45 protein-coding genes (2 of these 45 running past the window's edge) are annotated in these 57,671 nt (G+C 70.7%); 12 read left to right on the top strand and 33 right to left on the bottom strand.

All coding sequences use genetic code 11. From position 1 onward, the window contains the following. The 9 genes from OG538_RS09985 to OG538_RS10025 form a co-directional block, all read right to left on the bottom strand. Positions 1-2,073, bottom strand: partial view of a glycoside hydrolase family 3 protein gene (locus OG538_RS09985; RefSeq protein WP_406092180.1) — the 5' portion only. It extends 1,005 nt beyond the left edge of the window; 2,073 of the gene's 3,078 nt are visible here — the first part of the coding sequence; it begins with the start codon at positions 2,071-2,073; its stop codon lies off the left edge, out of view. Positions 2,074-2,204: 131 nt separating this feature from the next. Further along, the gene (locus OG538_RS09990; protein WP_406092182.1) at positions 2,205-4,076 is read right to left on the bottom strand and encodes a discoidin domain-containing protein; all 1,872 of its coding nucleotides are present in this window, start codon (positions 4,074-4,076) and stop codon (positions 2,205-2,207) included. 65 nt (positions 4,077-4,141) lie between these two features. After that, on the bottom strand, positions 4,142-5,560 hold the full coding sequence (locus OG538_RS09995; protein WP_406092184.1) for a GH1 family beta-glucosidase: 1,419 nt from the start codon (positions 5,558-5,560) through the stop codon (positions 4,142-4,144). A gap of 32 nt (positions 5,561-5,592) precedes the next feature. After that, positions 5,593-6,609: an ABC transporter ATP-binding protein gene (locus OG538_RS10000; protein WP_406092186.1), complete on the bottom strand. Its 1,017-nt coding sequence runs from the start codon at positions 6,607-6,609 to the stop codon at positions 5,593-5,595. Beyond that, complete coding sequence (locus OG538_RS10005; RefSeq protein ID WP_406092188.1) at positions 6,606-7,616, bottom strand: ABC transporter permease; 1,011 nt, start codon at positions 7,614-7,616, stop codon at positions 6,606-6,608. The genes OG538_RS10000 and OG538_RS10005 overlap by 4 nt, the downstream gene beginning before the upstream one ends. A gap of 197 nt (positions 7,617-7,813) precedes the next feature. Next, positions 7,814-8,794: an ABC transporter permease gene (locus OG538_RS10010; RefSeq protein ID WP_406092190.1), complete on the bottom strand. Its 981-nt coding sequence runs from the start codon at positions 8,792-8,794 to the stop codon at positions 7,814-7,816. Next, positions 8,791-9,855, bottom strand: a complete 1,065-nt coding sequence (locus tag OG538_RS10015) for an ABC transporter ATP-binding protein (RefSeq protein WP_406092192.1) — start codon at positions 9,853-9,855, stop codon at positions 8,791-8,793. The genes OG538_RS10010 and OG538_RS10015 overlap by 4 nt, the downstream gene beginning before the upstream one ends. 178 nt (positions 9,856-10,033) lie before the next feature. After that, entirely contained in the window at positions 10,034-11,710 is a 1,677-nt protein-coding gene (locus OG538_RS10020; RefSeq protein WP_406092194.1) for an ABC transporter substrate-binding protein, read from the bottom strand. A gap of 133 nt (positions 11,711-11,843) precedes the next feature. Then, positions 11,844-12,818, bottom strand: coding sequence for a LacI family DNA-binding transcriptional regulator (locus OG538_RS10025; protein ID WP_406092196.1), 975 nt, complete (start codon positions 12,816-12,818; stop codon positions 11,844-11,846). A gap of 291 nt (positions 12,819-13,109) precedes the next feature. On the opposite strand from OG538_RS10025, the gene OG538_RS10030 reads away from it, so the two are divergent. Beyond that, the gene (locus tag OG538_RS10030; RefSeq protein ID WP_406092198.1) at positions 13,110-14,978 is read left to right on the top strand and encodes a lectin; all 1,869 of its coding nucleotides are present in this window, start codon (positions 13,110-13,112) and stop codon (positions 14,976-14,978) included. A gap of 60 nt (positions 14,979-15,038) precedes the next feature. On the opposite strand, the gene cimA is transcribed toward OG538_RS10030, so the two are convergent. The 8 genes from cimA to OG538_RS10070 form a co-directional block, all read right to left on the bottom strand. Next, a complete protein-coding gene (cimA, locus tag OG538_RS10035; protein WP_406092200.1) occupies positions 15,039-16,646 on the bottom strand; it encodes a citramalate synthase in 1,608 nt (535 codons plus the stop codon). Between the two features lie 278 nt (positions 16,647-16,924). Beyond that, positions 16,925-18,256, bottom strand: coding sequence for an MFS transporter (locus tag OG538_RS10040; RefSeq protein WP_406092202.1), 1,332 nt, complete (start codon positions 18,254-18,256; stop codon positions 16,925-16,927). Between the two features lie 97 nt (positions 18,257-18,353). Beyond that, positions 18,354-18,962 (bottom strand): TetR/AcrR family transcriptional regulator, encoded by a 609-nt coding sequence (locus OG538_RS10045; protein ID WP_406092204.1) that lies wholly within the window; start codon positions 18,960-18,962, stop codon positions 18,354-18,356. Positions 18,963-18,965: 3 nt separating this feature from the next. Further along, positions 18,966-19,967, bottom strand: a complete 1,002-nt coding sequence (locus tag OG538_RS10050) for an agmatine/peptidylarginine deiminase (protein ID WP_406100045.1) — start codon at positions 19,965-19,967, stop codon at positions 18,966-18,968. A gap of 31 nt (positions 19,968-19,998) precedes the next feature. Then, entirely contained in the window at positions 19,999-21,687 is a 1,689-nt protein-coding gene (locus tag OG538_RS10055; protein ID WP_406092206.1) for an urease subunit alpha, read from the bottom strand. Next, on the bottom strand, positions 21,684-22,364 hold the full coding sequence (ureA, locus tag OG538_RS10060; RefSeq protein WP_406092208.1) for an urease subunit gamma: 681 nt from the start codon (positions 22,362-22,364) through the stop codon (positions 21,684-21,686). Before ureA ends, OG538_RS10055 begins: the two co-directional genes overlap by 4 nt. Before the next feature lie 168 nt (positions 22,365-22,532). Then, positions 22,533-23,621 (bottom strand): branched-chain amino acid aminotransferase, encoded by a 1,089-nt coding sequence (locus OG538_RS10065; protein ID WP_406092210.1) that lies wholly within the window; start codon positions 23,619-23,621, stop codon positions 22,533-22,535. Between the two features lie 241 nt (positions 23,622-23,862). Further along, a complete protein-coding gene (locus OG538_RS10070; protein WP_406092212.1) occupies positions 23,863-24,900 on the bottom strand; it encodes a 3-isopropylmalate dehydrogenase in 1,038 nt (345 codons plus the stop codon). A gap of 130 nt (positions 24,901-25,030) precedes the next feature. On the opposite strand from OG538_RS10070, the gene OG538_RS10075 reads away from it, so the two are divergent. After that, on the top strand, positions 25,031-26,596 hold the full coding sequence (locus tag OG538_RS10075; RefSeq protein WP_406092214.1) for a purple acid phosphatase family protein: 1,566 nt from the start codon (positions 25,031-25,033) through the stop codon (positions 26,594-26,596). Between the two features lie 38 nt (positions 26,597-26,634). Here the strand turns inward: OG538_RS10075 and OG538_RS10080 are convergent, their stop codons facing one another. Then, a complete protein-coding gene (locus OG538_RS10080) occupies positions 26,635-26,763 on the bottom strand; it encodes a hypothetical protein (RefSeq protein WP_406092216.1) in 129 nt (42 codons plus the stop codon). Positions 26,764-27,342: 579 nt separating this feature from the next. On the opposite strand from OG538_RS10080, the gene OG538_RS10085 reads away from it, so the two are divergent. The 4 genes from OG538_RS10085 to OG538_RS10100 all read left to right on the top strand — a co-directional run bounded on the left by OG538_RS10085 (position 27,343) and on the right by OG538_RS10100 (position 30,606). Then, positions 27,343-27,915: a CDP-alcohol phosphatidyltransferase family protein gene (locus OG538_RS10085; protein WP_406092218.1), complete on the top strand. Its 573-nt coding sequence runs from the start codon at positions 27,343-27,345 to the stop codon at positions 27,913-27,915. Further along, a complete protein-coding gene (locus OG538_RS10090) occupies positions 27,912-28,772 on the top strand; it encodes a phosphatidate cytidylyltransferase (protein WP_406092220.1) in 861 nt (286 codons plus the stop codon). The genes OG538_RS10085 and OG538_RS10090 overlap by 4 nt, the downstream gene beginning before the upstream one ends. Further along, a complete protein-coding gene (locus OG538_RS10095; RefSeq protein ID WP_406092222.1) occupies positions 28,772-29,977 on the top strand; it encodes a lysophospholipid acyltransferase family protein in 1,206 nt (401 codons plus the stop codon). Before OG538_RS10090 ends, OG538_RS10095 begins: the two co-directional genes overlap by 1 nt. Before the next feature lie 158 nt (positions 29,978-30,135). Next, a complete protein-coding gene (locus OG538_RS10100) occupies positions 30,136-30,606 on the top strand; it encodes a DUF1877 family protein (RefSeq protein ID WP_406092224.1) in 471 nt (156 codons plus the stop codon). Between the two features lie 101 nt (positions 30,607-30,707). Here the strand turns inward: OG538_RS10100 and pruA are convergent, their stop codons facing one another. Further along, positions 30,708-32,339, bottom strand: coding sequence for an L-glutamate gamma-semialdehyde dehydrogenase (pruA, locus tag OG538_RS10105; RefSeq protein WP_406092226.1), 1,632 nt, complete (start codon positions 32,337-32,339; stop codon positions 30,708-30,710). Positions 32,340-32,377: 38 nt separating this feature from the next. Then, positions 32,378-33,304 (bottom strand): proline dehydrogenase family protein, encoded by a 927-nt coding sequence (locus OG538_RS10110; RefSeq protein ID WP_406092228.1) that lies wholly within the window; start codon positions 33,302-33,304, stop codon positions 32,378-32,380. Positions 33,305-33,493: 189 nt separating this feature from the next. Here OG538_RS10110 and OG538_RS10115 point away from each other — a divergent pair, with 189 nt between their 5' ends. Beyond that, positions 33,494-34,633, top strand: coding sequence for a PucR family transcriptional regulator (locus OG538_RS10115; protein ID WP_406092230.1), 1,140 nt, complete (start codon positions 33,494-33,496; stop codon positions 34,631-34,633). Between the two features lie 127 nt (positions 34,634-34,760). Here OG538_RS10115 and OG538_RS10120 read toward each other — a convergent pair whose 3' ends face one another. Beyond that, positions 34,761-35,240 carry a carboxymuconolactone decarboxylase family protein gene (locus OG538_RS10120; RefSeq protein WP_406092232.1) on the bottom strand — a complete coding sequence of 160 codons (480 nt, stop codon included), beginning with the start codon at positions 35,238-35,240 and terminating at the stop codon, positions 34,761-34,763. Positions 35,241-35,287: 47 nt separating this feature from the next. Here OG538_RS10120 and OG538_RS10125 point away from each other — a divergent pair, with 47 nt between their 5' ends. Beyond that, a complete protein-coding gene (locus tag OG538_RS10125; protein ID WP_406092234.1) occupies positions 35,288-36,706 on the top strand; it encodes a PLP-dependent aminotransferase family protein in 1,419 nt (472 codons plus the stop codon). A gap of 142 nt (positions 36,707-36,848) precedes the next feature. On the opposite strand, the gene OG538_RS10130 is transcribed toward OG538_RS10125, so the two are convergent. The 8 genes from OG538_RS10130 to OG538_RS10165 form a co-directional block, all read right to left on the bottom strand. Continuing rightward, a complete protein-coding gene (locus tag OG538_RS10130) occupies positions 36,849-37,409 on the bottom strand; it encodes a hypothetical protein (protein ID WP_406092235.1) in 561 nt (186 codons plus the stop codon). Between the two features lie 317 nt (positions 37,410-37,726). After that, positions 37,727-38,320 carry a TetR/AcrR family transcriptional regulator gene (locus OG538_RS10135; RefSeq protein ID WP_406092237.1) on the bottom strand — a complete coding sequence of 198 codons (594 nt, stop codon included), beginning with the start codon at positions 38,318-38,320 and terminating at the stop codon, positions 37,727-37,729. A gap of 78 nt (positions 38,321-38,398) precedes the next feature. Continuing rightward, on the bottom strand, positions 38,399-39,991 hold the full coding sequence (gene serA / locus OG538_RS10140) for a phosphoglycerate dehydrogenase (protein WP_406092239.1): 1,593 nt from the start codon (positions 39,989-39,991) through the stop codon (positions 38,399-38,401). 274 nt (positions 39,992-40,265) lie between these two features. Then, positions 40,266-41,267, bottom strand: coding sequence for a ketol-acid reductoisomerase (ilvC, locus tag OG538_RS10145; RefSeq protein WP_406092241.1), 1,002 nt, complete (start codon positions 41,265-41,267; stop codon positions 40,266-40,268). Positions 41,268-41,374: 107 nt separating this feature from the next. Then, the gene (ilvN, locus tag OG538_RS10150; protein WP_136329340.1) at positions 41,375-41,902 is read right to left on the bottom strand and encodes an acetolactate synthase small subunit; all 528 of its coding nucleotides are present in this window, start codon (positions 41,900-41,902) and stop codon (positions 41,375-41,377) included. Positions 41,903-41,925: 23 nt separating this feature from the next. Beyond that, positions 41,926-43,782: an acetolactate synthase large subunit gene (locus tag OG538_RS10155; protein WP_406092243.1), complete on the bottom strand. Its 1,857-nt coding sequence runs from the start codon at positions 43,780-43,782 to the stop codon at positions 41,926-41,928. 217 nt (positions 43,783-43,999) lie between these two features. Next, the gene (locus tag OG538_RS10160) at positions 44,000-46,768 is read right to left on the bottom strand and encodes a putative bifunctional diguanylate cyclase/phosphodiesterase (protein ID WP_406100046.1); all 2,769 of its coding nucleotides are present in this window, start codon (positions 46,766-46,768) and stop codon (positions 44,000-44,002) included. Between the two features lie 353 nt (positions 46,769-47,121). Beyond that, on the bottom strand, positions 47,122-48,084 hold the full coding sequence (locus OG538_RS10165; RefSeq protein WP_406092245.1) for a 2-hydroxyacid dehydrogenase: 963 nt from the start codon (positions 48,082-48,084) through the stop codon (positions 47,122-47,124). A 77-nt stretch (positions 48,085-48,161) separates the two neighbouring features. Between OG538_RS10165 and OG538_RS10170 the strand changes: the two genes are divergently transcribed. The 3 genes from OG538_RS10170 (at position 48,162) to OG538_RS10180 (ending at position 51,066) form a co-directional block, all read left to right on the top strand. Continuing rightward, positions 48,162-49,154, top strand: coding sequence for an aldo/keto reductase (locus OG538_RS10170; protein WP_406092247.1), 993 nt, complete (start codon positions 48,162-48,164; stop codon positions 49,152-49,154). Between the two features lie 178 nt (positions 49,155-49,332). Next, entirely contained in the window at positions 49,333-50,577 is a 1,245-nt protein-coding gene (locus tag OG538_RS10175; RefSeq protein WP_406092249.1) for a PQQ-dependent sugar dehydrogenase, read from the top strand. Between the two features lie 201 nt (positions 50,578-50,778). Then, on the top strand, positions 50,779-51,066 hold the full coding sequence (locus OG538_RS10180; RefSeq protein WP_406092251.1) for a DUF6191 domain-containing protein: 288 nt from the start codon (positions 50,779-50,781) through the stop codon (positions 51,064-51,066). Between the two features lie 31 nt (positions 51,067-51,097). Here the strand turns inward: OG538_RS10180 and OG538_RS10185 are convergent, their stop codons facing one another. The 3 genes from OG538_RS10185 to OG538_RS10195 all read right to left on the bottom strand — a co-directional run bounded on the left by OG538_RS10185 (position 51,098) and on the right by OG538_RS10195 (position 55,399). Further along, positions 51,098-54,244, bottom strand: a complete 3,147-nt coding sequence (locus OG538_RS10185; protein WP_406100047.1) for an AAA family ATPase — start codon at positions 54,242-54,244, stop codon at positions 51,098-51,100. A gap of 58 nt (positions 54,245-54,302) precedes the next feature. Then, positions 54,303-54,482, bottom strand: coding sequence for a hypothetical protein (locus OG538_RS10190; protein ID WP_406092253.1), 180 nt, complete (start codon positions 54,480-54,482; stop codon positions 54,303-54,305). Positions 54,483-54,727: 245 nt separating this feature from the next. Next, complete coding sequence (locus OG538_RS10195; RefSeq protein WP_406092255.1) at positions 54,728-55,399, bottom strand: hypothetical protein; 672 nt, start codon at positions 55,397-55,399, stop codon at positions 54,728-54,730. A gap of 663 nt (positions 55,400-56,062) precedes the next feature. On the opposite strand from OG538_RS10195, the gene OG538_RS10200 reads away from it, so the two are divergent. Next, positions 56,063-56,272 carry a hypothetical protein gene (locus OG538_RS10200; protein WP_406092257.1) on the top strand — a complete coding sequence of 70 codons (210 nt, stop codon included), beginning with the start codon at positions 56,063-56,065 and terminating at the stop codon, positions 56,270-56,272. Positions 56,273-56,307: 35 nt separating this feature from the next. Here the strand turns inward: OG538_RS10200 and OG538_RS10205 are convergent, their stop codons facing one another. Next, positions 56,308-57,671 carry the 3' portion of an MMPL family transporter gene (locus OG538_RS10205; RefSeq protein WP_406092259.1) on the bottom strand. It continues 868 nt past the right edge of the window, so the window shows 1,364 of its 2,232 coding nt (coding positions 869-2,232); its start codon lies beyond the right edge, outside the window; the stop codon is at positions 56,308-56,310.

Genomic DNA, 57,671 nt, shown 5'->3' on the forward strand with positions numbered 1-57,671 from the left:
GATCCGGGCCTGGGTGATGCGGCCCGCGGTGACCTCTGCCTGGAGCGTCTTCGTGAAGTCCTTGTACGCCGTCGGCACCATGATCATGTCGAGTCCGGCGTTGACGGAGGTGCGGACGTCGCTCGCGTAGTCGCCGGGGATCTGGTCGATCGCCTGCCAGTCGCTGATGACGAAGCCCTCGAAGCCCATCCGGTCCTTCAGCACACCGTTGATCATCTCGGCGTTGGCGTGCATCTTCACCGGGCCCTCGTCGTCGCCGAGGATGTCGAGCGAGGAGTACGACGGCATGACCGTGCCGACACCCCGCTTGACGGCGTCGGCGAACGGGGCGAGGTGGACCGCTTCGAGCTCCTGCCGGGTGACCTTGGTGACGCCCTGGTCGATGGGGTAGGAGCCGGTGGTCGAGGAGCCGTACTCCGTGCCGCCGTCGCCGACGTAGTGCTTGGCGGTGGCCAGCACCTTGTCGTTGCGGTCGAGGTCCTTGCCGGACGCGGCGCCCTGCATGCCCTGGATCACCGTCTCCAGGGACTCCACGAGTGCCGGGTCCTCGCCGTACGCCTCGTAGGCGCGGCCCCAGCGGTCGTCGCGCGAGACGCAGAGACAGGGGGCGAAGTCCCACGGGATGCCGGTGGCGCGCACCTCGTTCGCGGTGACCGCGCCGGTCTTCTCGACCGTCTTCGGATCGCGGGTCGCTCCGAGTCCGACGTTGTGGGGCATGATCGTCGAGCCGATCACGTTGTTGTGGCCGTGCACCGCGTCCACACCGTAGATCAGCGGGATCTGGAAGCGGGTCGCCTGGGCGCGCAGCTGGTAGGCGTCGACCATCTTGGCCCAGGCCGCGGCCGTGTTGGGTGTCGGCACCGAGCCGCCGCCGGAGAGCAGCGAGCCGAGGTCGTACGTCGCGATGTCACCCTGCGAGGAGAGAGCGTTGCGCTCCGCCTGCGTCATCTGGCCGGCCTTCTCGGCGGGCGACATCCGGGCGAGCAGGTCGGCGACGCGCTGCTTCACCGGCAGCTTCGGGTTCTGGTACGGCAGCCCGTGGGCGTCGATGACGACCTGCGGGTTCTCCTTCGGCGGCCTGGCGCCGGTGACGGTCAGTTCGAGCGGGACCGTCTTCGCGGACGCGGCGCCCGCGACCTTCTTCGTGGTGACGGAGACCCGGTGGGTGGTACCGGAGGCCGTGCCCGCGGGGAAGGTGTACGTGCCGCTGACCGGTGCGTAGTCGGTACCGGAGTCTCCGCTGCCGCCCTTGGTCTCGTACGCGACGGTGACGGGCTCGTCCAGCGGGAGCGATCCGGTGCCGGTGGTGGAGACGGCGAGGTCGATGTCGGCGGTCTCGCCCTGCTTGACGGGGTGCACGGCCGCGTCGGTGACGACGCTCGCCTTCAGCGCGGCGTCGGCCTTGCCGTACAGCTCCACGCCGTCCATGGCGAACGCGCCGGGGGCTCCGGGCGGCAGGGTGAGGGCGTAGCCCCACATCTCGTTCAGGCCGAGCACCTGGTCGATGCCGCCGACGGGCTGGTAGTCGCCGCGGTAGGTGAAGTCCGCGAACGGGATCTCGACCTGGTGCCAGCCCTCCCAGTCGTCGGTGAAGGAAGTGGTCCAGAGCTCGGAGGCCTCGCCGTTGGCGCCGCCGTCCTTGATCTCGAAGCTGATCTTCTTGCCCGAACCGGGCGGCAGGGGTGCGGTGTTCTGGCCGTACCACCAGAAGCGGATGCCCTTGTGGGCGGACCAGTCGTGGGCGGGCTGGTCGGCGGCGTAGTCGTGGCTGAGCCCGCCGTAGCCGCTGATGTCGTAGGTGCCTTCGAGGACCTTGGAGCCCTCGGGGGCGTCCGCGCGCTCCTTCAGGGCGAGGGTGGGCGGGTCGTCGGCGTCGCCGCCCCAGGTGAAGATGCCCTCGGCGGGCTGGTTGGCGAAGGGCACCTCGCCCTCGAACCGGTCGACGGCGAGGGGCGCCGGTTCGTCGGCCGCGGACGCGCTGGGGACGGCCCCGGCGAGCAGACCGGCCAGGACCGTGGCGGCGGCCAGTGCGGCCGTCGCGGGTCTCGCCCGGTGACGGGTGCGTGGTGGCATGTGCGGCTCCTTCGTACGGTGACCGCGCGCGGACAGCGGGTGCGGTGCTGTGCCGCGCGGGGTGCGGGTGGGACCGGGGGGTGACGTTTCTGCGGGGGCCGGTGCGGGAGCTTCGGTCCGGGGCGGGGGCGCTACTTCTTCTGTTCGACCCGCACCCAGTCGATCTCCGCCTTGACACCGCCCTGCGCGATGCGGTCGACGCTGGACTGCGGCAGACCCCAGTAGGGCTGGGTGACCTTGTTCCATCCGGCGGGATACGCGCCGCCGAGGGCCAGGTTGAGGATCACGTACTGGTCGTGGTCGTAGACCCACTGGCCACGGGTGGACTCCAGCTTCTGGCGGGACGTCGTCTGGACGACCCGGTCGTCGACGGTGAACGTCATGGCCTCGGGCGTCCACTCGACGCCGTAGGTGTGCCACTCGTCGGCGCGGCCGCCGTTCGGATAGGTCTGCTGCTTGCCGATGTTGCCGTCGGCCGAGTAGCCGGGGCCGTGCAGCGCGGAGCTGGTCCAGTCGCCGTAGCCGATGTTCTCCATGATGTCCGTCTCGCCCGATCCGGGCCAGGAGACGGACGGGTCGTCGACGTTGCTGCCGAGCATCCAGAAGGCGGGCCAGAAGCCGTCGCCGACCGGCAGCTTCATACGGGCGCTGACCTTGCCGTAGGTGAAGTCGAACGTGGTGTTGGTGTCGACCCGGCCGGAGGTGAAGTCGAAGGTGCCGTTGGGTGTGGGGGTGCACGCCTTGCAGTACTTCGACTCCAGGACGAGGGCGCCGTTCTCGGTGCGGATGTTGTCCGTCGAGTCGACGTAGGCCTGCGACTCCCCGTTGACGGGGCCCATCTCCGTACCGGTGCGCACCACCCGCCACTTGGAGCGGTCCAGGCCCGAGCCGGTGAAGTCGTCGAAGAAGGTGGTGACGTAGGAACCGCCGGGGTCCTTGGGCAGGGCCGGGTAGGTGGCGTTCGCACTGCCTCCGGTGCCCCAGACCTGCAGCTCGTAGAGGGAGTAGCCGAACTGGGCGGTGGCGGGCGCGGGGTTGTAGAAGGAGCGGCGTTCGACGCCGAGCATCCGGACGTAGCGGCCGGTCGCCGGGGTGGGCAGGGTGAGGGTGTCGTGGCGCCCGGCGGCCTCCCCCGGCGCCTTCACATCGGCGCGGCGGGCCGCGACCTCGGCGGCGGAGGGCCGGTACACCGTGCGCCAGGTGCGGTTGTCGTCGGAGACCTGGATCCGGTAGTCGACGGCGTACGCCGCCTCCCAGTAGAGGTCGAGCGTGTCGATCGTGGAGGTGGCTCCGAGGTCGACACCGACCCAGCGGTCCGCGTTCCAGTCACTGGACCAGCGCGACCGGTCGCCCTTGAGATCGGCCGGCCATCCGCCGTCGGTGACGAACGCCGGTGAGTTGCCCGCGTGCTGGTAGAGGTTGCCGTACGCGGGGTGGTTCAGGGCGAGGTTGGCGCGGGTCGTGGATGCGGGGGCCTGCTCCCCTCCGTACACCTTGAAGGAGTAGAGGGAGTAACCCCAGGCGGTGGCGCGCTGTATGCCGCGCATCCGGACGTAGCGGCCGGTGACCTCCTGCGGGTAGGTGTGCGCGGTGACGCTGCCACCGGTGCCGTCGTCCTCGGTGTAGAAGGTGGTCCAGTCGGTGCCGTTCCTGGACACCTCCAGGACGTACTTCTTGCCGTAGGCGGCCTCCCAGTCCAGGGTGACCTGGCTGATCCGGATGACGGAGCCGAGGTCGACGCGGATCCAGGCGCCGTCGGCGAAGTCGCTGGACCAGCGGGTGGCACCGTCGCCGTCGGCGGCGGCTCCCGGTCCGGTGGAACCGTTCTCGCTGCCGGACGCGGTGACCGCGCCGGGGTCTGCGGCGTGAGCGGCGGCTGCCCGGTCGGTGTCCCACGCCGCGACCTGCGCCGCCGGCCGGGGGGCCGGGCCGGCGAAGGCCATGGGGGCGGCGAGGGCGATCAGAGCGGCGGTGGTGGCTGCCAGAGTTGTACGAGAGGGCACGGTGGGGCTCCCGTTCGTATCCAGGGGGCTGCGCGACCACGCGCGCGGGCGCGGCCGGGCACGCCCTATGCGTCGCGGGTGAGGCGGATGGTGTCGCGGTACCACTTGGCGCTGTCCTTGAGCGTCCGCTCCTGCGTGTCGTAGTCGACGCGGACGATGCCGAACCGCTTGTCGTAGCCGTAGGACCACTCGAAGTTGTCCATCAGCGACCAGGCGAAGTACCCCCGGACGTCGGCCCCTTGTGCGCGGGCGGCGGCGACGGCGGCGATGTGGTCGGCGAGATACGTGGTGCGGTCGGCGTCGTGGATCTCGCCGTCCGCTGAGACGATGTCGTCGAAGGCGGCGCCGTTCTCGGTGATGACCGTCGGCAGACCGTAGTCGTTCTCCAGCCGGACGAGCAGGTCGGTGAGAGCGGTGGGGGTGATCTCCCAGTCCATGGCGGTGCGCGGCAGGTCGCGTTCGACGACGCGGGTGACGGGCAGCCCGTCGGTGTCCGTCGTCGCACCGTCCTCGGTGACACCGGAGAAGAGCGAGCCTCGGTAGAAGTTGACGCCGAGGACGTCCAGCGGGGTGGAGATGGCCGCCAGGTCGCCGTCCCGGACGGGGAGTTCGATGCCCTGCGCGGCGAGGTCGGTGACGATGTCCTCGGGGTAGGCGCCCTTGACGACGGGGTCCAGGTAGAGGCGGGCGCCGAGTCCGTCGGCGCGGCGGCAGGCCTCGGCGTCCTCGTGACTCCCGGTCTCGGGGGTGGCGGTGCCGAGGTTGAGGGTGATGCCGAGTTCGAGCGCGTTGCCGCGTGTGGCGGACTGCTCCCGCATGTACTGCGAGGCGAGGCCGTGGCCCAGGAGAAGGTGGTGGACGGCGTGGATCGCCTCGCCGAAGTTCTTCCGGCCGGGGGCCTGATTGCCGTACGCGTATCCGAGCATGGCCGAGCACCACGGCTCGTTCAGTGTGGTCCAGTGCTTCACCCGGTCGCCCAGGGCGTCGTAGGCGAGGGCGGCGTACTCGGCGAACCGGTAGGCGGTGTCGCGGGCAGGCCAGCCGCCCGCGTCCTCCAGCTCCTGCGGGAGGTCCCAGTGGTAGAGCGTGATCCACGGGGTGATGCCCTTGGCCTCCAGCTCGTCGACCAGGCGCTTGTAGAAGTCCAGGCCCTTGGCGTTGGCGGGGCCCCGGCCGCCGGGCTGGATGCGGGGCCAGGCCAGCGAGAAGCGGTACGTGTCGACGCCCAGGCCGGCGATCAGCCGTACGTCCTCGGGCATCCGGTGGTAGTGGTCGCAGGCCACATCGCCGTTCTCGCCGCGGACGACCATGCCCGGCACCCGGCAGTACGTGTCCCAGATCGACGGCGTTCTGCCGTCCTCGGCCGCCGCTCCCTCGATCTGGTAGGCGGCTGTGGCGACGCCCCACCGGAAGTCGGCCGGCAGACCGGGTACGGCCTGGGCGGCGAGTTCGCGCGCGTAGGCCTGGGGGGTGACGAGGTTCATGGTTCTCCTGTGGTGTGCGGGTGCGTACGGCTCTACGAGCGGGCGGCGGCCGGGGCCGGGGCTTCCTTGTGGAGCCAGCAGGCCACCGAGCGGGAGCCGTCACCCCCGTCCGGCGCGGCGAGCACCGGGACGCGGCTGTCGCAGTCCTCGACCTTCTTGGCGCAGCGGGGGTGGAAGGCGCAGCCGGCCGGCATCGCCGACAGGTGCGGGGGCGAGCCCGGGATGCCGCTGAGTTCGCGGCGGGGGCCGTGCAGCGCGGGGAAGGAGTGCAGCAGCCCGTCGCTGTACGGGTGGTGGGGGTCGCGGTAGATGTCGGCCGCGCCGGCCTCCTCGACGATCCGGCCGCCGTACATGATCGCGATGCGGTCGGAGAACTCGATGAGGAGGGAGATGTCGTGCGTGATGAAGACGACGGAGAACCCGAGTTCCTCGCGGAGCTTGACGAGCTGGCGCAGGATCTGGCGCTGCATGACGACGTCGAGCGCCGTCGTGGGCTCGTCCATGATGACGATCTCGGGCTCCAGGGCGAGGGCCATCGCGATCATCACGCGCTGGCGCATGCCGCCGGAGAGCTGGTGCGGGTAGGCGCCCAGCCGGTCGGCGGAGATGCCGACCAGGTTGAGCAGTTCCTTGGCCCGCGCGGTCCGGTCTGCCTTGCGCATCTCCGGGCGGTGGGCCTGGAGGACGTCGGTGAGCTGGCTGTGAACCGTGTGCACCGGGTTGAGCGAGTTCATCGCGCCCTGGAAGACGATCGACAGTTCCTGCCAGCGGAAGGCGCGCAGTTCGGGCGCCGACAGGGTCAGCAGGTCGAGCGCATCGCCGTCGCGCTGGTGGTAGTGCACCTCGCCGCCGGTGATCACGCCGGGCGGCGAGAGCAGCCGGGTGACGGCGTACGCCAGGGTGGACTTGCCGGAGCCCGACTCGCCCGCGAGGCCGAGGACTTCACCGCGGTGCAGGGTGAGGTCGATGTCGCGAAGCGCGTGTACGGCGTCCGCGCCGGTCCCGTAGTCCACGTTGAGGCCGCTGATGGTGAGGACGGGCTCGTTCATGAGCGGGACTCCTTGTCGTGCGTGCGGTGGCGCCGGCCGCGCGCGGACGGGACCGCGGCGGTACGGGCCACGGGCGTGAAGCCGACGCGCATGCGGACCTTCCGGGAGCCGCCGGTCTCGGTGCGCAGGCGCGGGTTGACGAATTCGTCGATGCCGAAGTTGATGAGGGCGAGCGACATGCCGAGCAGGGCGATGCAGAGCCCGGCCGGGACGAACCACCACCACGCACCCTGGGCGAGGGCCTGGTTGGACTGCGCCCAGAACAGGACGGTCCCCCAGTTCCAGTTGGAGATGTCGGCGACACCGATGAAGGCGAGGGTGATCTCGGAGAGGATCGCGAAGATGACCGTGCCGACGAACCCGGAGGCGATCACGGCCGTCAGGTTGGGGAGCACCTCGAAGAAGATGATCCGCCACGTCGACTCGCCGGTGGCGCGGGCCGCCTCGACGTAGTCCCGGCGGCGCAGCGACAGTGTCTGGGCACGCAGCACCCGGGCGCCCCAGGCCCAGGAGGTCAGGGCGATGACGAAGGCGATCAGCAGGTCGCCGGTGTCGGAGACGAAGCTCGCGATGATGATGATCAGCGGCAGTCCGGGGATGACCAGGAAGACGTTGGACAGCAGCGAGAGCACCTCGTCGGCGGTGCCGCCGAGGAATCCTGCGCTGACGCCGATCAGTACGGACAGGATCGTGGCGATGATCCCGGCGATGAATCCGACGACGAGGACGCCGCGGGTGCCGACGAGGATCTGCGAGAGGACGTCCTGGCCGGTCTGGGTGGTGCCGAACCAGTGGGACCCGGAGGGCGGCTGGAGCAGGGCGTTGCTCATCGTGTCGGGATCGTACGGAGCGATCCACGGGCCGATGACGGCGATCAGCACGAAGAAGAGCAGGATGCAGAGTCCGACGACGGTCTTGCGGCCGCGCAGGAAGCGGAACTTGCGCTTGCTCGCTGCGGGGGTCTCGGTCGCGTCGAGTACGGCGACCTCGGTGGCGGTGACGGCCATGAGCTAGTGCCTCTCGTTCGGAGCAGGCCGGACAGGGAGCGAGGTCTGGTGCGTGCAGCGGCAAGGCGGAGGAACGAGCCGACGCGAAGGGGGTCCCCCCCTGCCTCTCAGGGCCGTGGGGGAGGTGGCGGCCGACGACGACGCCGCACTGGCGCGTGCCGGACCCCGCGAGCCCGGCATGCTCTGGACGAGAGGCACTAGGCCTCCCTTCGGGTACGGGGGTCGAGGAGCATGTAGAGCACGTCGGCGAGGAGGTTCGCCGCGAGGACGGAGAGCGTGATGATCAGGAAGACGCCCTGCATGAGGGGGTAGTCCTTGGCTCCCACGCCCTGGAAGAGCTGGTAGCCGATGCCCGGGTAGGAGAAGACCATCTCCACCAGGAGCGTGCCGCCGACGATGAAGCCGAGCGAGAGGGCGAAGCCGGAGATATTGGGGAGGATCGCGTTGCGGGCCGCGTACCCGAACATGACCCGGCGCTCGGAGAGTCCCTTGGCCTGGGCGACCATGACGTAGTCCTCGGAGGAGACCGTCACCATCATGTTGCGCATGCCGAGGATCCAGCCGGCCACCGCGCTGAGCACGATCGTGAGGCCGGGCAGCGCCCCGTGGTAGATCGCGCTGGAGATGAACGGCCAGTCGAAGGCGGGCACGAGCGAGTTGTCGTAGCCCCCGGCGGCCGGGAAGAGCGGCCACTTCACGGCGAAGAGCGAGATGGCGATGAGGCCGAGCCAGAAGTACGGGATCGCGGAGATGAACGTGGTGACGGGCAGCAGGCTGTCCATCCACGAACCTCGCCGCCAGCCGGTGAAGACGCCGATGCCGGTGCCGAGCACGAAACTGATCAGCGTGGTGATGCCGACGAGCGCGAGCGTCCACGGCAGCGACTGGGCGATGACCTCACTCACCGGGGTGGGGAAGAAGGTGAAGGAGAGCCCGAGGTCGCCGTGGAACAGGTGCGACCAGTAGTCGGTGTACTGCTGCCAGATTGACTGCTTCTTGTCGAGGCCGAACAGGGCCTTGAGCGAGGCGATGGCGCTGGTGTCCAGCTGGCCCTGGAAGCGGGCTATGAGTGCCTGCACCGGGTCGCCGGGCATCATGCGCGGGATGAGGAAGTTGATGGTGATGGCGGCCCAGGCGGTGACCAAGTAGAAGGCGAGCCGTTGGAGCAGGTACTTCACTTCGCAGCCTCCTTCTCGTGGTCGTCGGTGGGTGCCGCGCCGGCGGAGCCGTCGTACAGCCAGCAGGCGGCCCACTGGCCGTCGGCAAGGTCGAAGCGGGGCGGCAGTTCGGTGCGGCAGCGCTCCATCGCCTTGGGGCAGCGGGGGTGGAAGCGGCAGCCGGCCGGCGGGTCGATGAGCGAGGGGGGCTCACCGCTGCCGGTCTCCTCCTGCTCCTCCTCGTCGACGACCCGGTCCGGGTCGGGCGCCGAGGCGATCAGCAGCTGGGTGTAGGGGTGGGCAGGGTGCTGGGTGACGGTCTCGCTGTCACCGCCCTCGACGATCCGGCCCGCGTACATCACGAGCGTGGTGTCCGCGAAGTAGCGGGCGGACGCGATGTCGTGGGTGATGTAGAGGATCGCGAGGTGCATGCGGTCCTTGAGGTCCTTGAGCAGGTTGAGCACCCCGAGCCGGATGGAGACGTCCAGCATCGAGACGGGCTCGTCGGCGAGGAGGACCTGGGGGTCGGCGCCGAGCGCGCGGGCGATGGCCACGCGCTGGCGCTGACCTCCCGACAGCTCGTGCGGGAACTTGTCCAGATACTGATGAGGAGGAGTCAGCTGGACACGGTTCAGCAGAGCCGTCAGGTTCTGTTCCAGTTCCGCCTCGCCGCTGCCCGCCCTGCCGTGGATCTTCAGGGCGCGGGTGAGGTGGTAGCGCACGGTGTGCACGGGGTTCAGCGAGGCGAACGGGTCCTGGAAGATGAGCTGGACCTGGCGTACGTAACTGCGGAAGGACCGGCCACGTCCGGCCTTCACCTCCTGACCGTCCAGGTGGATCTCGCCCTCGGTGAGCGGATACAGCTGGGCGAGCAGTCTGGCGACGGTGGACTTCCCGGAGCCCGACTCCCCCACCAGCGCCGTGACGGTGCCGCGCCGCAGCCGCAGCGAGACGTCGTCGACGGCGTGGACGCTGCGGCGCTTGCCTGCGAGGAGATCGCGGCCGGTGCGCCGTACGGCGAAGTGTTTGGTGACTCCGCGTGCTTCGAGCACGACGTGGTTCTTTTCGAGCTGTTCAGACATGGCCGGTACCTGGATCCCTGGGGGGCCGTCGGGCAGATGGGGGGTGGGAGAAGGGCGGGGCTGGGTGGCGCGGCTGCGAGGCGGAGGAGGGCGGCGTGGCGGGCCACGGTGACGGACGACTGTGCGTCAGACGTGCGTGACCGGACCCGCTGCACCGCCCCCCATGGGCCCGACGGCCCTACTTCGACGGCTTGAGCTTCAGCACGATCTCCAGCGCCGAGCGCTGGGTGTGCTGCGGGTCGGCGTACGGGTCGGCCTCGGTGGGCCAGCCCACCCAGTTCTTGGTGGAGTACTCGGCCCCGATGGGGGCGGCGGCCGTCGGGATCACCGGCGCCTGCTCGACCATGATCTTCTGCAGGGTGTTCATCGCAGCGGTACGGGCGGTGTCCGTCGTGGCACCGGCGAAGTCCTTCAGCGCCTCGGTCGCCTCGGTGCTCTTGAAGCGGCCGAAGTTGCCCTGCTGGGAGGGCTTGCCGATGGGCTGGAGCAGCGCGCCGTCCATGATGTTCTGGTACATGTCGTACGGGGTGGCGCCGCTGTTGGTCCAGTGCAGGGTGGCGTCGAAGTTGCCGTTGGCCACGTCCGCGCCCCAGGCCTCGGCGGTCTGCGTCTTGACCTTGGCCTCGATGCCGATCTTCTTGATGTTGTCCTTGATGATCGCCAGACCGGTGATGTAGTCGTTCCAGCCGGCCGGGTCGGTGAAGGTCAGCTTCACCGGCTTGCCGCTCGGGTCCTTGAGCACACCGCCGCTGAGCGTGAAGCCGGCCTTCTCCAGGACCTTCTTGGCGCCCTCGACGTCCGGCTTGGTGGTGGCGTTCTGGTACTCGGAGGCGATGAAGGACTTGCCGGCGGGCAGCGGGATGCCGGTCGGGTTGGTGATCTCCGGGTAGAGGGTCGCCTCGGCCTGGGTGTAGATCGCGTTGCGGTCGACGACCATCGCCATGGCCTTGCGCAGCGCCGGGTTGTCGAACGGCTTGCGGGCGGTGTTGAACCACAGGCCGTGGATGCCGAGCCCGGAGGGGAACCACAGCTTGTGGTTCTTCGGGTCCTTGGAGATGAACAGCTGCTTGTAGTTCGGCATGAAGACGAACGACCACTCCAGCTTGCCGCTGGCCAGCGCGGTGGTGGCGGCGCTGTTGTCGTTGTAGGTGCTGTAGCGCAGCTCCTTGACCTTCGTCGTGCCCTTCCAGTAGGTGGGCGTGGCGGTCAGCGTGGTGGTCTGCGGGGTGAACGTCTTCAGCTTGTACGGGCCCGAGCCGACCGGCGTGCGGTTGGGCCAGGTCTCCGGGCTCTTGACGCCTTCCCAGATGTGCTTCGGCACGATGTACTGCTGGATGATCTTGTTCTGGTTGACGTACTGCGAGTCGTCGAAGGTCAGGACGACCTTCTTGCCCTGCACCTTGACCCCGCCCCACGCGATGCCGTCGGCGTTGAGGGCCGGGTGCTTCTTCAGCAGGTTGAAGGTGAACGCGACGTCGTCGGCGGTCAGCGGCTTGCCGTCGGCCCACTTGGCCCGGGGGTCGAGGGTGAAGGTGACCTTGGTGAAGTTGAGGTCCCACGTCCAGTCCGTCGCCAGCCACGGGTCGGCCTTCGCCGACGGCCGGATCTGGCTCGTCATCGCCAGCGGCTCGTAGATCATCCAGCGGTAGCCGAGGGTGGCGCCCGCCGAGGTGTTCAGGAACGGGTTGCTGTTGTTCGTCTGCGGCCCGTCGGGCTTGCCGATGTTCAGCACGCCCGAGGCGGCCGAGCCGCCGCCCTTGTTGTGGTTCGAGTTGGCGGACGAACAGCCGGCGGCGAGCGCGACCACCGCGGTGGCGAGCGCGGCCGCTCTGAGCGTGTGACGGCGTGCGGACATAACGACTCCAGGAGGGACTGGCGGGTCTGGGAGATCCGGAAACGGGCAGCGCTCGGCGCGCCGGGTACGGGCGGTGCGGGTACGTACGGGCGGTACGGGTGGTGCGGGTGCGTGCGGGCCGGGGGCCGCAGCGCTAGGGCGCCGAGTGGCGCACGACCAGTTCGGTGGGCAGCACGAGCGGTGCGTCGGGTACGGGTGTGCCGCCGAGGTGGGAGAGGAGCATCCGTGCGGCCGTCTCACCCATCTGCCGGGTGGGCTGACGCACGGTGGTCAGGGGCGGTTCGGTGTGCTCGGCCATCGGGATGTCGTCGAAACCGACCACCGCGATGTCGCCGGGCACGGTCCGTCCCGCGGCGCGCAGCGCCCGCAGCACTCCTGCTGCGGTGATGTCGTTGTGAGCGAAGACCGAGTCGAACTCTGCGCCGGAGGCGAGGAGTTCCTCCACGGCCAGCCGGCCGCAGCGCTCGGTGAAGTCTCCGCGGACGACGAGATCGGTCGGCAGGACGGAGACGAATCCCTCCAGCCGGTCGCGTACGCAGCCGAAGTCCTGGGGCCCCGTGATGACCATGGGCCTGGTGCGGCCGGCATCCCGCAGATGGCGGGCGGCCGACGCGCCTCCTTCGTGGTTGGTGGTCACGACGGAGGGGAACTCGGGGTGGTGGCCGCGATCGTCGATCAGCACGATCGGCAGGCCGTCGCGGTGCAGTGCGGTGAGGTGGTCGAGGGTGTTCTCGGGTTCGACCACGACCAGTCCGTCGAAGGCCCGCGCCGACACCTGGCTGGTGAAGCGCTCCACGGACTCCGCCCCGCGGTTGCAGGTGAAGAGCAGCAGCCCGTAGTCGGCGGCCTCGACCGTGTCGACGACGCCCTGGAGCAGCTCGCCCATCCACGGCCAGGTCAGCGAGGGCACCAGCATGCCGACCGTGCGGCTGCTGCCGCGGGCCAGACCGACGGCGCCCGAGCTGGGTACGTAGCCGAGCTGTGCGATCACTTCACGAACACGGGCGGCCGTCGAACCGTCCACTTCGCCCTTGGTGTTGATGACCCTGGAGACGGTCGTCTTGCTGACGCCGGCCTCGCGGGCGACATCAGCGATGGTGACACGCATCGGGGGCCTCCAGGACACAACAGGACAGAGCGAACGAGCGGCTGTGGAACCGGTACCGCAACCGGTTCCGGAACCGGTACCGGCGTTGGTGGCGTGAGTTAACCCCGCCGGAACATGACCGTCAATACTTCACACCGAGATTGGTCCGTACCCATCCTCCGAAGCGGCTCGGAACGCGCTTGCGTTCAAGTCCTGAACGCACAACCTCTTGACGTGGGCACGTAAGAGCAGTTCACTCCCGTGTCGTCCGACGGCACGTCCCCCACGCTCCCGCCGAGGAAGGCATCAGCCATGATCCGTTCAGGAAGGGCGGCCAGGGCGCTGCTCGCCGCAGTGCTCACGACCGCCGGCCTCACCGGGCTCTCGTCCGGTACGGCGCAGGCCGCGGGCGAGACGGTGAACATCGCCCTGACCACCACCGACGACTCCGGCGGCCGTCACGTCACCCGGGGCCTGGAGGTGCAGAACCCGGTCTCGTTCGGGGCCGGGAACGGGGGCGGCGGCACGAACATCACCGTCGACGAGAACACCCGCTACCAGACGTTCACCGGTGGCGGAGCCTCGTTCACCGACACTGCGGCGTATCTGATGAAGAGCAGCGGGGCGCTGAGCCAGGCGACCCGCGATGCCACGATGAAGAAGCTGTTCTCGCCCACGGAGGGCATCGGGCTGTCGTTCGTGCGCAACCCGATGGGCGGTTCGGACCTGGCGCGGTACGGCTACACGTACGACGACCTGCCCGCCGGGCAGACCGACCCGTCCCTTTCGCACTTCTCGATCGCACACGATCTGGAGGACGTACTGCCGCTGACGAAACAGGCCAAGCAGCTCAACCCGGCGCTGACCACGGTGGCGTCCCCGTGGACCGCTCCGGCCTGGATGAAGGACAGCGGACAGCTCAACGGCGGCTGGCTCAAGGCGGAGAACTACGGCGCCTACGCCGACTACTTCGTGAAGTACCTCCAGGCCTACCGGGATCAGGGGGTTCCGGTCGACTACGTCACCGCGCAGAACGAGCCGACGTGCTGCGGCGGCTATCCCTCGATGAGCTGGAACGGCTCCGGGCTGGCCTACTTCACCAAGAGCGAGCTGCTGCCGAAGCTGGCATCGGCGGGGCTCGCCACCAAGGTGCTCGCGCATGACTGGAACTGGGACACCTACGACGCGTACGCCGCGGCCACCGTGGACGACGCGGCGGTGCGCAACCACCCCAACTTCGGCGGAGTGGCGTGGCACGGGTACGGCGGTGACATCGCCAAGCAGACGACGGTGCACAACCAGTACCCGTCGATGGACGCGTTCCAGACCGAGCACTCGGGCGGCACCTGGATCGCCGACCAGCAGCGCGAAGACATGATGAACATCATCGATTACACCCGCAACTGGGCGAAGTCGGTGACCAAGTGGTCCCTGGCGGTGGACCAGAACCGCGGCCCGCACAACGGTGGCTGCGGTACCTGCGACGGGCTGATCACCGTGCACAACGGGGACGGCAGGAGCGGACAGGTCGACTACACCATCGAGTACTACACGATGGGCCACCTGACGAAGTACGTCCGCCCGGGAGCCTCCCGGATCTCCTCCACGGCCAGTTCCGCCGTGCCCAACGTCGCCTGGCGCAACCCGGACGGCTCGAAGGCGCTGATCGCGTACAACGGGGGCGGCTCCGCCCAGCAGGTGACGGTCAACTGGGGCGGTCAGAAGTTCACCTACTCGCTGCCCGCCCGCACGTCGGCGACGTTCACCTGGTCGGGGACGCAGTCGGGTGCGGATGCCTCGTCGGGCGCCCTGTCCGGCCCCGGTGGCAAGTGCCTCGACGCCACGGGCAACACCGGCGCCGACGGCACGCCCGTCCAGCTCTGGGACTGCACGGGCGGCGCCAACCAGCGGTGGACGGTGCAGGCCGACGGCTCCATCCGTACGCTCGGCGCCTGCCTGGACGTGGCGTCGGGCTCGACGGCGAACGGCGCGAAGGTACAGCTGTACACCTGCAACGGCACCTCTGCGCAGCGCTGGACGTACAACGCCGCCACGGGTGACGTCGTCAACACGGCGGCGGACAAGTGCCTGGACGTGACCGACCAGTCGACGGCCAACGGGGCCCGCACCCAGATCTGGACGTGCACGGGGGCGGCCAACCAGAAGTGGCACCTGCAGTAGGGGTCGCACACGCCTGGACCGCGGGCCGGAGAGCCGGTCCGCGGTCCAGGCGCGTCCGCGCTACTCGGTCGGCTCGACCCCGGCGCGCAGCAGCCCGAAGGTGTACGCGTCCTCCAGGGCCTGCCAGGACGCGGCGATGACGTTCTCGGCGACCCCCACGGTCGCCCAGTCGCCCCGGCCGTCGCCCGTGGTGATCAGGACGCGGGTGGTGGACTCGGTGCCGGTGCGGCCCTCCAGGATGCGGACCTTGTAGTCCACCAGCTCCAGCTTGGCGAGCTGCGGGTAGATCCGCTCCAGCGCGACGCGAAGCGCCCGGTCGAGCGCGTTGACCGGGCCGTTGCCCTCGGCGGTGGCGACGATGCGCTCGCCCTTGGCCCAGAGCTTCACCGTCGCCTCGTTGGCGTGGGTGCCGTCGGGGCGGTCCTCGACGATGGCCCGCCAGGACTCCACGCGGAAGTAGCGGCGGGGCCGGCCCTCCGCCTCGGCGCGCAGCAGCAGTTCGAAGGAGGCGTCGGCCGCCTCGTAGGTGTAGCCCTGGAGCTCGCGCTCCTTGACCCGCTCGACGACACGGCCGATGAGCTCGCGGTCGCCGCCGAGATCGATGCCGAGCTCCACGCTCTTGAGCTCGATGGAGGCGCGGCCCGCCATGTCGGAGACGAGCATCCGCATGGTGTTGCCGACCAGCGCGGGGTCGATGTGCTGGTACAGGTCCGGGTCGACCTTGATCGCGGAGGCGTGCAGGCCGGCCTTGTGCGCGAAGGCCGAGACGCCGACGTAGGGCTGGTGCGTGGAGGGCGTGAGGTTGACGACCTCGGCGATGGCGTGCGAGACGCGGGTCATGTCGGCGAGCGCGCCCTCGGGCAGGACGGTCTTGCCGTACTTGAGCTCCAGGGCGGCGACGACGGGGAAGAGGTTGGCGTTGCCGACCCTCTCGCCGTAGCCGTTGGCGGTGCACTGGACGTGTGTGGCGCCCGCGTCGACGGCGGCCAGGGTGTTGGCGACGGCGCAGCCGGTGTCGTCCTGGGCGTGGATGCCGATGCGGGCGCCGGTGTCGGCCAGGACGGTGGCGACGACGGCCTGGACCTGGGCCGGGAGCATCCCGCCGTTGGTGTCGCAGAGGATGACGACGTCGGCGCCGGCCTCGGACGCGGCCCGGACCACGGCCTTGGCGTACTCGGCGTTGGCGCGGTAACCGTCGAAGAAGTGCTCGCAGTCGACGAAGACCCTGCGGCCCTGGGCGACGAGGTGGGAGACGGTGTCGCGCACCATCTCCAGGTTCTCCTCCAGCGTGGTGCGCAGGGCGAGCTCGACATGGCGGTCGTGCGACTTGGCGACCAGCGTGATCACCGGGGCGCCCGACTCCAGCAGCGCCTTGACCTGCGGGTCCTCGGCCGCCTTGCCACCGGCCCTGCGGGTCGCGCCGAAGGCGACCAGCTCGGCGTTCCTGAACTCGATCTCCTGGCGCGCGCGGGCGAAGAACTCGGTGTCGCGGGGGTTGGCGCCCGGCCACCCGCCCTCGATGAAACCGACGCCGAAATCGTCCAGGTGCCGGGCGATGGTCAGCTTGTCCGCGACCGTCAGGTTGATGCCTTCACGCTGGGCACCGTCGCGCAGCGTGGTGTCGAAGACATGGAAACTGTCGTCGGTGGGCTTGGCCTTGGTGGTCATGCTGGTCTGACTCCTGTCGGATGAGTGGATCCGGACGATCTGACTCCACTTGCCCCCATCATCCCGCGCGCCTCGTCCCGGCCGGTGGTGAGGGCCGGAAAACAAAAAACCCCTCGCGGGTGCGAGAGGTCTGCGCGCGGGTCTGGGGCACGGTGGCCGTGCCGTACATGGTGGTACGGGACGATCACTGCGGACCGGCGCGCCTGTTGCCAATAATCATGACGAACGAGGACACGGAAGCAGTCTGGCACACGACCGCTTCCGTGCCCCGCCCCGTCTCAGGATGCGGGCGTGACGCTCGTCGCCCCTGCCGGCGACGTCTTCTCCCCTGCCCGCACGGCGGCGACCCGGTTCAGATCGATGTCGCGGGTCTCGCGCATCGTCAGGTAGACGACCAGCGAGACCGCGGCGCATCCCGCCACGTACCAGTAGAAGCCGGATTCGGCACCGGCGTTCTTGAACCACAGCGCCACGTACTCGGCGGTGCCGCCGAACAGGGCGTTGGCGACGGCGTACGAGAGACCGACGCCCAGGGCGCGGATACCGGTCGGGAAGAGCTCGGCCTTCACGCAGGCGTTGATGGAGGTGTAGCCGGTGATCACGAGCAGCGCGAGGAGCGCGAGGCCGAGCGCGGGCCAGAAGGTGTCCGCGTGCCTGAGCATCGTCATGATCGGCACGGTCAGGAAGGTCGACCCGACCGCGAAGGTGATCAGCAGCGGGCGCCGGCCGATCCGGTCGGACAGCATTCCGGCCAGGGGCTGGATGCACATGAAGACGAACAGCGCGCAGAAGCTGACGAGCGAGGCGGTGGACTTCTCCATGCCGGCGCTCTTGGAGAGGAACTTCGTGAGGTAGGTCGTGTACGTGTAGTAGGCGACGGTGCCGCCCATGGTCAGCGCCATCACGAGGAACGCCTCGCGCCGGTGCTGCCACAGCACCTTCAGCGTGCCGCGGTCCTGCTGCTCGGCGGCGCCGGAGTCGGCGTACACCTCGGTCTCCAGCATGGAGCGGCGCAGGTAGAAGACGATGCCGGCACCGAGCGCGCCGACGACGAACGGGATGCGCCAGCCCCAGCTGTGCAGCGCCGCCTCGGACATGTTGCGCTGCAGGAGGATCTGGAGGCCGAGGCCGACGAGCTGCCCGGCGGTCATGGAGACGTACTGGAAGCTGGAGGCGAAGCCGCGCTTCTCGGGCGCGGAGGCCTCCGTGAGGTAGGTGGCGCTGGCCGCGTACTCACCGCCGACGGACAGCCCCTGGAGCAGCCGGGCCACCATCAGCACGGCGACACCGCCGTACCCGGCGACGTCGTAGGTCGGGGCGATCGCGATGAGGACCGCGGAGGCGGACATGAGGGTGACGGTCAGGGTGAGCGCGGCCTTGCGGCCCTTGCGGTCCCCGATCCGGCCGAGCAGCCAGCCGCCGACCGGCCGCATGAAGAACCCGACGGCGAAGATGCCCATCGTGTTCATGAGGTTGGCGGTCTCGTTGCCTTCGGGGAAGAACGAGTCCGCGAAGTACACCGCGAAGGTCGCGTACACGAACCAGTCGAACCACTCGACCATGTTGCCGGCGGAGCCGACCCAGATTTTCTTCCACTGCTCTCGTCCCATGGTTGGCCACCGTGCCGGAACGGCCGGGATCGCAACAAGGGTGCAGGGCGCAACGATCGCGCGTACTTACGTGCGTTTCGTTCACGGTCGGGTGACGTCAGTGGATGACGGACAGCGTTTCGTCGATGAACTCCGCCACTCTTTCCAGGACTTGGTCCCGCGACGTGCCGGGGAGGCCGACCGCCACATGGACGCTGAAGCCGTCCAGCAGGGCGCGCAGCCGGGTCGCGTAACGCTCGGCGTCGACCCGGCGGAACTCGCCGCGCGAGCCGCCTTCGGCGAGCAACGCCACCAGGTCGCGGTGCCAGGCCCCTTCGATCGCGGACTGCCGGGCACGGGCCTCGTCGTCGGCGTCGCGCGAGCGGTTCCAGACCTCCAGCCAGAGCGTCCAGTGCGGGTCGCGGTGGCCGTCGGGGAGGTAGAGGGCGATGTAGGCGCCGAGCCGTTCGCGGACCGTGCCCGGCCGGGACAGCAGGCGGCGCCGCTCGGCCCCGAGCCGGTTCTCGCTCCACTCCAGCGTCTGGAGCAGCAGCTCGTCCTTGGTGCGGAAGTAGTAGAGGAGGTGGCCGCTGCTCATGCCGACCTCGCGGCCGAGCCCGGCCATCGTGAGGCCGTCGAGGCCGCGTTCGGCGACGGTGGCCATGACGGCGGCGAGCACGGCCTCGCGGGGCGGTGCGGTGTTGCGGCTGCGCGGGGTGGAGGGCACGGTTCAGACCTTGGGCTGTTGCTGGGTGATGCAGTGGATGCCGCCGCCCCCCGCGAAGATCGCGCGGGCGTCGACGAGTGTCACCGTACGGGTGGGGAAGAGGCGGCGGAAAATCCCGGCGGCGAGTTCGTCGCGCGGGTCGCCGAAGGCGCACAGGACGACGCCGCCGTTGCAGAGGTAGTGGTTGATGTAGGAGTAGTCGACCCACTCCCCGCCGGCCCGCAGCACGGTGGGCGCCAGGACCTCCACGACCTCCAGCGGCCGTCCCCTCGCGTCGGTGGCGGCGCGCAGGACGCGGACGGTCTCCCGGGTGATCTCGTGGTCGGGGTGGGCCGGGTCCGGCTGGACGTGGGCGACGACGGTGCCGGGGCGTGCGAAGGCGGCGACGATGTCGACATGCCCGAGCGTGCCGTACGTTCCGTAGTCTCCGGACAGGCCACGGGGCAGCCAGATGGCCTTGCGGGTGCCGAGGCGCGCGTGGACCTCGGTCTCGACCTGCTCACGGGTCCAGGTGGGGTTGCGTTCCTCGCCGAGCTGGACGGTCTCCGTGAGCAGCACGGTGCCTTCGCCGTCGACGTGGATCGCGCCGCCCTCGTTGACGAGCGGCGAGCCGTGCACGGGGACTCGGGCGAGCTCGGCGACGGAGCGGGCGATGTGCCGGTCGTTCTGCCAGCGGGCCCAGCCCTGGGCACCCCAGCCGTTGAACGTCCAGTCGACGGCGGCCAGTTCCTCGCCGTCGGTGACGAAGGTGGGGCCGATGTCGCGCATCCACGCGTCGTCGAGCGGGCGCACCGCCAGCTCGATCTGCGGGCCGAGCAGGGCGCGGGCGCTGTCCTCCTGGCCGGGGCCGACGACCACCGTGACGGGTTCGAAGCGGCGGACGGCGTGGGCGACGGCGGCCCAGGCGCGGCGGGCCTCGTCGAGTCCGGCCGCGGTGTCGAAGGTGGGATTGGGGCCCGGCCAGGCCATCCAGGTGCGTTCGTGCGGGGCCCATTCGGGCGGCATACGAAAGGTCACTGCGAGTCCTTGGATGCTCTCAGAGGAAGTAGAGCCGGTTGAGGGAGACCGATTCGGCGGGTTCGGAACTGAGCGGGTCGCCGTCCAGGGTGACGAGGCCGCTGCGCGCGTCCACGTCGACGGTTCCGGTACGGGAGTTGAGGTGCAGGTCGGCGGGGCCGATGGAGCGGGTGCCGCGGACCCCGACCCGTCGTCTGCGGGTGGGCATGGCGTCCGCCCCCAGCTGGGTGGCTGCCTGCGAGACGAAGGCGACCGAGAGATCGGCTGCGGTGGCCCCGTACGCACCGAACTGCGGACCGAGGACGAGGGGTTCGCAGGTGTCGGTGGCGGCGTTGGGGTCGCCCGTGACGCCGTAGGCGGGGAAGCCCGACTTCAGGACCAGTTGCGGCTTCGCACCGAAGAACTCGGGGCGCCACAGCACGATGTCGGCGAGCTTCCCGGTCTCGATGGAGCCGATCTCGTGTGCGAGGCCGTGGGCGATGGCCGGATTGATGGTGAGCTTGGCGATGTAGCGGAGCACCCGCGCGTTGTCGTCGCCCGGGCCGTCGCCCTCCATCGGGCCGAGTTCTGCCTTCATCTTCCCGGCCATGGCGAAGGTGCGGCGGACGGTCTCTCCGGCCCGCCCCATGCCCTGCGCGTCGGAGGAGGTGATGCCGATGGCCCCCAGGTCGTGCAACACGTCCTCGGCTCCCATGGTCCCCGCTCTGATCCGGTCGCGGGCCATGGCGGCATCGCCCGGCAGGTCCGTCTTCAGGTCGTGTACGGAGACGATCATCCCGTAGTGCTCGGCGACCGCGTCCCGGCCGAAGGGGAGGGTCGGGTTGGTGGAGGAGCCGATGACGTTCGGCACGCCGGCCATCTTCAGGACGTTGGGGACGTGCCCGCCGCCGCAGCCCTCGATGTGGAAGGCGTGGATGGTCCGGCCCTCCAGGACGCGCAGGGTGTCCTCGACCGACAGGCACTCGTTCAGCCCGTCGCTGTGCAGGGCCACCTGGACGTCGTACTCCTCGGCGACGCGCAGCGCGGTGTCCAGGGCGCGGGTGTGGGCGCCCATGTCCTCGTGGACCTTGAAGCCGCAGGCCCCGCCCTCGGCCAGCGCCTCCACGAGCGGCGCCTCGTGGGAGGAGGAACCGCGGCCCAGGAAGCCGATGTTGACCGGCCAGGCGTCGAAGGCGTTGAAGGCGTGGCGCAGGGCCCAGGGCGAGTTGACGCCGACGCCCCAGACCGGGCCGAACTCCTGACCGATGATCGTGGTGACGCCGGAGGCGAGCGAAGCCTCCATGATCCGCGGCGAGAGCAGGTGGACATGCGTGTCGACGGCTCCGGCAGTCGCCACGAGGCCCTCGCCGGACACGATCGAGGTCCCCGTGCCGACGACGACGTCCACCCCGTCGAGGGTGTCCGGGTTCCCTGCCCGGCCGACCGCGGAGATCCGGCCCTCGCGAATGCCGATGGACACCTTCCGGACGCCCTGCACCGCGTCGATGACCAGCACGTTGCTGATCACCACGTCGCAGGTCTCCCGGACGGCTGCGGCCTTGAGATGGAGGCCGTCCCGGGCGGTCTTGCCGAACCCGGCAAGGAACTCGTCGCCCGGCTTCTGGGCGTCGGACTCGACCCTGACGGTCAGCCCGGAGTCGCCGAGCCTGACCCGGTCACCGGCGCGCGGGCCGTGCACGGAGGCGTACTCGTGGGGATCGATGCTCATCGCGCGGCCCCCAGGTAGCCGCAGGCGGCTGCCCGCCGCAGCGCCTCCTCGCGGGCGCCGGGCGCGTCGAGGGGCCCGTCGACCAGTCCGGCGAACCCGATCGCGACGCGGTCGCCGCCGATGGGCACCAGGCCCACCTCGACGCTCTCCCCCGGTCCGAAGCGGACGGAGGATCCCGCGGGCACGGACAGCCGCATCCCGTACGCCGCCGCCCGGTCGAAGTCGAGCCGCGGATTGGCTTCGAAGAAGTGGAAATGCGAGGTCACGGAGACCGGCACGGTCGCCGTGTTGCGGACGCCCAGCCGTACCGCGGGCTCGGGCTCCGGAGTGGCGGGCCCGGGCACGACCGCGCCGGGCGCCTCGTCGCCGAGTCCGGCACCCAGCGGCCGGGAGACCACGGCGAGCCGCGATCCGTCGTCGAAGACCGCCTCCACATGGACCTCGGTGACGACATCGGCGACCCCCGGCAGCACGTCGTCCGGGCCCAGGACCCGGCGCGCGGCCTCGATGGCCTCGGCGAGCCGGCGCCCGTCCCGGGCAGCCTCGCAGACGGTGTCCGCGATCAGGGCGGTGGCCTCGGGCACGTTCAGCCTCAGACCACGGGCCCGGCGGGCGCGGGCCAGCTCGGCCGCGCCGAAGAGCAGCAGCCGGTCCCGCTCGGTCGGGGTCAGTCGCACGTCCTCACACCTCCTGGTTAGAGCAGCACTCTAACCAGGAGACAAGGCAGAAGGGAATATCAGGAGACAGCATTTGAGCATCACTCCAAGACGTGCGCGCAAAAAGGGGCCGCGTCCGGCGGACGCGGCCCCTTTTGTGCGTACGGGAGATACCCGACTGCGGGACGACTATCCGAGCGAGTGCATCCAGCCGTGGGTGTCCTCGGCGGTGCCGCGCTGGATGTCCAGCAGGCGCTCGCGCAGCCGGAGGGTGACCGGGCCCGGCGTGCCGTCGCCCTGGGTCCACTCGCCGCCCGCGCTCTTCACGGTGCCGACCGGGGTGATGACGGCGGCGGTGCCGCAGGCGAAGACCTCGGTCAGGGTGCCGTTCGCCGTGTCGTCACGCCACTGGTCGATGGAGACGCGGCTCTCCTCGGGCTCGTAGCCGAGGTCCGCGGCGAGCCTGAGCAGCGAGTCGCGGGTGATGCCCGCGAGCAGGGAGCCGGTCAGGGCCGGGGTCACGATCTTGTTCCCGTACACGAAGTACAGGTTCATCCCGCCGAGTTCCTCGACCCACTTGTGCTCGACGGCGTCGAGGTAGGCGACCTGGTCGCAGCCCTTGGCCGCGGCCTCCGCCTGGGCCAGGAGGGACGCGGCGTAGTTGCCGCCGGTCTTGGCGTCGCCCATGCCTCCGGGGACGGCGCGGACGCGGTCCTCGGAGAGCCAGATGGAGACGGGCTTCACACCGCCGGGGAAGTACGCGCCGGCCGGCGAGGCGATGACCAGGAAGAGGTACTCGTTGGCCGGCCGGACACCGAGCCCGACCTCGGTCGCGATCATGAACGGGCGCAGGTACAGCGACTCCTCGCCGCCGTGGGCCGGGACCCAGGCCGCGTCCTGCTGGACGAGCGCGTCACAGGCCGCGACGAACGTCTCGACGGGGAGCTCCGGCATGGCGAGGCGGCGGGCGGACGACTGGAAGCGCGCGGCGTTGGCCTCGGGGCGGAAGGTGGCGACCGTGCCGTCGGGCTGGCGGTAGGCCTTGAGACCCTCGAAGATCTCCTGGCCGTAGTGCAGCGTCATGTTGGCGGGGTCGATCGACAGCGGCGCGTACGGGACGAGCTGGGCGTCGTGCCAGCCGCGGCCCTCGGTCCACTTGATCGTCACCATGTGATCGGTGAAGTGGCGGCCGAAGCCGGGCTTGACCAGGATCGCCTCGCGCTCCGCGTCGGACAGCGGGTTCGAGGAGGGCTTGAGCTCGATCGTGGGCGTCGTCATGAGTACGTGTCCTTCACCGGTTTTGTGTGTGTAGGACCACGCCCACGCCAGCTCCTGTCGGACAGGTGCTAGGACGTCCGAGCTTCGCGGCAAGCCACGGTCCCGTTCGATTATCTCTCGTGGGGTGCCGTGCACGAAATGACGTGAATGCGGTCCAGGGTTCGATGGTGACACCCGGGGCCGCACAGGAGAAGCCGCCGGGTGCGTGTGCGACCCGGCGGCTTCTGAGCAAGTCGTCGGATCAGCCCGCTACGCGTACCGCGAGCGCGTCACCGATCTCGTCGGTGCTGCGGGCACCGTCGCGCTCCGCGAGGTCGGCGGAGACGGCGTCCTCGATGCGCGCGGCCTCGGCCTCGTAGCCGAGGTGTCGCAGCAGGAGGGCGACGGAGAGGACCGTGGCGGTCGGGTCGGCCTTGCCCTGGCCCGCGATGTCGGGGGCAGTGCCGTGGACCGGCTCGAACATCGACGGGAAGGCACCCGTCGGGTTGATGTTGCCGGACGCGGCCAGGCCGATGCCGCCGGAGATGGCCGCGGCGAGGTCGGTCAGGATGTCACCGAAGAGGTTGTCGGTGACGATGACGTCGAAGCGCTCCGGCTGGGTGACGAAGAAGATCGTCGCCGCGTCGACGTGCAGATAGTCGGTGGTGACCTGCGGGTACTCGGCCGCGACCTTGTCGAAGGTGTTCTTCCACAGGTGGCCCGCGTAGACGAGGACGTTGTTCTTGTGGACCAGCGTCAGCTTCTTGCGCGGGCGGGCGGCGGCCCGCTCGAAGGCGTCCCGGACGACGCGCTCCACGCCGAAGGCCGTGTTGAGGCTGACCTCGGTGGCGACCTCGTGCTCCGTGCCGGTACGCAGCGAACCGCCGTTGCCGGTGTACGGGCCCTCGGTGCCCTCACGGACGACGACGAAGTCGATCTCGGGGCTGCCGGCCAGCGGGGTCGCCGTGTTCGGGAACAGCTTCGACGGCCGCAGGTTGATGAAGTGGTCGAAGGCGAAGCGCAGCTTCAGCAGCAGCCCGCGCTCCAGAACGCCCGAGGGCACGGACGGGTCGCCGATCGCGCCGAGCAGGATGGCGTCATGGCCCTTGAGGGCCTCCAGCTCCGCGTCCGGGAGGGTTTCACCGGTGCGGTGCCAGCGCTGGGCGCCAAGGTCGTACTCCTTGGTCTCCAGCTTCACATCCTGCGGGAGAACAGCGTTGAGGACCTTGAGGCCCTGAGCCACGACCTCCTGGCCGATACCGTCACCGGGGATCACTGCGAGATTGATGCTGCGAGACATGTCCGGCACCTTACTGGGCGTCCCACCCCATGACACATGGCGTCCACCATGCGGACATATGGGCAGCTGTACGTGTACCGTTCATCTATCCGAGGGGGTGCCGTCAGGGAGCCCGTGGATGTTGTCGCCCATGGACATCCCCCGTTTCGGTATCTCCGAGAAGCTCGCCGACCGCATGAGCATGGCCGAGCAGCACGACTACCTCCGTACCCGGCTGACGCGACGCGGTGTGCTGCGCACGGGTGCGGCGACCGCGGCCGTGGCCGGACTCGGCACCTCGCTCGCCTCCTCCCCCGCGTACGCGGCTCACTCGGCGCTCACCTCGCACAGCTCCACGCGGGTGGACGGTTCGCTGGTCGCTCCCTTCGGCCGGCACCTGGCCTACGGCGCCGACCCTCAGACGCAGATGACGGTCTCCTGGCAGGTGCCGTTCGCGGTGCGCCGCCCGTACATCCGGATCGGCCTGAAGCCGTGGGCGCTGAGCCGGAAGATCGACGCCGAGGTGCGCCACCTGACGACGCCGCTGCTGAACGACGGCAGGATCGCGGCCGCCGAGCAGTACTACGTGCACGCGGCCCTGGAGCGGCTGAAGCCCGGCACGACGTACTACTACGGCGTGGGCCACGACGGCTTCGACCCTGCCGACACCCGCAACCTGGGCACGCTCGGCACCTTCACCACCGCGCCCTCGCGCGCCGCCTCGTTCACCTTCACCGCCTTCGGCGACCAGGGCGTCAGCTACCACGCACTCGGCAACGACCAGCTGATCCTGGGCCAGAACCCCGCCTTCCACCTGCACGCGGGGGACATCTGCTACGCCGACCCGTCGGGCTCCGGACAGAGCAGCGACACCTATGACGCGCGCACCTGGGACCAGTTCCTGGCCCAGACGGAGACGGTCTCCAAGACCGTGCCGTGGATGGTGACGACCGGCAACCACGACATGGAGGCCTGGTACTCGCCGGACGGCTACGGCGGCCAGAACGCCCGCTGGACCCTGCCGGACAACGGCCCGGACCCGGTGAACCAGCCCGGGGCGTACTCCTTCGTGCACGGCAACGTGGGTGTGATCGCGCTCGACGCCAACGACGTGTCCTACGAGATCCCCGCCAACTTCGGCATCAGCGAAGGCCGGCAGACCCGCTGGCTGGACCGGCGCCTGGGCGAGCTGCGGGCGCGCCACGACATCGACTTCCTGGTGGTCTTCTTCCACCACTGCGCCTTCTCCACGACCAATGCCCACGCCTCGGACGGCGGGGTGCGCGACGCCTGGGTGCCGCTCTTCGAGAAGCACCAGGTGGACCTGGTCATCAACGGGCACAACCACGTCTACGAGCGCACCGACGCGATCCTCAAGAACGCGGTCCGGCGCACGGTGCCGATCGGCGAGCGCACCGACCCGACGCGGGACGGCATCGTCTACGTCACAGCAGGCGGCGCAGGAAAGGCCCTGTACAACTTCCCGGTGCCCGACAGCTACGAAGGGCATGTCGCGGACCGGGAGAGCGTGGAGACGTACCACGTGGTCAAGGGTGGCGGTAAGGCCGTCGAGACCGTGGAGTGGTCGCGGGTGCGCTACACCGGGTTCTCGTTCCTCGCGGTGGAGGTGGAGCCCGGACGGAACGCGCGGATGAAGGTCACCGCGCTCGCCGAGTCCGGTGAGCGCATCGACCACTTCGAGATCAGCCGAGGCTGAGCCCGGAGCCACGGCCCACGGCTGAGTGCCGGTGCGGCTCAGTGACCGGTGGAGCCGCCGTTGTCCCTGCGGTCGAGGGCGCGCTGCAGGGCGGCGGCGGCATTCTGCCGCTCCGACTCGGTCGGGCGGTGGGTGTGGCGGACGCGGCGGACAGTGGTCTGGGCCATGGTGGATCGACTCCTTGAGATCGCGAGGATTTCGAGATCGAAAAACGTGAACGTGATGTCGAGATCAGGGATTTCGAGGTGCCGGAAGGGGCGGGGAGCAGACGCCGCAGGGGTTGCCTGCTTCGGGGCGCGCGCTCACGACCGCCAGTCGCTTGATCTAGCGAGACGTTCGGCTCTTACAAAGCTAAGGCAGCCAGGCCGGTCTGTCTCCACAATTACTCGGACTTCCTACTATCTGAGACGGAGGTTTACGCGCGCTCACCTCCCACTCACTCTCAGCTGCCTGATGAGCGCCCGGCCGGCGAGAGATCGCACCGGCTCAGGGGTGTGACACGGCCCACCGGCCACATCGGCCGCTCCGGTGCGAGAACGGTGCTCGCGACCGTGTCCGGTGCTCCTTCCAGGGACGGCTCCGGCATGCTCGCCCCCTGATTCGCGCGAGGAATCGCCACCTGATTCGCGCGGGGATTCGCGCGGGCGCGTAGGCGAGACGTCCTCCCCGTGCCCCCGGGGTACTCAGCAGTCGTTTGAGTACCTGACCCGTGTCGAGGAATGGTGCGGAGCAAGAGAGTTGACCCCATGAACGGCCTCTACGCTCTCAAGCCCTGGTACGCGGACCGGCTCGCCGGTGTCCGCGCCGCACTGGTCCGCCGTGAGGTGTCGCCAGACACCCTCACCGCCGCCGGCGTGGTCTCGGCGGCCGGTGCCGCTGCCGCGCTGGCCTGGCTGCCCACCGGGCTCGCCGCGCTTCCGGTCGCCGTGCTGCTCGCGGCCCGGCTCGCCTTCGCCAACCTGGACGGGGCCCTGGCCCGCGACACGGGCCGCACGACCCGGCGCGGTGCGGTGCTGAACGAGCTCGGGGACCGGGTCGCGGACCTGGTCGTCCTGGCCGGCTTCCTGGCACTCGCCCCGCTGTGGCTGGTGGCGGTGGCCGCGCTCGCGGCGACGCTGCCGTCCTGGGTCTCTCTGGCCGGCGCCGCGGCAGGTGCTTCCCGGCGCAACGGAGGACCGGTCGGCAAGACCGAGCGCTGCCTGCTGGTGGTGGTCGCGGCGGCGAGCGGCTGGGTCGTACCGGTACTGATCGTGATCGCCGCCGGTTCGCTGCTCACGGCGGTGCTCCGGCTGGCCGGCCTGTGGAAGGAGCTGGCATGAGCGCCGTACTGATCGCCGAGGAGGCGGCCGCTCGGGCGGTGCCGCTGGTCGCGGGTGTGCTGGGGGCGGGCGGGGTGGCGGTCGCGGTCCTGCCGTCGAAGGTACGGATGCGGGCCGAGCTGCGCAGGCGGTGGCGGACCTGGGCGCTGGTCGCACCGGTCTTCCTGGGGGCGTACTTCCTGGGCGGCGGCGGTACGTACGCCCTGGCCGCGGGGCTCGGAGTGATCGCGGCGAGCGAGTTCGTCCGGATGGCGGGGCTGCGGCGTGGCGACCATGCGGTGCTGGCGGCGGCCGCGCTCGCCCTCCCGGCGCTGGCCTGGCTGGCACCGCACCTTTTGGACCTGCGGGTGGCGGCGCTGCTGCTGATCGCCGCCGCGCTCCCGTCCGTGCTCGCGGGGGACGACCGGACCGGTTTCACCCGGACCGCCCGGACGGCGTTCGGGCTGCTGTGGATTCCCGTCGCGCTGACGGGCCTGGTGACGCTCGGCGAGACCGCTGTGGCTGTGGGCCTGGCGGTGGCGCTCGGCGATGTCGGCGCCTGGTGCGGCGGTACGGCCCTGGGCCGGCGCGGCCCGCTCGCACGGCCGCTGTCGCCGCTCTCCCCCAACAAGACCTGGGCGGGCGTGCTCGGCGCGGCCGTCGCCACGGCCGTACTCCTGCTCGTACTCGGCGAGTTCAGTCTCCCGCTCTGGGCCGCGGTGACGGGCGGCTGTGTGCTCGGCGACCTGATCGAGTCCATGGTCAAGCGCGAGTCCGGAGTCAAGGACGCGGGCAGCTGGCTGCCCGGCTTCGGTGGCCTGCTCGACCGGATCGACTCCCTGCTGGTGGCCCTTCTCCTGGCGACGGTGATGACGTGATGAGTACGCTCCTGAACCTCCCCGCCCGAGCCGTGCTCCCGCGCCGCTCCCGCGTCGGTGCCGCGCTCCGGCGCGGACTGTGGTGGGGCGTGCTCAGCATCACCGGCGGGGTCGAGCGGCGGGGCCGGCTGCCGCGCGGCGGCTGTGTGGTGGTCGCCAACCACTCCTCGCACGCGGACACCGCCGCGCTCCTCGCGGCACTCGACGCCCGGCACAGCCCGGCGATCGGGGCGGCGGCCGACTACTGGTTCGCCTCCCCGTGGCGGCGGCGGATCTGCCGCAGGCTGGCGGCCGGCTTCCCGGTGCGGCGCGGCGGCGGCGGGATGGAGGACCTGCTCACGATGGCCGGTGAGCTGCGGGCGGGCCGGGCGGTCGTGCTGTTCCCCGAGGGCACCCGGGCGCAGGACGGTGCGCTGGGCTCCTTCCACCGGGGCGCGCTGGTCCTGGCGGAGGAGGCGGGGGTGCCGGTGGTGCCGGTGGGGATCGCCGGTACGGACCGGCTGCTGCCCAAGCACGGGCGCCTGCGCTCGGCGCTGGTCCGGGTGACGATCGGTGAACCGCTGCCGTCGGCCGTGACCCCGGAGCAGGCCCGCGACGCGGTGGTGGCGCTGCACACGCGTACGGTCGCCGAGCCGCTGAGGGACTCCGCGACGCGGCGGCGGGTGGCGGCGGTCGTCGCCTCGCGCTGGGGTGTGCCGCTGGCGTTCTGCTGGGCGTTCGCGGAGGCGCTGAGCTGGCCGCTGATGCCGGAGCTGCTGCTGGGCGCGGTGTGTGTGGCGGTGCCGCGCGCGGCCCTGAAGATGTCCCTGGGCGCGCTGGCCGGCAGCCTGGCCGGCGGTCTGCTGGCCCTGCACCTGGCGTCGGCCGGCGTGCACCTGCCCGCCCCGCTGACGACGGACCGGATGCGGGCGGAGGTCCGGCACGAACTGGCCCTGGAGGGCGCGTCCGCGGTGCGCCACCAGCCGTGGAACGGCATCCCGTTCAAGGTGTACGGCGCCGAGGCGGGCCGCGCGGAGGTACCTGTGCCCGACTGGCTCACCGCGTCGGCGGCGGCCCGTGGCTCACGCACGCTGACGGTGGGCCTCGCCTTCGCCGGTTTCGGTCTCCTGATGCGCCGCCACCGCCGCCACTACGGTCGCTACCTTGCGTTGCTGGGCGGCGGGTTCGCGGCGGGGCTGGCGTTGATCGTGCACGGCTGGGCCTGACCGCGACACCCGTTCGGCCCCGCCGGCTGACAGCCCGGCAGGACATCGGTCGGTGGGAGAGCCACGACCACCGGAACCCGCTACGCGTATCCATGTCAGTGGTCGCCCCTACTGTTCGGAAGCAGAGGCTGGGACGACAGCCCGGGGGAAGGACAACGATGAGTTTCAGCATGCAGGCGCGGGCCGTCCCGGCCCCTGGGCTGCCGCGGGACTTCGTGGGGGTGTCGGCCGTCTTCGCCGATACGGACGACGAGCTCGACCGCCTCGCGACGGATCTGCACATATCCAAGGACTTCCCCACGGTGCACGAGCTCTGCCTCCTCGCACCGCCGGACCACGGCAGCCGCGAACTCCCGGTCTTCGGCGGGACCGTTCATGAGGATCCGGCCGGAACCGAGGCGCCGTCAGTCACACTGACGGCCGCACAGGTGCGCGAGGTGGTGGAGTTCCTCCGCAGCCACCCGTTCGACGGACTGTGGGACGCCGCCGCCGGCGGCTTCACCGCGCACTGGGGCATGCCGGAACCAGAGGTCCGCGCCGTCCTCGCCGCCCACTTCCGCCGGGTGGTCGACTTCTACGAACGCACGGCAGACGCGGGCGACGCGGTGGTCAAGCGGTTCCTGTACTGACCGCACCCGCCCGAAAACGGAAACCGCCCCCCGGCCGGCAGGGGAACCGGTCGGGAGGCGGAGTTCGTGGCGGGGTGCCGGAGGGCGGCGCCCCGGGGGTGTCAGCCCTGGTGGGGGTAGGTGTACTCGGTCGGCGGGACCAGCGTCTCCTTGATGGCCCGGGTCAGGGTCCAGCGCTGGAGGTTCTGCGGGGCGCCCGCCTTGTCGTTCGTACCCGAGGCACGGCCGCCACCGAAGGGCTGCTGGCCGACGACGGCACCGGTCGACTTGTCGTTGATGTAGAAGTTGCCCGCGGCGTACCGCAGCTTCTCCATCGTGTACGCGGCCGCGGCGCGGTCGTTCGCGATGACGGAGCCGGTCAGGGCGTAGTCGGAGACCGACTCCATCTGCGCCAGCATCTCGTCGAACTTCTCGTCCTCGTAGACGTGGATCGCGAGGATCGGGCCGAAGTACTCGGTCGTGAAGACCTCGTTCTCGGGGTCGCTGCACTCGATGACGGTCGGGCGGACGAAGTAGCCCACCGAGTCGTCGTACGTGCCGCCGGCGATGATCGTGCACGCCGGGTCGGCCGCGGCACGGTCGATGGCGGCCTTGTTCTTCGCGAAGGCGCGGTCGTCGATGACGGCACCCATGAAGTGCGACAGGTCGGTGACGTCGCCCATGGTGATCGAGTCGACCTCGGCCGCGAACTTCTCCTTGAAACCGGAGTTCCAGATGGAGGCCGGGACGTAGGCACGCGAGGACGCCGAGCACTTCTGGCCCTGGAACTCGAAGGAGCCACGGGTCAGCGCGGTCTTCAGGATCGCGTGGTCGGCCGACGGGTGGGCGACGACGAAGTCCTTGCCGCCGGTCTCGCCGACGAGCCGCGGGTAGGTGCGGTAGTTGGCGATGTTGTTGCCGACCGTCTTCCACAGGTGCTGGAAGGTGGGGGTCGAGCCGGTGAAGTGGATGCCGGCCAGGTCGCGGTGGTTCAGGGCCGCCTCGGAGACGGCGATGCCGTCGCCCGTCACCAGGTTGATGACGCCCTTGGGCAGGCCGGCCTCCTCCAGGAGCTGCATCAGCAGCACGGCGGCGTGGGTCTGCGTGGGGGACGGCTTCCAGACCACCACGTTGCCCATGAGGGCGGGGGCGGTGGGCAGGTTGCCCGCGATCGCCGTGAAGTTGAACGGCGTGATCGCGTAGACGAAGCCCTCCAGCGGGCGGTGGTCCATGCGGTTCCACACACCCGGGGAGTTGGCCGGGGGCTGCTCGGCCAGGATCTGGCGCGCGTAGTGCACGTTGAAGCGCCAGAAGTCGACGAGCTCGCAGGGGGTGTCGATCTCGGCCTGCTGGGCGGTCTTGCCCTGGCCGAGCATCGTGGAGGCGGCCAGCGTCTCGCGCCAGGGGCCGGAGAGCAGCTCGGCGGCGCGCAGGATGATGGCGGCGCGGTCGTCGAAGGCCATCGCGCGCCAGGCCGGGGCGGCGGCGAGGGCGGCGTCGATCGCGTCCTGCGCGTCCTGCTCGGTGGCGCCGGCGAAGGTACCGATGACGGCCTTGTGGTTGTGCGGCTGGACGACGTCGAAGCGCTCGCCGCCACCCATCCGCTTCTCCCCGCCGATGGTCATCGGCAGGTCGATCGGGTTCTGGCTGAGCTCCTTGAGCTTCGCCTCCAGGCGGGCGCGCTCCGGGGAGCCCGGGGCGTAGGAGTGGACCGGCTCGTTGACCGGCGCGGGGACCTGGGTGACAGCGTCCATGGTTTCCGTTGCTCCTTCAGTTGAGGGGTGGAGGGGGCTCAGCCCTTGGTGAGGATGGAGCGGCCGAAGAACAGCAGGTTGGCCGGCTTCTCCGCGAGGCGGCGCATGAAGTAGCCGTACCAGTCGGTGCCGTACGCGGTGTAGACACGCATGCGGTGGCCCTCTGCTGCCAGCCGGATGTGCTCGTCGGTGCGGATGCCGTACAGCATCTGGAACTCGTACTCGTCGAGCTTGCGGCCGGCCTTGCGGCCCAGTTCCTGGGCGATGGCGATCAGGCGCGGGTCGTGGGACCCGATCATCGGGTACCCATCACCCTCCATCAGCGTCTTGAGGATGCGCACGTACGCCTTGTCGATCTCGGCCTTGTCCTGGTACGCGACGGAGGCGGGCTCCTTGTAGGCCCCCTTCACGATGCGCACGCGGCTGCCGGCCGCGGCCAGGCGGCGGGCGTCGTCCTCGGTGCGGAAGAGGTAGGCCTGGATGACACATCCGGTCTGCGGGTGGTCCTTCCGCAGCTCCTCGTGGATGGCGAACATCGAGTCGAGGGTGGTGTGGTCCTCGGCGTCCAGGGTGACCGTGGTGCCGATCGCGGCGGCGGCCTCGACCACCGGGCGTACGTTGGCGAAGGCGAGCTCGTGGCCGTTCTCCAGCGCTTGGCCGAACATGGAGAGCTTGACGGACATCTCCGCCTTCGTGCCCAGGCCGAGCTCCTTGAGGCGGCCGACGAGCTCCAGGTAGGCGTCGCGCGCGGCGGCGGCCTGCTCAGGGGTGGTGATGTCCTCGCCGACCACGTCGAGGGTGACTTCGAGGCCCTTGTCGGCGGCGTCCTCGATGATCGGGACGACCTGCTCGACCGTCTCACCGGCGATGAACCGGTCGACGACCTGCTTCGTGCCCGGGGCTGCCGAGATGAAACGGCGCATCTTGTCGCTGCGTGACGCGGCGAGAATCACGGGACCCAGCACGGGGCACCTCCACGGAAAGTACGAACGAAGGCCGAACCACCACAAGTGCCCGATAGGGAACAGAAGCGGTACAGCACGGAGAACCACCGTGAAATCTAAGGATCCCCCCGATCCTGTGCCATCGACAGCTGTCACGCATCCGTGCCCTGGATCTCAGACATATGTCTGAAGGGGTGCGAGAATGGCCGGGTGAAGGGCGATTACCAGGAGCTGGTCGACGAGATCTCCGCGCTGCTCGGCGTCCCCGCGACGCTGGAGAACCGGGACTTCGGTCTGGTCGCCTTCGGGGCGCACGACAGCGACGACGACTCGGCGATGGACCCGGTCCGCACCCGTTCGATCCTGACCCGCCGCTCGACCCCGGCCGTCCGCGCATGGTTCGAGAACTTCGGCATCACCCGCGCGACCGGCCCGGTCCGTATTCCGGCGGCCCCCGAGGCCGGTGTCCACCGCGGCCGGATCTGTCTTCCCGTACGCCATCGGGGTGTCGTACTCGGTTACGTATGGCTGCTGGACGCCGACCCGGGGCCGACCGATCCGCAGCTGGACGCGGCGATGGACGTCGCGGCCCGGATCGGGGCACTGCTCTCCGAGGAGGCGCGGGCAGGCACGGATCTGTCCCGGGAGTTCGGCGCGGTCCTCACGGCGGGGCAGGGCTGGCAGCGCGACATGGCGGTGGCCGCGCTCAGCGAGGCGCTCGGCGCCGACGCGGAGGGTCTGCACACCGTGGTGTGCGTGACCCCGTGGCCCGACGACCCGCCGTCCGTGCGTACGGTCCCGTCGGCGGCGGCCCTGTCCGGGCTCCCTTCTCCGGGCGGTGCGGGCCCGGCGCTGGCCGCACTGGTCCGGCTCCGGTCGCACGAGGTCCTGGACCCGGCGCTCACCGCCGCCGGCCGGCTGCGCACCACCGCGGGACCGGCGGCCACCGCGGGGATCGCGGTCCCCCGCCGCGGCCTGGCGGAACTGGCCGACGCCTGGCACGAGGCGTCCGCCGCGGCACGGGCGGCCGCGGCGGAGACACGGTTCGGCCAGGTCACCGAGTGGTCGGCCATCGGCCCGTACCGCCTGCTGACCGCGCTCACTCCCGGCGCACCGCCCGACCACTCGGTCCGGCCACTGCTCACCCCGGCGCACCGGGACCTCGTCCGCACCGCCGAGGTGTTCCTGGACTGCGCGGGCCAGGCGTCCCGGACGGCGGCGGAGCTGGGCATCCACCGCCAGACGCTGTACTACCGCCTCTCCCGGGTCCAGCAGCTCACCGGACTGGACCTGAACGACGGCGAGGACCGGCTGCTGCTGCACATGGCACTGAAGGCGTCCCGGCTCTGAGCACCTCCAGGATCCACCGCGCAAGAACCGGGATGCTTCCGGAATGCCGGAGCCGAAGGCCGGGCACGAACGACCGGGCACGAACGGCCGGCCGCGACTGAGGGGCCGGCCCCGGGCGAACGGGGGGTCAGGCCGCCCGCTCGTCCGTGCCGGGCACCTTGGCGGTGGCCAGGGCGATGCGGTTCCAGGTGTTGATGGCGAAGATCAGGGCCAGCAGGCCGGCGAGTTCGGCCTCCTCGAACACCGTTGCCGCGCGGGCGTAGACGTCGTCCGGTACTCCGCCGTGGGAAACCAGGGTGACGGCCTCCGTGAGCGCCAGCGCGGCCTGCTCCTCACCGGTGAAGAAGTGCGCGGCCTCCCGCCAGACCGCCACCATGTGCAGCCGCTCCTCGCTCTCCCCGGCCTTGCGGGCGTCGGTGGTGTGCATGTGCAGGCAGTACGCGCAGCCGTTGAGCTGCGAGGAGCGGATCTGCACCAGTTCCACCAGTGCGGGATCCAGGCCCTGACGGGCGGCTGCGTCAAAGCCGATGAGGGCCTTGAACGCCTTCGGGGCGGCCTTGGCGAAGTTGATCCGAGGGGCGTGGAGTGCTGCTTCGTGGTTCGTCATGTCCTCTACGTTAGGAGCCGGAAAGACCTGGCATAGGGTGCATTTTCATGTCAGATTCATGGGTCAATTCCGCGGAGCGGATCGGCAGTGACCTGCTCCTCGACCTGGCGGGCCCGGGCAGCCGGCGGGCCGTCCTCATCCGTGCGCTGCGCGACGCCGTGCGGGACGGCAGGCTGGCCCCCGGCACCCGGCTGCCGCCCTATCGGTCGCTTGCCGCCGATCTCGGCCTGGCCCGCAACACCGTCGCCGACGCCTACGCCGAGCTGGTCGCGGAGGGCTGGTTCACCGCCCGGCAGGGCTCCGGGACCCAGGTCGCCCGACGCACCGCACCCGTGGCCCCCGCCCGTGTACCGAAGACGCCGCCGCACAGGCCGGCCGGCCCCGCCCACGACCTGCGCCAGGGCAAGCCGACCCCCGGTTCCTTCCCGCGCACCGCCTGGCTCGGCGCCGCCCGGCGCGCCCTGCACGCGGCGTCCGACGAGGCCTTCGGGCCCGGCGACCCCCAGGGAAGGATCGAGCTCCGGCGGGCCCTGACGGACTACCTGGCGCGCTCACGCGGCGTGCGTACCACCCCCGAACGGATCGTGATCTGTTCCGGGTTCGCCCATGGGCTGCGGCTGCTGTTCGGGGGCGGCGTGCTGCGCGGCCCGCTGGCCGTGGAGTCGTACGGGCTCGGTTTCCACCGGTCGGTCCTGGAGGCCGCCTCGGTGCGCACGGTCCCGCTGACGCTCGACGAGCACGGCGCGCGCGTCGACGAGCTGACCGGACTGCCGGGTGTGCGGGGCGTCCTGCTCACCCCGGCCCACCAGTTCCCCACCGGTGGGCCACTGCATCCGGAGCGGCGCTCGGCCGTCGTCGACTGGGCCCGCGGCCGGGGCGGACTGGTCCTGGAGGACGACTACGACGGTGAGTTCCGGTACGACCGGGAGCCGGTGGGTGCCGTGCAGGGGCTGGACCCGGAGCGGGTCGTCTATGCGGGCTCGGTCAGCAAGAGCCTCTCACCGGCGGTCCGGCTGGGCTGGATGGCGCTCCCGCACCACCTCGTCGAGCCCGTACTGGCCGCGAAGGGCGAGCGTGAGGCCTGGGCGAGCGTGCCGGATCAGCTGACCCTCGCCGAGCTCATCGATTCGGGGCACTACGACCGCCATGTCCGCCGGATGCGCCAGCGCTACCGCGGCCGTCGTGACCAGCTCGTCGCGGCCCTCGCCGCCCACGCCCCGCACATCACGCCCACCGGCATCGCCGCCGGACTGCACGCCGTCCTGCGACTGCCGCCCGGCACCGAGCAGTCCACGGTCAAGGCTGCCGTCTGGCAGGGACTCGGTCTCGACGGACTCGGCGCCTTCCGCCATCCGGCCGCGACGACGCCGGTCCCGGACGGCCTGGTCGTGGGGTACGCCTCCCCGCCGGACCACGCGTTCACCGCGGCGCTGGAGGCGCTCTGCCGGGCGCTGCCGCCGGCGTGACCCCGGGCGGGTCGGCGGGTCGGCGGGTCGGCGGGTCGGCGGGTCGGCAGGTCGGCAGGTCGGCAGGTCGGCAGGTCGGCAGGTCGGCAGGTCAGGGTGCTGGCGGGTCGACGGGTCGACGGACCGGCCGGCCGGACAGGGCCTACATCCAGGACGGCGGGGCGGGCGCGACGATCGGCCGGTCGCTGACGACGGCGGCCATGACGAGGGGGGCGTCGCCGTCGCTCCGGCCGACGCTCACTCCCACCCAGCGCCCCTGCGCGGACACCGGCCCCCATACCGCGAGGTCGCCGTAACAGTCCTCATCGAGCAGCGCCTCGAAGAGCGGCGGCACCGCTTCCACCTCCTGCCGCAAAGGAGACGACGTATCGCTGGCGTTCTCCTGCCGGAGGAGCAGGACGTGGACGGCCACCTGATGGTGGGCGCCCCAGCGGCCCTCCAGTTCCTTGACGAGTGAGGCCAGCTGCGCCTCGGCCGCCTCCTCCGCGTGGTCCCACCCGGCGCCGTCCGCCTCGTCGAGGCGTTCGCTCTCCCAGAGCGGGGCGATCCGGAAACCCTCGCCCGCGGTCACCGTCCACTCCCCCGTGCCCCGCTCGCCCTCGGCCACCGTCGGCCCGGCGGCCGGCAGCGGTGCGGCCAGCAGCGCCTCGATGTCGGCGACGGCCCGAGCGAGGTGGAACGTCTCTCCGGCCCGGGCGCTCACAGCGCGGCCCGGCCCGTCAAACGCGGGCCGGGGCACCCGCCCGGCTCCTGAAGCCGCACCATGCCGCGTGTCAACGTCCGCCTCCGTCAACGCAGTTGCAGATCACACTCGCCGAGCACCTCAAGGGCTGTCCCGTCATCCCTGGCGGGTGCACGGCGACAGCTACGGTACCTCGCGGCGGTGCCGGAACACCCGAGCACATCCAGCACGGGGGTGTTGCCCCTCAGCCCTGCGGTGCACCGCATCTGACGCCGCGCACCGATCCGCCAGGGATGACGGGGCAGTCCTGAACGCGAAGGGCCTCAACGCGACGGGCCTCAAGGCGACGGGTTGCGGCCCTCCAGGACCGCCTTCAGCCCGTCCGTCAGATCCTGGGCCGAGGGCGCCGAGTCGCGGTCCATCATCCACTGGACCATGACCCCTGCGAGCAGCGCCTGGCAGAACAGGCCGGCTACCCGCGCCTTCTCGGGATCGGCCTCCGGGTCGATGCCCAGCATGTTCTCCGCCAGCCCGTTCCGGCCCTCGCGCTGCGGGCCGGCCAGGGCCTTCTGCAGTTCGGGGTCGGTGTCGATCCTGGAGATGACCTCCATCTGGAGCTGCCAGACCGAGCGGGTCTGCTCGTAGCTGCCGATCACCCGCTCCCAGGTCTCGCGGAACTGGTCGAGCGGCACCCGGGACTCGTCCTCGCCGTCGGCGTCCCCCTCGGGTTCATTGGTCAGCACGTCGCCCCACTCCTCCGTCACCTTGATGAAGGCGAGGTTGAGCAGGGCCTCCTTGGAGCCGTAGTGGTAGCCGATGGACGCCAGGTTCGTACCGGAGGCGGCAACGATGTCGCGTGCCGTCGTCCGGGCGTACCCCTTCTCCAGCAGGCAGCGCTTGGCGCCTTCGAGCAGATCCTCACGATGTCCCATGACAGCAGCGTACCCGGCACGCAGACGTTCGTGTAAGACACACGTCTAGATGCCGGGCACGGAGGCTGCGGGACGGACTCAGTCGGTCAGGTTCACCGAACGGGCCGAGGCCGCACCGATCTCGGCGGCGATCTCGGCAAGCACCGACGCCGGGACGTCGTCGTCGACCGTGAGGACGACCAGCGCCTCGCCGCCCACGTCGGCCCGGGAGACCTGCATGCCCGCGATGTTCAGACCGGCCTCACCCAGGATCTTGCCGACCGCGCCGACGACGCCGGGGCGGTCGTCGTAACGCAGGACCACCATGTGGTCGGCGAGCGCCAGGTCCACATCGTGCTCGCCGATGGCGACGATCTTCTGGAGGTGCTTGGGGCCGGCCAGCGTGCCGGAGACCGCGACCTCCTCACCGCCGGACAGCGTGCCGCGGACGGTGACCACGTTGCGGTGGTCGGGCGACTCGGAGCTGGTGGTGAGGCGGACCTCGACACCGCGCTCCTGCGCGAACAGCGGGGCGTTCACATACGACACGGTCTCGTCGACGACGTCCTCGAAGACGCCCTTGAGGGCGGAGAGTTCGAGCACCTTCACGTCGTGCTGGGTGATCTCGCCGTACACCTCGACGTCGAGACGGGCCGCGACCTCGCCCGCGAGTGCGGTGAAGATCCGGCCGAGCTTCTCGGCGAGCGGCAGTCCGGGACGGACGTCCTCGGCGATGACGCCGCCCTGGACGTTGACCGCGTCCGGCACGAGCTCGCCGGCCAGTGCGAGGCGCACCGACTTGGCGACCGCGATGCCCGCCTTCTCCTGGGCCTCGTCGGTGGAGGCGCCCAGGTGCGGGGTGCAGACGACCTGGTCGAACTGGAACAGCGGGGAGTCCGTGCAGGGCTCCTTCGTGTACACGTCCAGGCCGGCGCCCGCGACGCGGCCCTCCTTGAGGGCGGAGGCCAGCGCCTCCTCGTCGACGATGCCACCGCGCGCGGCGTTGACGATGCGCACCGAGGGCTTCACCTTGTGCAGCGCCTCGTCGCCGATCAGGCCGAGCGTCTCCGGGGTCTTGGGGAGGTGCACGGTGATGAAGTCGGAGACCTCCAGCAGCTCGTCCAGCGAGAGGAGCTTGACGCCCATCTGCGCGGCACGCGCCGGCTGGACGTAGGGGTCGTACGCGACGATCTTCATGCCGAAGGCCGACATGCGCTGGGCGACCAGGACGCCGATGCGGCCGAGGCCGACGACACCGAGGGTCTTCTCGCTCAGCTCGACGCCGGTGTACTTGGAGCGCTTCCACTCGCCGTTCTTGAGGGCGGTGTTGGCCTGGGGGATGTTGCGCGCCGTGGCGACGAGCAGGCCGCAGGCGAGCTCGGCGGCGGTGACGATGTTGGAGGTCGGTGCGTTCACGACCATGACGCCGGCCTTGGTGGCCGAGGAGACATCGACGTTGTCCAGACCGACGCCCGCGCGGGCGACGACCCTCAGCTTCTTCGCGGCGGCGATGGCCTCGGCGTCGACCTTGGTGGCGGAGCGCACCAGGATGGCGTCGACATCGGCGATCGCGGGGAGGAGCTCGGCGCGGTCGGCGCCGTTGCAGTGCCGGATCTCGAAGTCCGGTCCCAGGGCGTCCACCGTGGCGGGCGACAGCTCTTCAGCGATGAGTACGACAGGTTTCGAGCTCACGTGAGTCCTCACAGATCCAGTGCGGACGGCCGTCCCGACGGCCGCAGGCGGTGGAGGGGCTTGCCGCGTGGAAGACGCACGACACTGTGGGCCTGACGCGTGTATGTGTGGAGAAGTGTAGTCATGCGCGAGGACGCATTCTGCGCCCCGTTGGAAGGATCACCCACATGAGGCTGGACGACTTGTACACACGTACGACGCCGCCTCTTCCAGCGGGTGAAGCAGGGCAGATGCCCGGGGGGCGGGTCCAGGACCCGCCCCCCGGGCATCGGTGTTACGCGTCCTCGTCGTTGACCCAGCTCATGAGCTTGCGCAGCTCACGGCCGGTGGTCTCCAGCAGGTGGTCGCTGTCGGCCTTCTTGTACTCGTTGTACTTGGGCAGACCGTTGTGGTATTCGGCCATCCAGGCGTTGGCGAAGGTGCCGTCCTGGATCTCGGTGAGGACCTTCTTCATCTCGGCCTTGGTGGCGTCCGTGATGATCCGCGGGCCGGTGACGTAGTCGCCCCACTCGGCGGTCTCCGAGATCGACCAGCGCATCTTCTCCAGGCCGCCCTCGTACATGAGGTCGACGATGAGCTTCAGCTCGTGCAGGCACTCGAAGTACGCGATCTCCGGCTGGTAACCGGCCTCGGTCAGGGTCTCGAAACCGGCCTTGACCAGGGCGGCGGTGCCACCGCAGAGGACGGCCTGCTCACCGAACAGGTCGGTCTCGGTCTCCTCGGTGAAGGTCGTCTTGATGACGCCGGCGCGGGTGCCGCCGATGCCCTTGGCGTACGAGAGCGCGAGCTCCAGGCCCTTGCCCGAGGCGTCCTGCTCGACGGCCACGATGCACGGAACGCCGCGGCCCTCCTCGTACTGGCGGCGGACCAGGTGGCCCGGGCCCTTGGGGGCGACCATGCAGACGTCGACGCCGGCCGGCGGCTTGATGAAGCCGAAGCGGATGTTCAGGCCGTGGCCGAAGAACAGCGCGTCGCCGTCCTTGAGGTTGTCCTTGACGGACTCCTCGTAGACCTGGGCCTGGATCGGGTCCGGAACCAGGATCATGATCACGTCGGCTTCGGCGGCGGCCTCGGCCGGGGTCACCACGCGCAGACCCTGCTCCTCGGCCTTGGCCTTGGACTTGGAGCCCTCGTGCAGACCCACACGGACGTCGACACCCGAGTCGCGCAGCGACAGCGCGTGGGCGTGGCCCTGGCTGCCGTAGCCGAGAACCGCGACCTTGCGGCCCTGGATGATGGACAGGTCGGCATCGTCGTCGTAGAACATCTCGGCCACTGGGTCTTCTCCTTGGTGTGCAGGTGTTGCGTCCCACCGTACGGCGGGGTGCGTCAGTTACGTTTTCGGGTCTCGCCATGCGAGCGGCGCGGCGGGCCCGGAATGATTTATGCCGTGCGGTCGAGGGCGCGCAGCGACCGGTCGGTGATCGAGCGCGCTCCGCGTCCTATGGCGATGGTTCCGGACTGGACGAGCTCCTTGATGCCGTACTGCTCCAGCATCTTGAGCATCGCCTCCAGCTTGTCGGCGCCGCCGGTCGCCTCGATCGTGACGGCCTCCGGGGAGACGTCCACGGTCTTTGCCCGGAACAGCTGGACGATCTCGACGATCTGGGAGCGGGTCTCGCTGTCGGCGCGGACCTTCACCAGGACGAGCTCACGCTGGATCGCAGCGGACGGCTCGAGTTCGACGATCTTCAGGACGTTGACCAGCTTGTTGAGCTGCTTGGTGACCTGCTCCAGGGGCAGGTCCTCGACATTCACGACGATGGTGATGCGGGAGATGTCGGGGTGTTCGGTGGTACCGACCGCGAGCGAGTCGATGTTGAAGCCGCGGCGGGAGAACAGGGCGGTGATCCGGGCGAGGACACCGGGCTTGTTCTCGACCAGGACGGAGAGCGTGTGCTTGGTGGACATGGAAGTCGGTCTCTCTCTGTCTCTCAGTCGTCTTCGTTGTCGCCGAAGTCGGGGCGGACACCGCGGGCTGCCATGACCTCGTCGTTGGAGGTGCCGGCGGCGACCATCGGCCACACCATGGCGTCCTCGTGGACGATGAAGTCGATGACGACCGGGCGGTCGTTGATCGCGTTCGCCTCGGCGATGACCTTGTCCAGGTCGGCCGGGTCCTCGCAGCGGATCGCGTGGCAGCCCATGGCTTCCGACAGCTTGACGAAGTCCGGCACCCGGGTGCCCTTGGCCGCGTTGCCGTCCGTGTCGGCGCCGGAGTGCAGCACGGTGTTGGAGTAACGCTGGTTGTAGAACAGGGTCTGCCACTGGCGGACCATCCCGAGGGCACCGTTGTTGATGATGGCGACCTTGATCGGGATGTTGTTGAGCGCGCAGGTGGTGAGCTCCTGATTGGTCATCTGGAAGCAGCCGTCGCCGTCGATCGCCCAGACCGTGCGGTCCGGCATGCCGGCCTTGGCGCCCATCGCGGCCGGGACCGCGTAGCCCATCGTGCCCGCGCCGCCGGAGTTCAGCCAGGTGGCGGGCTGCTCGTACTGGATGAAGTGGGAGGCCCACATCTGGTGCTGGCCGACACCCGCGGCGAAGATCGTGTCCGGCGGGGCGAGTTCACCGACGCGCTGGATGACCTGTTGCGGCGAGAGGCTGCCGTCCTCCGGCAGGTCGTAGCCGACCGGGTAGGTGTCGCGCCACCGGTTGAGGTCCTTCCACCAGGCGGCGTAGTCGCCGGTGTGGCCCTCGGTGTGCTCGACCTGGACCGCCTGCACGAGATCGGCGATGACCTCGCGGGCGTCCCCGACGATCGGGACGTCCGCGGCACGGTTCTTGCCGATCTCCGCCGGGTCGATGTCGGCGTGGACGATCTTGGCGTACGGGGCGAAGCTGTCCAGCTTGCCGGTGACCCGGTCGTCGAACCGGGCGCCGAGGGCGACGATCAGGTCGGCCTTCTGCAGCGCGGTGACGGCGGTGACCGCACCGTGCATTCCGGGCATTCCCACGTGCAGCGGGTGGCTGTCGGGGAAGGAGCCGAGCGCCATCAGTGTGGTGGTGACGGGCGCCCCGGTGAGCTCGGCCAGCACCTTGAGTTCGGTGGTGGCCCCGGCCTTCATGACGCCGCCGCCCACGTACAGCACCGGGCGCTTGGCCTGGGTGATGAGCTTGGCGGCCTCACGGATCTGCTTGGCGTGCGGCTTGGTCACCGGGCGGTAGCCCGGCAGGTCCATCACCGGCGGCCAGCTGAAGGTGGTCTTCGCCTGGAGCGCGTCCTTGGCGATGTCGACCAGGACGGGTCCCGGACGGCCGGAGGCGGCGATGTGGAAGGCCTCGGCGATCGTGTGCGGGATGTCCTCGGCCTTGGTGACGAGGAAGTTGTGCTTGGTGACCGGCATCGTGATGCCGCAGATGTCGGCTTCCTGGAACGCGTCGGTGCCGATGGCGGCGGACGCCACCTGCCCGGTGATCGCGACGATCGGCACCGAGTCCAGGTACGCGTCGGCGATCGGGGTGACCAGGTTGGTGGCGCCGGGGCCGGAGGTGGCCATGCAGACGCCGACCTTGCCGGTGGCCTGCGCGTAGCCGGTGGCGGCGTGGCCGGCGCCCTGCTCGTGGCGGACCAGGACGTGGCGGACCCGCTTCGAGTCCATCATCGGGTCGTACGCCGGAAGGATGGCGCCGCCGGGAATGCCGAATACCGTGTCGGCCCCCACCTCCTCGAGGGAGCGGATGAGGGACTGCGCACCCGTGACGTGCTCAACGGTGGCGGACGACGATCCGCCGTTACGGGCCCGCGGCTGGGGATGGTGGGCCCCGGTGGCCTGCTCGGTCATCGGCATTCTCTTCTCGAAGCTGAGGGTTTTTGCGAGTGTTTTGCGATGGTTTGACTGGTGCCGGTGCAACAAAAAACCCCTCGTGCCGTGAGGCAAGCGAGGGGAGCGCGTCGGTGCGGTCTACAGAGTTTCATCGAGGAACCCTGCTTCAGCCGACGCGCTTTCCAAGTACGAGAATTCGGGTGCGCATGGCATTGACCCTCTCTCCGACGCACTCGACGTGTCAAGTGGGTGGGACGGCCGTCTCACCATGTGAGCCGGTGAGCAGGGGAATCGAGCCGCCCGCGAGGACCGGCTGGACGGCCGGACTGCCGGGTACGGGGAACGCGCCGCGCACCAGGGCGCGGCGCAGCCGGTACTCGTCCAGCGCTCCGGAGAAGGCCATGCCCTGGCCGTGTGTACAGCCCATGGCGCGCAGCGCGAGGACCTGTTCGGGGACGTCGACACCATCCGCCACGGACTGCATGCCGAGGTCGCAGGCGATCCGCAGCAGCCCGCTGGTGATCTTGTGCAGCCGGGCGGACTCGACGACGCCCTCGACCAGACCGCGGTCCAGTTTCAGCACGTCGATGGGGAGTCGGCGCAGGGCGTTGATCGCGGCATAGCCGCTGCCGAAGCCGTCCAGTGCGATCCGTACACCGAGGCGGCGCAGGGCGACCAGCCGCTGTTCCAGCTCGTCGAACGAGACCCGGGGGTCACTGTCGGCGACTTCGATCATCAGGGCCCCGGACGGCAGCCCGTATCGCGTGAGGAGTGCCTCGACCGAACCGAACGGCAGCCCCTTGTCGAGCAGCCTGCGGGCGGACAGCCGGACAGCGACGGAGACGTGGTGACCGGCCCTGGCCCGGTCGGCGGCCTGCTCGACGGCCTCTTCGAGGAGCCAGCGGCCCAGCTCCGCCGTGCGGTCGCTGTCCTCGGCCACGCGCAGGAACTCGGCGGGCGTGAAGAGGATGCCCTGGGCGGAGCGCCAGCGGGCCTGTGCGGCGACGGCGGCGACGGTGCCGCTGGCCAGATGGATCACGGGCTGGTGCAGTAGCGCGAACTCGCCGTCGCGCAGGGCGGTGCGCAGCCGGGCCGCCAGCTCGGAGCGGCGCACCACCTCTGCCTGCATCTGCGGGGCGTACAGCTCTACACGGTCCTTGCCGCCGCCCTTGGCGCGGTACATGGCCAGGTCGGCGTTGCGCATGAGGTCGTTGGGGGTGATGCCGGGCTCGGCGAAGGCGACCCCGATGGAGGCGGTGACCCGGACTTCGCCGTCGCCGATGCGGTACGGCTGGGAGAGCGTGAGGCGCAGCCGGTCGGCGATCTCGTGGACCTGGTACTCGCGGGAGGCCTGGTCGCGTCCGCCGTCGCCGACGATGAGCGCGGCGAACTCGTCCCCGCCGAGCCGGGCCGCGGTGTCCCCCGCCCGGACCGACTCCTGGAGCCGGCGGGCGGCCTGGACCAGGAGCTCGTCGCCGGCCTGGTGGCCGAGCCGGTCGTTGGCCGCCTTGAAGCCGTCCAGGTCGATGAAGAGCACGGCGGTCCCCGCGTCGCCCGCGCGGCGGCCGCCGAGGGCCCGGCGGACCCGGTCCGTGAAGAGTGCCCGGTTGGGCAGGTCGGTGAGCGGGTCGTGCTCCGCGTTGTGCTGCAACTGGGCCTGCAGACGCACCCGTTCGGTCACGTCACGACTGTTGAGGATCAGGCCGCCCTGGTGACGGTTCACGGTGGACTCGACGTTCAGCCATTCGCCCGTACCGGACCGGAAGCGGCACTCGATGCGGGTGGTGGGCTCCTCGCCGGGCGGGGCCGCGAGGAACCGCCGCACCTCGTGGACCACCCGGCCGAGGTCCTCGGGATGGATGATCGAGGAGAGCTCGGCACCGATGAGGTCGTCCGCCTCGCGTCCGTAGACACCGGCGGCGGCGGGGCTGACGTAGCGGAGTATGCCGGTCGGGGCGGCGATCATGATGACGTCGCTGGAGCCCTGCACCAGGGAGCGGAAGTGGTTCTCCTTCTGGGCCAGTTCCTGGGTGAGGGCGATGTTGTCGACGAGCATGATGCCCTGCCGGACAACCAGCGCGAGCACCACCGTGCACCCAGTGAAGACCACGACGCGGTCCACCCGGCGGCCCTCGATGACGTTGTAGAGGATGCCGAGGGTGCAGACCGCCGCGGCGAGGTACGGGGTCAGTGCGGCCAGCGAGCCCGAGATGGGGCGGCTGGCGGTGCGGGGTGCGAGGCGCTGCGGGCCGGTGTCGTCCTCGTCCCGGGCGACGCCCCAGGGGGCGTACGCGAGGAGGAGCGATCCGGCGAACCAGCCGGCGTCGAGCAACTGGCCGGACTGATAGGTCTGGCGCAGCAGCGGCGAGGTGAAGAGCGCGTCGCACAGCACGGTCAGGGCCAGGGCGGCGATGGCGGTGTTCACCGCGGCACGGTTCACGCTGGAGCGCCGGAAGTGCAGTGCGAGCACCATGGAGACCAGCACGATGTCGAGCAGTGGATAGGCCAGCGAGAGCGCCGCGCGGGCCACGCTGGCGCCCTCGACGTCCGCCACGTGGGCGGTGTGGGCGAGCGCGAGGCTCCAGGAGAGCGTGAGGAGCGATCCGCCGATCAGCCAGGAGTCGAGGACCAGGCAGAGCCAGCCGGCCCGCGTGACCGGACGCTTGGCGAGGACGAGCAGTCCGACGATGGCCGGCGGCGCGAAGCAGAGGAAGAAGAGGTCGGCCGGGGAGGGGCTGGGCACCTCGACCCGTCGCACGAACTCGTACCAGCCCCATACCGCGTTGCCCGCCGCCGCCATCAGGGAGGAGAGCGAGAACAGCAGCCAGGCGGGCCGGAACCTGTTGTCCGCGGAGCGCGCGTACAGGAAGCAGGAGACGGCGGCGATCAGGGCGGCCGCGCTCAGGCCGAAGTCCCCCATGAACAGCGCGAGTCGCTCCGAGCCCCAGCCCGCGGCCGCGCCGACGGCGTATCCCGTGCAGACGAGGCCGAGGATGAAGCGGGGGACCATCGCGGGCGCCCGGTCCACGGCCTCCCGACGGGCGGGGAATGCCCCGCGGGCGCTCGCCGGGGCGCTCACCGAGGTGCCCCCGACGTCGCCGGACGGCTGCGACGCCTGCGCACCGGTCGCGCCGCCGGCAGCCGTCGGCCGCCCTGCCGTGTCGGATCGTTCGCCCATCGGCCGTACATCGCCCGTCGCCCCCTCGCGTGTGGCTTCCTCCCCGGCACCGCCCCTTCCACGGCGCAGGCCCCCTTTCGGGACGATACACCAGACTCGTCACGCAGGGCCATAGTCCCTCTACTCTCCGTGACGACCTGCCGAGTTGTCGACACGGAGCGGTACGGAACGTGCCCGTAGCGTGTTCACCCTGTGGTGCGTACGAGGTTGCGCACCGGCTCCCCCGCGGCGAAGCGGCTGAGCTGTCCGGCCAGCAGGCGCTTGGCCCGCGGCAGGAACGCCGAGGTGCTGCCGCCGACATGCGGAGTGATGAGGACGTTCGGAGCATGCCAGAGGGGATGGCCGGAAGGGAGCGGTTCCGGGTCGGTCACGTCAAGGGCGGCGCGCAGTCGGCCGGACTCGAGCTCGGTCAACAGGGCCTTGGTGTCGACGACTCCGCCGCGTGCCACGTTCACCAGCAGTGCCCCGTCCGGCATCGCCGCGAGGAAGTCCGCGCCGACCAGCCCCTGTGTGGAGGGGTTCAGCGGAGTGGACAGAATGACGATCTCGGCCTCGGGCAGCAGGGCGGGCAGGTCGTCGAGTGTGTGTACGGGCCCGCGTGCGGTTGTCCGGGCGGAGCGCGCGACGCGCGCCACCCGCGCGCACTCGAAGGGCGCGAGCCGGTCCTCGATGGCGGAGCCGATCGATCCGTAACCGACGATCAGCACGGACTTGTCGGCGAGCGCCGGGTAGAAGCCGGACCGCCACTCCTCCTTGTCCTGGCCGTGCACGAAACCGGGGAACCCGCGCAGCGAGGCGAGGATCAGCGCGAGGGTGAGCTCCGCCGTGGAGGCCTCGTGGACGCCCTTGGCGTTGCACAGCCGTACGCCCGAGGGCAACAGCCCGAGGCCCGGCTCCACATGGTCGATGCCCGCGGAGAGCGTCTGCACGACCTGGACCCCGCTCATGCCCCCGAGCGGACGGACCGCGACCGCGGGCCCCTTCATGTAGGGCACGACGTAGAAGGCGCAGTGTGCGGGGTCGGCGGGGAAGTCCTGCCCGCCGTCCCAGAATCGGTAGTTGAGACCCTCGGGAAGCCCCTCGATCTCAGTGGCCTCGAAGGGCAGCCATACGTCAGGGACATCGGTGGAATGCGTGGTGGAAGTCATGGTCAGGAGGCTATGCGAAGCCTGGCGGGGCGCAGAGGTTAGCTTTGGGGGTGCGGTGCGAGGGAGGGTTCGGGGAGTTGGAGCGCAGAAGTCTCGGTGCGGCGGCGCTCGCCGTGGGTGCGGTCGGCCTCGGCTGCATGCCGATGAGCTGGGCGTACAGCGCCTCGCGGCAGCGTGGTGACGAGGCGTTGCGCGCGGTGCACGCGGCCCTCGACGCGGGTGTCGACCTGCTCGACACCGCCGACATGTACGGGCCGTTCACCAATGAGCATCTGGTGGGGCGGGCGTTGAAGGGGCGTCGTGAGCAGGCGTTCCTCTCCACCAAGTGCGGGCTGCTGGTGGGCGATCAACACATCGTGGCCAACGGCCGCCCCGGTTATGTGCGGCGGGCCTGCGATGCCTCGCTGCGGCGGTTGCAGACGGATGTGATCGATCTGTACCAGCTCCACCGGGCCGACCCCGAGGTGCCCGTCGAAGAGACCTGGGGCGCGATGGCGGAGCTGGTGAGCGCGGGCAAGGTGCGGGCGCTCGGGCTGTGTGCGGTCGGTGCCAGGGCCGCCCGCAGGCGGGGCGCGCGGACGCACGACGAAACGATCCGGCAGCTGGAGCGGGTCCAGCAGGTCTTTCCGGTGAGCGCGGTGCAGGCGGAACTCTCCGTATGGTCCCCGCAGGCGCTGGAGGCGCTGGTGCCGTGGTGTGCGGCGCGCGGGGTCGGAGTGCTGGCCGCGATGCCCCTGGGCAGCGGCTATCTGACGGGGACGCTCACTCCGGGGCAGGGCTTCGAGCCGGAGGATCTGCGGGCCAGGCATCCGCGGTTCACCGCCGAGATGATGGCCGCGAACCAGCCGGTGGTGGTGGGACTGCGGCGGGTCGCGGAGCGGTACGGGGCGACACCGGCACAGGTCGCGCTGGCCTGGGTGCTGCGACAGGGGCCCCAGGTGGTTCCGGTGCCGGGGACCAAGCAGGCACGGTGGGCCGTCGAGAACGCGGGAGCGGCCGGGCTGACGCTCACGGCCCAGGACCTCGACGAGATCGACCGGCTTCCGGCCCCGCGGGTGTCGTGGGACTGAGTGCCGCGAACCGAACGCCCGTGCACCGGAACCGGCGTGTGAAGTTTGATCGCCGAGCGAGAAAGTCCGGGAGCTTCGGGAACCCTGGACGCGGCCGCGGTGTAAGAACAGGGGACAGGTGGTCGTCGAAGGGGTCGGTGCTGTGCGCGGTGCGAGGTTCGGATCTGTGCGGGAGCCGGTGGGGCGTTTCACGACGCCCCACGGGAGCGGTCGTGGCGCGCGGCAGGCCGCGGTGGCCGTGCTGGCGGCCGGCGCCCTGATCCTCACCGCGGGGTGCTCCTCGCAGGAGGGCGTCGAGAGCACCGCGGGCCAGGGGGCTAGCTCACCGGCCGGCTCACCCCCGTCCCCGTCGGGCCGGGCGGCCTCGCCGTCCACGTCGCCGTCGGCCTCGCGCCCCGCCGCCGGTCTGCCGCCCGCGAAGGGCTCGGTGAAGGTGGTGTCGACCCTCACGGAGGGCCTGGACTCGCCCTGGGGCCTCGCGGAGCTGCCTGACGGCGATCTGCTGGTGTCCTCGCGTGACAAGGGGACGATCACCCGGATCGACGCGAAGAACGGGAAGAAGACGCTGCTGGGCACCGTGCCGGGGGTGGCGCCGGCGGGCGAGGGCGGGCTGCTGGGCATCGCCGTCTCCCCCGATTACGGCACGGACCACCTGGTGTACGCGTACTTCACCACCGCTTCGGACAACCGCATCGCCCGCATGCTCTACGACGAGAACGGGACGAACCCCGGCCAGCTGCTGGGCGCCCCGGACACGATCCTGCGGGGCATCCCCAAGGGCTCCATCCACAACGGCGGCCGGATCGCCTTCGGCCCCGACCGCATGCTGTACGCGGGCACGGGCGAGACGGGGGACGACGGCCTCGCACAGGACAAGAAGTCGCTGGCCGGCAAGATCCTGCGGATGACCCCGGACGGTGAGCCGCTGCACGGCAACCCGGAGGCCGACTCCGTGGTGTATTCGTACGGTCACCGCAATGTGCAGGGTCTGGCCTGGGACGGGCACAAGCAGCTGTGGGCGGCCGAGTTCGGCCAGGACACATGGGACGAGCTGAACCGGATCGTGCCGGGCGGGAACTACGGCTGGCCGGAGGTCGAGGGCAAGGCGGGCGAGGCCGGTTTCATCGACCCCGTGGCACAGTGGAAGACGTCGGAGGCGTCCCCGAGCGGTATCGCCTTCGTCAAGGGTTCGATCTGGATGGCAGGACTGCGGGGCGAGCGGCTCTGGCGGATTCCGCTGTCCGGTACGGCGGACAAGGAACCTCTGGCGGCCCCCCAGTCGTTCCTGGAAGGGAAGTACGGCCGTCTGCGCACCGTGCTCGCGGCAGGCGGCAACAAGCTCTGGCTCGTGACGAGCGAGACGGACACCCGCGGCACCCCGAAGGCGGGTGACGACAGGATCCTGGTGGTCGAGGTGCGCTAGGGCCCGTCTCGAAAGTCCCGTCCGGCCCGCGACGCCTGGCACGGCGCCTCGCCGTGTTGTCGGCATCGTCCACATACGCCCCGTACGAGGACGACCCTCCGCCTTGCGAGGCACCGCACCGGACGCCGCGGGCCCCGCTCTCCGGGCGGACGACGCTACTTTCGAAACAGGCCCTCCAGCAGGCGAAAGGGTGCGCGGCCAGTGTTCAACTTCTTCGAGGAACTCTTCGCACCCGGTCGCAAGCACGCCGCCGAGGAGCAGAAGCGGCTGGAGCTGACCCGGGTGGACCTCGGCGTCGGCGACCCCGCACGCGGCCCCATCGACCTGACCTCGGGGAAGGTCGTGATCCGTCGCCGTGACGAGGACGGGGACCCCGGGGAGACGGACGGGGACCGCGGCGACACGGACGCCGGTGACACCACCGGCGGCGAGGGCGGCGGATCCGCCGGCGATGGGATGGGTGCGGGCGGCGGGGGCGACGGCGGCTGACCCCGGCCGGGGCGGCAGTGTGACCGCGGTTCTACGAGTCCTTCGGCATCGGGTACAGCCGCAGCCGGTGGGCGAGCGCGGCTGCTTCTCCGCGGCCGGTGACGCCGAGCTTGGCCAGGATGTTCGACACGTGCACGCTCGCGGTCTTGGGTGAGATGTAGAGCTCCTCGGCGATCCTGCGGTTGGTGTGGCCGGCGGCCACGAGCCGGTGCACGTCCTGCTCGCGCGGGGTCAGCCCGAAGGACTCCACCGCGGCGGCCGCCGCCGCCCGTAGCTGTTCCTCGGAGTGGTCCGGCCCCGCGGGGCCGTCGCCGTGGTCCGGGACGGTCAGGACCACGGGGATCGCGTCGGAGCCCCGCGTCGAGCCGTGAGCGGCTTCGGGATCGGTGAGGGTGATACGGGCGCGGCCCGCCAGCAGCTCGATGGTCCCGGCCAGCGGGCGCGCCCCCAGACGCCGGGCGGTGCCATGCGCGTCGCGCAGCAGCGCGGTGGCCGCGGCCCGGTCGCCGGAGGCGATGAGCAGGGCCTCCGCCCAGCGATGGCGGATCTGCGCCAGTTCGTAGGGACGCTGCAGCGGCGCGAAGACCTGGGCGGCGCCGGCCCAGTGGCCCGGGGTGTCGAGGCCTTCGGCCCGGGCCAGTTCGGCATCGATCAGCACTTGGTAGGCAGCCCATACGGGGACCAGCGCCGGCAGCCGCTTGAGGTGACTGCGCACGAGTTCGAGGATGGCCGGCCTGCCCGGTTCGGTGGCGGGCAGCCCCCGGGCGTCGGCCTCCGCCGCCGCGACGATGTGCAGCATCGGGAAGGCGTACCGCTGGGTTCCGGTCGGGAAGCCCTCCGCCGCCTGGGCCTCGAAGGCGGCCCGTGCCTCGGGCAGGTTCCCCTGCTGGACGGCGATGGTGATGGTGTGGCGGACGATGTTGATGAAGTGCTGCGGCTGCGGATCGCTGGATCCGAAGCTCCTCCTGGTCAGCGCGAGTTGCCGTTCGGCTTCGGCAAGGTCGCCGCGTGCCAGTGCCACTTCCGTGCGGCGTGCGGCGACCAGTCCCTGGGACTTGCGGGAGAGCGCCTTGCGGGAAGCGGCCTCGGTCGTGGCGAGGGCCTCGTCCCAGCGGCCGAGGGAGAACAACGACATCGCCTGGTTGGTGCGGGCCCAGGCCTCCATGTCCGCGACACCGTGGCTGTGGCAGACCTCGATGCTGTGGTCGGCGGCGGCCACCGCGTCCAGGGAGCGGCCCATCCCTTCGAGGATGGACGGCAAGTTGATGCCGGCGCGGCCCATGATGCCGACGAGCCCGAGCTCGTCGGCCCGGTCACGGACGGCGTACATCTCGGCGATGCCCTCGTCAACGGCTCCGGCATCGGCGGTCAGCCAGCCGCGGGTGAGCCGGGCGTGCAGCTCGATGTACTCGTCGCCGACCAACCGCGCGTACTCCACGGCCCGTTCGGCGGCGGCCAGGGTCTCGGCGCCGGGCCGGTGCAGGGCGCCCCAGCCGGCCACGCTCGTCAGGACGTCCGCGTGCACGGCGGACGGGGGCAGGCCCCGGACCAGCTCCTCGGCCGTGGCCAGTTCCTCCCAGCCGTCGCCCCGGGCGAGGTCCTGGACCAGTCGGGAGCGCTGCACCCAGAACCAGGCGGCGCGCAGGGCGTCGTCCTCGCCCTCCAGGATGCGCAGGGCCTTCTTGCAGAAGGTGAGGGCCCGTTCGCGCTCGCCGCCGAAGCGCGCCGCGACGGTGGCTTCGGCCATCAGGTCCAGATGGCTCAGCGGGTGCGAGCCGTCGCGGCCGCAGGCCGGGTACACCTCGGCGTAGTCGATGGGGCGAAGCGTGCCGCGTATCGCTTGGGGCGTGTCGTCCCACAGCTCCAGCGCGCGCTCCAGCAGACGTAGTTGCTCGGCGTACGCGTTGCGGTGGCGTGCTTCGACCGAGGCTTTCAGCACGGCGGGCAGGGCCTTGGAGGGGTCGTGCGCCCCGTACCAGTAGCTGGCCAGGCGCGTGGCGCGTTCCCCGTCGCGGACGAGGGTGGGTTCGGCCTCCAGCGCCTGGGCGTAGCGGCGGTTGAGCCGGGAGCGCTCGCCCGGGAGCAGGTCGTCGCTGACGGCTTCGCGGACCAGGGAGTGCCGGAAGCGGTAGCCGTTGCCCTCCGGGGTGGTGAGCAGCAGATTGGCGCCGACGGCTCCCCGCAGGGCCTCGATGAGCTCGTCCTCGGCGAGGCCGGCGACGGCGGCGAGCAGTTCGTACTCGACCGCGGAGCCGCCTTCGGCGATGATGCGGGCGACCTTCTGGGCGTCGTCGGAGAGCGCCTCGACGCGAACGAGGAGGAGATCGCGCAGGGAGCCGGGCAGCCCGGCGCCGTCACCGCACTCCAGACTGCAGGCGAGCTCCTCGACGAAGAAGGCGTTGCCGTCGGAGCGCTCGAATATCTCGTCCACCAGGGCGGGTTCGGGGGTACCTGCGAGGATGCCTGTGAGCTGGCGGCGGACCTCGGCCCGGTTGAACCGGGCGAGCTCGATGCGGCGCACGGTACGCAGCCGGTCCAGTTCGGCCAGCAGGGGGCGCAGCGGGTGGCGGCGGTGGATGTCGTCGGCCCGGTAGGTGCCGACGACGACGAGGCGGCCGCTGCGCAGCGTGCGGAAGAGGTAGGCGAGCAGGTGCCTGGTGGAGGAGTCGGCCCAGTGCAAATCCTCCAGGACGAGCACGACGGTGCGGTCCGCGGAGATGCGTTCCAGCAGCCTGGCGGTGAGTTCGAAGAGGCGCGCGGTGCCGTGTTCGTCGGCCGCGTCCCGGCCGGCCTCGCCGAGTTCCGGAAGGAGTCGGGCCAGTTCGCCCTCCTGGCCCGCGCAGGCCGCGGCCATCTCCTCCGGCAGGGTGCGGCGCAGGGCGCGCAGGGCGGTGGAGAACGGGGCGTAGGGCAGGCCGTCCGCCCCGATCTCCACGCAGCCGCCGACGGCGACGACGGCCTCGCGGCGGACCGCCACCGCGAGGAACTCCTCGACCAGGCGGGTCTTGCCGACCCCGGCCTCGCCGCCGACGAGCAGCGCCTGCGGCTCGCCGCCACCGCCGGCCGGGCCGGCGCCGGCGGCGGTGGCGCGGGCGAGTGCGTCGGTGAGCGCGGTGAGTTCACCTGTGCGGCCGACGAATACGGGACTGACTGACCTGGTCTCCACGTCGCCGAGCATCGCACACGGCATCGACACCGCAGGCTGCGGAAGCCGGACAGCCACCGTCGTCGGTCCCTTATGCGGCGTGTGCGAACCGTGCCCGTTCCCTGTCCGCACTCACCGTCCTCTCGCGCTCCTGGCGTGCGAACCTGCGGGCCTCCCGGCGGGCACGGCGGGCCTCCCGCAGGAGGCGTTCGTCGGCCGCACGGCGGACGAGTTCGGCGGCCATGATCTTGTGGAGTTCCAGCTCGTACATGTGATTCCCCCTGAGGACGGGCCCGTTGGGCCTCGGTGGTGGCAGTGCTTCTGCCGTGCCACCACTCTCGTCCCCCAGGGGGTGCCGCCGCATCGGGCGAGTGCCGCATCTGTGACGGCCGGGGGCCTTAGGGAAGGACTTACGCCGCCGCACGGGCCCGGCCGGCGGGCCCGCGCACGCCTTAGACCGCAGGGCGAGACGACGTACAGAAGGGCCGTGAGCTCCGCAGCCGGCCCGGCCCTGCTCTAACCAGCCGTCGCGGGCGCCGTCGGCAGGGCGACGATGAGGTCGAAGTACATGCACACGGCGATCAGCACGCCCAGGACGCCCAGGGCGATTCCCCCCTTGGCGACCGCTCGGATCCAGCCCGGCTGCGGGTGCGCGGACGGGGCACCGAACGCCGGACGGACCAGGACGTAGAGGCCGACGAGCAGTGCGAGCAGGCCGAAGAGGCCGTTGACCAGTGCGGTGGCGTGCCAGGCGTCGCCGTAGATCTCGGAGATCTGCTGTGCGGCGGACCCGCCGGACGAGGTCTTCATCTGCCCGATCAACGTCTCGCGCTCGGCGGCGACCCGGCCGCTCCAGGCTCCGGTGAGCGACACGATGCCGAGCCCGACGGAGACGACGGCCGCCGCGGCGGTGGCGAGGCCGGAGGACTCCTTCCCGTTCTCCTCCTCGTCCTCGTCCTCGTCCTTGGAGAACTCCGCATCAGGGCCGAGGTCCTGTGCCGGATCCGGTTCCGCGTCGGCGGGCACCTCACGGTCCTGGAATGTTCCGGCCCCCCGGCCCGCCTCGTCGATGTGCTGTTCCGCGGCTTCCTTCGCAGCGGTGTCGGTGAGCGTCTTCTTCGTCCTGTCTCCGTCGCCCTCGCCCTCGGCGACGGGAGCTGCTGGAGTGGTGGGAGTCGTGGGGTTCATGCACCGCACGCTAGGTGCCGCAGATGAGAGCCCTCTTAACGCACCCGTCCCGGTTGCGCGATGCGGTCCTCCTGATCGCCGTCCGAGGCGTTCTCACATCCGACGCGGCCGGCGCCACCTCCGGAACCGCCGGCGGCCTCGTAGAGGTTTCCGCACCACCACCCGGGCTCTGACCTGCTGGATCGCCCCTGAGTCGTCGGTTGACCGGCGGCCGGGACGCAGGCGATGGTGACGCGCTGCCGATGACGTATCGGCCTGTTCACCAGGGGTGGGGACACATGCACGACAGCACAGCGGCCGATCCGGTGCGTCCCGTGGCGGGCGAGCCGGAAACAGCGACAGCACACGCCGAGGCGGCTCTGCTCGCCGGACGGCTCGCCGATGCCAGGGTCGGTGCGGAGGAGGCTCTGGAGCGGTTCGGTCCGAGCGCTGCCCTCTACGCCGTGCTGGCCCGTGCCCATGCCGCCGAGGAAGAGGACGATCACGACGACCGGGCCGATACGGTCTACCGGCGCGGTCTGGCCGCCTTCCCCGACGATCTCGGTCTGCTCGCCGGTTACGCCGAACTGTGCCTGCGCAGCGATCCCTTCGACCGCCCTGCCCGTCACGGCCGCGGCCCCGGTCTGGTGGCACGGCTGTGGGAGGTGGCTCCCGGCTCGCCCCATGAGCGCCTGGGACGCCGACCCGGGCCGGCTCGGCGGCCGTCTGAGGTGCGTCACCTTCGCTGCTCTGCCCGGCGACAGCACTGCCTGCTCATGGGCCGACAAGGGCAGCATCGCCACCGTCGTCCTCTACGAAACGGGCCTGGACCGCGCATCGGCGGCCTCCTCCGTACGTTCACTGCGCGAGGCGATCCTGCACCGGACCGGCTGACCGTCCCGAGCTCCGACCGGGCCTCCCGGCCCGGATCAGTGCACGCGCTGAGCGGCCGCCGCGGCCTCGTCGCTCTCGTTCCCGCCCCCGTACGCCGCCGGGATCTTCGGCCGTGGCGCCCCGCAGTCGGGCGGTTCGATGCTGATACGAGGCAAGCGCCGGTCGAGCCACCCGGGCAGCCACCAGTTGGCGCCGCCCAGCAGGTGCATCAGGGCGGGGACCAGCAGGGTGCGCAGGACGAAGGCGTCCAGGGCCACGGCCGCGGCCAGGGCGATGCCGAACATCGCGATGACCCGGTCGCCGCTCAGCACGAAGGCGAGGAAGACCGAAATCATGATCACGGCAGCCGAGTTGATCACCCGGCTGGTCTCGGCGAGACCGACCCTGACCGCCCGACGGTTGTCGCCCGTCTCCAGCCACTCCTCGTACATCCGGCCGACCAGGAACACCTGGTAGTCCATCGAGAGGCCGAAGAGCACGGACACCATGATCACCGGAAGGAAGGGCTCGATGGGCCCCGCGCTGCCCAGCCCGAGCAGTTCGCTCCCCCAGCCCCACTGGAAGACCGCGACGACGACACCGAACGAGGAGGCCACCGCCGCCACGTTCATCACCGCCGCCTTCAGCGGGATGCCGACCGACCTGAAGGCCACCAGCAGGAGCAGACAGCCGAGTCCCACGACGACGCCGATGAAGAGCGGAAGCTTGCCGATGATGATCTGGGCGAAGTCGTCGTAGCTCGCCGTCACACCGCCCACATGGGCCTGGAGTGAGGTGTTCTCGGACGCCTTGGGCAGGACGTCCGTGCGCAGCCGGTCGACGAGCTCACTCGTCTGCCGGGACTGCGGGGCGGAGTCCGGGACGACCGTGACGTACGCGGTGTCGGCGCTGGAGTTGTACGTCACCGGGTAGGCCCACGCGACCCCTTCGGTCGCACGCAGCGTCGCCGGCAGGGTGTCCATGGCGAGCCGGTCGTCGGCGCCGTCCAGGTGCGCGGCGACGGTCAGAGGACCGTTGACACCAGGACCGAATCCTTGCCCCAGCAGGTCGTACGCCTGCCGGGTCGTCGAGGACCGCGCGTTGTTGCCCTGGTCGGAGCTGCCCAGGTGGAGCGAGAAGGTGGGGAGCGCGAGGAGCAGCATCACGGCGGCGGCGAGGCCGCCGAGCAGCTTGGGATGCCGCTCCACGAAGGCGGACCAGCGGGCCGCGAAGCCCGTGGCCGGCTCCGGCTGCGGGCCGCGCTCGGCCAGCCGTCTGCGCTCGCGCCGGTTCAGCGCCCGCATGCCGATGAAGGACAGCAGGGCGGGCAGCAGCGTCACGGACGCCGCGACGGTCAGGACGACGGTGAGGGAGGCGGCGATGGCGACGCCGTTGAGGAAGCTCAGCCGCAGGATCAGCA

It is taken from the genome of Streptomyces sp. NBC_01013 (assembly GCF_045162765.1).
In the GTDB taxonomy this organism is placed as follows: domain Bacteria; phylum Actinomycetota; class Actinomycetes; order Streptomycetales; family Streptomycetaceae; genus Streptomyces.

What these genes read in the sequence shown, in the direction of transcription:
- OG538_RS10095 (WP_406092222.1), top strand. Translation starts at nt 28,772, where the DNA reads ATGAGTACGCTCCTGAACCTCCCCGCCCGAGCCGTGCTCCCGCGCCGC.
- OG538_RS10190 (WP_406092253.1), bottom strand. Translation starts at nt 54,482, where the DNA reads ATGTACGAGCTGGAACTCCACAAGATCATGGCCGCCGAACTCGTCCGC.
- OG538_RS10020 (WP_406092194.1), bottom strand. Translation starts at nt 11,710, where the DNA reads ATGTCCGCACGCCGTCACACGCTCAGAGCGGCCGCGCTCGCCACCGCG.
- OG538_RS10135 (WP_406092237.1), bottom strand. Translation starts at nt 38,320, where the DNA reads ATGGGACATCGTGAGGATCTGCTCGAAGGCGCCAAGCGCTGCCTGCTG.
- OG538_RS10195 (WP_406092255.1), bottom strand. Translation starts at nt 55,399, where the DNA reads ATGAACCCCACGACTCCCACCACTCCAGCAGCTCCCGTCGCCGAGGGC.
- OG538_RS10005 (WP_406092188.1), bottom strand. Translation starts at nt 7,616, where the DNA reads ATGGCCGTCACCGCCACCGAGGTCGCCGTACTCGACGCGACCGAGACC.
- OG538_RS10125 (WP_406092234.1), top strand. Translation starts at nt 35,288, where the DNA reads ATGTCAGATTCATGGGTCAATTCCGCGGAGCGGATCGGCAGTGACCTG.
- OG538_RS10090 (WP_406092220.1), top strand. Translation starts at nt 27,912, where the DNA reads ATGAGCGCCGTACTGATCGCCGAGGAGGCGGCCGCTCGGGCGGTGCCG.
- OG538_RS10120 (WP_406092232.1), bottom strand. Translation starts at nt 35,240, where the DNA reads ATGACGAACCACGAAGCAGCACTCCACGCCCCTCGGATCAACTTCGCC.
- OG538_RS10185 (WP_406100047.1), bottom strand. Translation starts at nt 54,244, where the DNA reads ATGCTCGGCGACGTGGAGACCAGGTCAGTCAGTCCCGTATTCGTCGGC.
- OG538_RS10025 (WP_406092196.1), bottom strand. Translation starts at nt 12,818, where the DNA reads ATGCGTGTCACCATCGCTGATGTCGCCCGCGAGGCCGGCGTCAGCAAG.
- OG538_RS10085 (WP_406092218.1), top strand. Translation starts at nt 27,343, where the DNA reads ATGAACGGCCTCTACGCTCTCAAGCCCTGGTACGCGGACCGGCTCGCC.
- OG538_RS10040 (WP_406092202.1), bottom strand. Translation starts at nt 18,256, where the DNA reads ATGGGACGAGAGCAGTGGAAGAAAATCTGGGTCGGCTCCGCCGGCAAC.
- cimA (WP_406092200.1), bottom strand. Translation starts at nt 16,646, where the DNA reads ATGACCACCAAGGCCAAGCCCACCGACGACAGTTTCCATGTCTTCGAC.
- OG538_RS10165 (WP_406092245.1), bottom strand. Translation starts at nt 48,084, where the DNA reads ATGACTTCCACCACGCATTCCACCGATGTCCCTGACGTATGGCTGCCC.
- OG538_RS10155 (WP_406092243.1), bottom strand. Translation starts at nt 43,782, where the DNA reads ATGCCGATGACCGAGCAGGCCACCGGGGCCCACCATCCCCAGCCGCGG.
- OG538_RS10070 (WP_406092212.1), bottom strand. Translation starts at nt 24,900, where the DNA reads ATGTCTCGCAGCATCAATCTCGCAGTGATCCCCGGTGACGGTATCGGC.
- OG538_RS10000 (WP_406092186.1), bottom strand. Translation starts at nt 6,609, where the DNA reads ATGAACGAGCCCGTCCTCACCATCAGCGGCCTCAACGTGGACTACGGG.
- ilvN (WP_136329340.1), bottom strand. Translation starts at nt 41,902, where the DNA reads ATGTCCACCAAGCACACGCTCTCCGTCCTGGTCGAGAACAAGCCCGGT.
- pruA (WP_406092226.1), bottom strand. Translation starts at nt 32,339, where the DNA reads ATGGACGCTGTCACCCAGGTCCCCGCGCCGGTCAACGAGCCGGTCCAC.
- OG538_RS10030 (WP_406092198.1), top strand. Translation starts at nt 13,110, where the DNA reads ATGATCCGTTCAGGAAGGGCGGCCAGGGCGCTGCTCGCCGCAGTGCTC.
- OG538_RS10075 (WP_406092214.1), top strand. Translation starts at nt 25,031, where the DNA reads ATGGACATCCCCCGTTTCGGTATCTCCGAGAAGCTCGCCGACCGCATG.
- OG538_RS10055 (WP_406092206.1), bottom strand. Translation starts at nt 21,687, where the DNA reads ATGAGCATCGATCCCCACGAGTACGCCTCCGTGCACGGCCCGCGCGCC.
- OG538_RS09995 (WP_406092184.1), bottom strand. Translation starts at nt 5,560, where the DNA reads ATGAACCTCGTCACCCCCCAGGCCTACGCGCGCGAACTCGCCGCCCAG.
- OG538_RS10160 (WP_406100046.1), bottom strand. Translation starts at nt 46,768, where the DNA reads ATGGTCCCCCGCTTCATCCTCGGCCTCGTCTGCACGGGATACGCCGTC.
- OG538_RS10065 (WP_406092210.1), bottom strand. Translation starts at nt 23,621, where the DNA reads ATGACGACGCCCACGATCGAGCTCAAGCCCTCCTCGAACCCGCTGTCC.
- OG538_RS10200 (WP_406092257.1), top strand. Translation starts at nt 56,063, where the DNA reads ATGAGCGCCTGGGACGCCGACCCGGGCCGGCTCGGCGGCCGTCTGAGG.
- OG538_RS10015 (WP_406092192.1), bottom strand. Translation starts at nt 9,855, where the DNA reads ATGTCTGAACAGCTCGAAAAGAACCACGTCGTGCTCGAAGCACGCGGA.
- OG538_RS10100 (WP_406092224.1), top strand. Translation starts at nt 30,136, where the DNA reads ATGAGTTTCAGCATGCAGGCGCGGGCCGTCCCGGCCCCTGGGCTGCCG.
- OG538_RS10050 (WP_406100045.1), bottom strand. Translation starts at nt 19,967, where the DNA reads ATGCCGCCCGAATGGGCCCCGCACGAACGCACCTGGATGGCCTGGCCG.
- OG538_RS10080 (WP_406092216.1), bottom strand. Translation starts at nt 26,763, where the DNA reads ATGGCCCAGACCACTGTCCGCCGCGTCCGCCACACCCACCGCCCGACC.